We start from the raw sequence: 57,671 nt of genomic DNA, 5'->3' as shown, positions 1-57,671 counted from the left end.
TATGGGGGTTTAGGCGCAATCCCCTTTTTCATTTCCGACATGGCAGGATGGCAATGGTCAGATATTTACTTCGTCCTTGCCGCTATTATGGCTGGACTTATGCTGTTGGTATTTTTCAGTGATGAACCTGTTACTAGCCGCATCGAACAACAAGTGGCAGCCAGTGCTCGATACGCTAAGGCCTTGGTTGGCGATTTGCAACTAAATCGCTCTCAGCGCTTAGTGAACTGGCTAGCCGTAACATTAGTAGAACCTTTTCGCGATTTTTTCGCTCGCAATAGCGTAAAACTGGCTCTCTCCATTTTAGCGTTCATTTTTTTATTTAAGATCGGTGAAGCCTTTTTGGGACGAATGAGTATTGTTTTTTATAAAGAACTAGGGTTCACCAACAGTGACATTGGTAGCTACTCAAAACTACTAAATTGGTGGGTAACTATTGTTTTCGCTGTTTTAGGCGGCATGGTTAATGTGCGATACGGAATCTATAAAGGTTTAATGACCGGAGGGCTCGCTATGGCGACAAGTAACCTGATGTTTGCATTAATGTCAGTAGTGGGGCCGGATAAAGCGTTATTTGCAGCCACAATCTTCGTAGACGGTTTTACCGCAGCTTGGAGCTCAGTGGCGCTAGTGGCGTTTATTTCACTGCTTTGTAATCAAGCATTTTCTGCTTCCCAATATGCATTAATGGCATCGTTAGGGACTCTAAGTCGAACCTTAATGGCTTCAGCCAGCGGCTTCTTGGTTGATTGGATGGATGGTAACTGGGCTTTCTTTTTCATCTTAACCGCCATAATGGTGATACCTAGCTTAATCATTTTATGGTTAATTAAAGATCATATATATGCTTTAGAAAGGCGTGATCTAAAGTGATTTCGTTTTTGCCGAGTCCCTAGTGCAAATAATCAGCTAAAATTAAAATTTGCTGACTCGGTTTCGTCCTCCCTTTTTAGAACGATACAAAGCTTGGTCAGCTTTTTCCAACCAAACCATATGATCTTGGTAAGTCACACTAAACTCAGCAATACCAATACTGACAGTAAACGGAATCTCATTGCCTTCATAAAGCGGTAATAAATCTTCGCAACCACTTCGTATCCTTTCAGCCACAATCATAGAGTTTTCAGCGTTCGTTTCTGGCAATAATACTACAAATTCTTCACCACCGTAGCGTCCGGCGAGGTCAGTTTCTCGGATAGATTGTTGCACAACTTTAGCCAAGGTTTTTATTATGTAGTCACCGGCAGGATGACCATAGGTATCGTTAACTTTTTTAAAGTGGTCAATGTCTAGCATCAATACAGAAGCTGGAAAGCCATTACGTACAATTCGTTTATGTTCAAGGGAAAATTGCTCTTCCCAATAGCGACGATTAAATACCCCTGTGAGCCCATCAACACGACTAATTTGCTGCAATTGTTGATTAAGGGACTCGATGCCCTTTTTATTTAAAGCTTCATCGGTCACGTCATAAACCACGATACAGATCTGCTCAACATCCCCTTCGAAAGAAGTCAGCGGGAACAATGTAACATTCTGATACATAAAGTCTGAAGCGGAAGTGATTGGTCGACTGGTTTCAAATTTAAATAAATAGGGGCGTTGTTCCCAAATAATAAATGCAGGGCTTTTGAGACTAACAACGGGCTCTGTTTTGACTAAGAACCAGTCTTTATCTATTTCAGGAAAAAATTCAAACAGATTCTTATACTTGATTCGACTAGGCAAAATACCACTATTGTTTTCCATGAACTGATTCCACACCAGAACATTAAAATCACGGTCTAGTACGGTGATCCCCACTTCAATCGAGCCGAGCAAATCAAACTGCCAATGCAGTGCATTAATGTCAGAAAAGTCGTCGCCCATTATTTATCAGTTACCTTCTACCAGTTTTTCAAACATAAGATCGATTGATTTATCTGGAAATAATAAGAGTAAATCAAAATTGATAGATTTAGCTTTAATCTCATAACCTATTTCAATTGCTAACACTCTATTCCATCTCGATACATTATTTTTCAACAGTTTGTCTAATCCACAATGCTGCCCCAAAATAATAGGGTGGTTGTGGGTAAAGGTCACATTTAATTGCTCTGACAAGGCTGTTAAACAAGCACTGACAGCAATATTCGCCACATCCATCAGCGCTTCTAACTCGCTAGACTCATTGATTTCAACTTGCTTGTAATTAAGCAGCTCGACCAAATTAGCGAAGTTTGAATCATTAAACATCATTATAGCTTCGCCACTAATACCTGCGCTAATAAATCCTTTGGAAATGGCTGACACACTTTCATTATCACTAATTTCCGCCATTGCCATATGCAATTCTGTGGTTTCAATTAAGTTAACGTTAGGTATGGGTAAATCAATAAATATATTTAGCAGTTGTGCTAATTTCTCACCAGCTTGTCCCATAGCAACATTGGCCATTTCTCGATAAACATCCAACTTTTCCGCCATTGAAAATTGTTTTGACTGAGAAAGGGCTGGCATAGCAGCAGGGTTTATATCACGAATAACACTCGAGCCTGATGGCGAATCACTTTCAGTATAAAGGCCATATTGAGACAAGATTGTAGCAAGCTTTTCATTATCGACTGGTTTACTAATAAAATCTAAAGCGCCCATCTGCTTCATACGAGCTCGGGCTTGAGGTTGAACGTCCCCAGACACCACAATCACTAAAGTAGGTAAGTCTTGTTCTTTGATAACCTGCATGGTTTGGTAACCATCCATGATAGGCATATTTAAATCTAAGAAGACCAACTCTGCTTTACCAGCTTTGATCATCTCGATACCTTGTTCACCGTTTTCAGCAAAGCTTAAACTTATATCCCAACCACTAGGTAACGCCCGAGCCATTTGCTTGCGGGCGAACCCTGAGTCGTCACAAATAAGTATATTAATCGACACGCGAAGTTCTCATCAGATTGCAACCGGTGCTTTAATATGTGGATAAGATTGATAATCGACTAATTCAAAGTCATCAATTGTGAAATCAAACAGGCTTTTGACCTCTGGATTTAATTTCATTTTTGGCAGCGCTAACGGCTCCCTAGATAATTGTAGTTCAGCTTGTTCTAAGTGGTTGGTATAAAGGTGGGCGTCACCAAATGTATGGATAAAATCGCCAAGTTGCAAATCACAGACTTGTGCAACCATCATAGTTAATAAGGCATAGCTTGCGATATTAAATGGAACTCCTAAAAAAATGTCTCCGCTGCGCTGGTATAACTGACATGACAACTTATTATCAATTACATAAAACTGGAACATAGTATGGCATGGTGGTAGAGCTTGTTTGCCATGCTTGGCATTCTCTTTGGGGGATAATTTACTATCTGGTAATACAGTAGGATTCCAAGCACTTAACAATAACCGACGAGAATCAGGATTATGTTTTATTTGCTCAAGTAGTTCGCTAAGTTGATCAACTACAGTCCCATCTGTTCCTTGCCAACTGCGCCATTGTTTACCATACACAGGCCCAAGTTCGCCTTCATCGGTGGCCCACTCGTCCCAGATGCTAACGCCATTATCCTTTAAGTACGCTATATTTGTTTCACCTTTAATAAACCATAGTAATTCGTGGATTATTGAACGTAAGTGACATTTTTTTGTGGTGATTAAAGGGAAACCGTCAGCTAAATTGAAGCGCATTTGGTAGCCAAATATACTTAACGTACCGGTACCGGTTCGATCTTCTTTTTTGCTGCCATTTTCCAATACATGACGCATTAATGATAAATATTGCTGCATTTTAAACTTTCTTACCTTTTTTTAATTTAGTACTTTGTGGTTGATATACTGCATTTTGCTTATAAGCCCAAACAACCATCAAAATGCCAGCGATAATCATCGGTAATGATAACATTTGACCTCGGCTGAGAAAGCCTAAATACAGGTCCAAATGACTATCCCACTGACGGAAAAACTCCACAAAAAATCTAAAACTTCCATACCCTAACAAGAATAGACCACTAACGGCACCGATAGGACGTGGCTTCTTAGAATATAACCACAAAATAATAAACAACAAAACCCCTTCTAGGGCAAATTCATAAAGCTGAGAAGGGTGACGCGGCTCACTGCCGGCATTAGGGAAAATGATCGCCCATGGAACGTCTGTTGTGCGCCCCCATAATTCAGAATTGATAAAGTTACCTATTCGCCCAGCGCCAAGTCCAATGGGAACTAGGGGAGCGATAAAATCGCCCACCACCAAAAAAGGAACTTTTAAGCGTCGCGCACTCAACCATAATGCGGTTAATACACCGAGCAAACCGCCATGAAATGACATGCCGCCTTCATTAATTTTAAACAGGTACAGTGGATTATCCAGAAATAGATCAAACTGATAAAACAACACATAACCAATGCGGCCACCGAGAATAACCCCTAAGAAACCCCAAAATAACATATCGCTAAGTTGCTCTTTGCTCCAGCCAGTGCGGGCAAGGCGACGATTCGCTAACCACCATGCCGCAACAAAACCGACCAAATACATCATTCCATACCACTTGGGACTTAAAAATCCTAAATCGAATATGGCGGGATTAATTTCAGGGAGGGTGTAATAACTTTGCGACATAATTTCAATTATCCTAAAAACATTTGCAAACTAACGACCACTAGGAAGGCGGCAAATATTTGCTTTAAACGTTGTGTATGTAAACGGTGGCTAATTTTAGCCCCAAATTGGGCAGTAAATATCGAGGTCATCACTATGCCCAATACTGCCGGTAAATAAATATAACCAAATGCTGCTGTTGGTAAACCTTGCACATTCCAACCTGCTAAAACGAAGCTAAACGAGCCAAAAATAGCAATCACCATACCGCAAAATGCAGCACAGCCAATGGCTTGTTTAATGTCGACCCGAAACCAAACTAAAGCGGGCACCATAATAGCGCCACCGCCAATCCCCATAAATGCAGAAATGATCCCAGTTACACATCCAATCCCCATTAACATTGGCTTTGAAATGCAGCTTTTGACACTTTTGGGTTTTAAAAAAATCATTTGTAATGCAATGAATAAGACCATAAAAGCGAAAATTAATTTTAAGCTTTGTACTGGAATTCTCACCGCTATCTGGGGGCCAACTAAAGCGCCGAGAATAATACCAAGTGCACACCAGATAACAATCTTTGAATTTACATGTCGCAAGCGAATGTGCGAGAGTGTGGAAGACAAACCAGTGAGGATAATAGTCGACAAAGAAGTGGCAATAGCCATAGGTAATGCATGTTGTAAAGGCAGCCCTAAATGACGCTCAAATATATACATCAATACTGGCACTATAATTAAGCCACCACCAATACCCAGCAAACCCGCCAGCAAACCAACAATGGCACCCAGCGACAAATAGACCGCAAAGAAAGTTGGTATTTCAGACAATTAAATACCTGCTCGAACTAAACCGCCCAACCCTATTGTTTCAAGATATTGGTTTACCTGCTCACGCACTTTCCAAGGGTCATCGCAGCTCAAAACACTGTCCAATAATAATTTAGATTGTTTTACAGTGACGCTTCTCACAACCCACTTAATTTTTAATAAGTTGTGACTATTCATACTAAACTTATTGTAACCCATGGCTAATAGTAAAATTATCCCTCCTGGTTCACCGGCCAATTCGCCGCAAACGGTAATAGAGACATCATGTTCATTTGCCTGTTTAACAATACTTAAAAGTGCTGATAGTACTGCCGGATGATAACTGTCATATAAGCCTGAAACACGTGCGTTATTGCGGTCTACTGCCAGTAAATACTGAGTTAAATCGTTGCTGCCCACTGAGAAAAAATCGACTTTTTTAGCCAATTGGGGAATTTGATAAATGACCGCGGGAACTTCCAACATCACCCCTATTTTTGGCATTTCAAGGACTTTACCGGTTTCTGAAATTTCTTCCGAAACTTCATGATATGCCTGTTTAATTAAACGTTTAGACTCGTCAACCTCAGAAACTGACGTCACCATAGGTAACATAATCTGTAGATTACCCAAACCGATGTTTGCCCGCAGCATAGCGCGTATCTGTACTAGAAAAATTTCTGGGTGATCAAGAGTAAGTCTGACACCACGCCAACCCAAAAAGGGATTTTCTTCAGTGATGGGAAAATAGGGTAATGGCTTATCACCACCTACATCCAAAGTACGCATTGTAATGGGTTTATCCGGGGCAGACTCCAACATCTCTCGATATAGGTCCATCTGCTCTTGTTCAGAAGGGAAACGCTCTCTGAGCATAAAAGGCACTTCTGTCCGATATAAGCCGACACCTTCACCATGGGTGAAATTGGTATTTTCCATCTCAGCCGATAGACCCGCATTAATAAAAAGAGACACGGGATAACCATCCTCTGTTACAGAAGGAAGATGCGCTTTTTCTAAAATACGATCAGAAAGTTCTTGTTCTTCCGTTACCAGAATGTTGAATTCTTGGCGAACACTTTCCGAAGGTGAAACAATCACCTCACCAGAGTAACCATCAACCAGTAGCTTTTTTCCATCCAAAAGAGATAGAGGTGCATCAGACAAGCCCATTACGGCGGGTAAGCCCATTGCTCGAGCCAAAATAGCGGCGTGTGAGTTACTAGAGCCTCGTACGGAGATAATGCCGCACAACTTCATAGTGGAAAACTCAGCAAGCATTGGAGCGGTTACTTCTTCCGCTACAAGAATTGCATTCTGATTCACATCTAACGGTCGCTGGTCAGGACTATCTGTCCCCAAAATATTGGCAAGTATGCGATTAGATAGATCTTCAATATCAACAGCTCGCTCTTGCATATAAGGATCACTCATATTGCGAAACCGTTGGATATAATTTTCAATAATATATTTTAATGAACTGGCGGCATCCCAGCCATCTTTGATTCGCCCTTCAACTTCGTGACCAAGACTATTGGCATCCAAAAGGTGGCTGTAAATTTGAAAAATAGCTTGGACATCACTAGGCACTTGCCCTTCAACTCGGTTCGATAGCTCTTCTACTTGCGCGCGAGTAATATTCACCGCTTCACGATAGCGGGCGATTTCCAATTCTTTGTTTTTAGAGCGTTTCGCAACGTGGCTGGCCAAACTGACCTTAAAGTGCGGTACAAAACCAATCCCCATTCCCAAACCAGCAGAACCCGGTACACCAGATATTTTCCGTTGCCATTTATCGCGGTTATTGTCATCCACAAAAGATAGAAAACCACGGGTTTCAGCATGTACAATTTCTAATGCTATTTGGGTGGAAAGGGTAACTAAGAACGCCTCTTCGTCTTCACTGAAACGACGCTTTTTTTGCTGCTGTAAAGTTAATACCCCCAAAACTTTACGTTGATGTATGATTGGGGTTCCAAGAAATGCGTGATATTTCTCTTCTTTAACTTCTGGATAATGCTTGTAACGAGGATGAGACTGGGCATCAAGGATATTTAAAGGTTCTTCCCGCTGACCGATTAAACCAATCAGCCCCTCAGAAAAACCGATTGCGACCTTACCAACAGCACCAGATTCGAGGCCGTCGGTGGCCATTAGCATAAAATGTTGTTTTTCGTAATTTGCGAGATAAACCGAGCAGGAGTCAACTCCAATAGCCCCTTTGATACTGCTAGTCAGGTGCTTTAAAGCCTCCTCCAGCACGGGGATTTTACTAACTTCCTGAACTATCCGTTTTAAGCTCGTTATCATGGGTGTTAAAAATTATCTCCGCCGTCTACGACTCCGTTGAGACTGATTGTTTTTCGTATAAATCGGCATGGCAAAAGACACGAACTCTTTCATTACGCGCCGATATACATCTCGTTTAAATGACACAACGTTTCTGACTGGATACCAAAAACTTACCCATCGCCAATCGTCAAACTCTGGATGTCCTGAACTCAACACATCTACGTCTGACTCTTTGCATTCAAGTTGCAACAAAAACCACTTCTGCTTTTGTCCAATACAAACTGGATTAGTTCCTTGCCTAATCAATCTTTTAGGTAATTTATACCTAACCCAATTTTTGGTAACTCCGAGTATTTTAACGTTTTCTGGTTTTAATCCAACTTCCTCATTTAACTCACGATACATAGCCTGTTCAGCAGTTTCACCTTGATCTATTCCGCCTTGTGGAAACTGCCATGAATGTTGTCCATAGCGCTTTGCCCAAAATACTTGCCCCATTCTATTGCAAATCACTATACCGACATTCGCGCGGAAACCTTCGGCATCAATCACTTTGACTCCCAGGGGGATTGATTTCTTTAATATTTTGCCATTCTTCCATAAACTAAGGGTCAAGCAAAGCAATATCATCGCTGACTGACTTAATGGCGATTAAAAAACTTTAGGAAAAGGTTACATTTGATCAAACCCGCAACGACTTCCCCTGCCACAATTGAAGAGCTCCTTACACGAGCTCAGGCGTTAGCTGGCCTAACGTTAGGCGAATTAGCTAAATGGGCAAATATTCAAGTTCCAGCCAATTTTAAACGAGAAAAAGGTTGGACTGGACAGTTGTTAGAACTGTTTTTAGGTGCCCACGCTGGATCCAACCCTGAACAAGATTTTCCCGATTTAGGTGTAGAACTAAAAACCTTACCCATAAATTCACAAGGCATGCCCTTAGAAACGACTTATGTTTGTTTTGCACATTTGCTGAATGTTTCAGGGGTGACTTGGGAAAACAGTAATGTTAGAAACAAGCTGAATTGTGTTTTGTGGGTGCCTGTGGAAGGTAATCGCGAACTTTTACCAGCACAACGTAGAATCGCGACCCCCGTTCTTTGGCAACCTAGCCAAAAGCAACTGGCTGTGCTCAAGCAGGATTGGGAAGAGCTAATGGATATGATAGTCCTGGGAGAAGTAGAGCAGATCACTGCAAAACATGGTCAAGCGTTGCAAATTCGTCCTAAAGCAGCCAACGGTAAAGCATTAACCGATGCGATTGGAAGCCAAGGTTCGATTGTGCAAACTAGACCAAGAGGATTTTACTTGCGTAAGCAATTCACCCAACAAATACTGCTAGACGCTTTTTCTGACTTGTAATCCTCGCAAATAAAATAGGGCCATGAAAGGCCCTTTAACTAATTTACCATCCACATTATTGAGGGGTTCTTAACACCATCAAACGCAGTTCTGTCATGTCTTCAATGGCATAGCGAATACCTTCACGACCTAAACCTGACTCTTTCACACCGCCATAGGGCATATTGTCTACTCGCCAGCTAGGTACATCACCAATGACAACACCTCCAACATCCAAAACATCCCAAGCTTTATGGGCTTTATAGATATCTCTGGTGAATACACCAGCTTGCAAACCAAACTGACTATTGTTTATTTCCTCAAGGGCTTCATCGTAATCACTAAAAGGAGCAATGATGGAAACTGGACCAAAGGCCTCATCAGCATTAATACTGGCATCCGTAGGTACGTTTTCCATTACCGTTGCTTGCAGCATAGCACCATCACGTTCGCCACCACATAACACACTAGCCCCTTTAGATTTAGCTTCAGCAATCCAACCATCAAGACGGGATGCTTCAGATTCGGAAATCATGGGACCAATAAAGGTGTCTTCGCTTAAGGGATCACCATGTACCAAGTTTGACACTTTTTCGACGTAACGCTTTTTGAAATCCGCATAGATGGATTCATGTATCAAAACACGTTGCACACTAATACAGCTTTGCCCAGATTGATAATAAGCACCAAACACGATGCGCTCGATGGCATCATCTAAATCGGTATCGTGATCAACAATACAACCAGCATTTCCACCAAGTTCTAGAATTACCGGTTTTTTACCCGCACGGGCTTTTAGGTCCCAACCTACATCAGGAGACCCAGTGAAACTCAGTAATTTAAATCTATCATCAGTTGTAAATAGATCTGCACCATCACGGCTACAGGGTAAAATTGAAAAGGCTCCGGCAGGCAAATCCGTTTCAGCTAAAATTTCACCGATTATCAGCGCTCCTAATGGTGTGCGGCTTGCTGGCTTAAGCACAAAAGCGCAACCTACTGCCAATGCAGGCGCAACTTTGTGAGCAGCTAAGTTTAGTGGAAAATTAAAGGGGGAAATAAATGAACAAGGTCCGATAGGCACTTTTTTGTACATCCCCTGATACCCTTTGGCACGGGGTGTAATTTCCAAATTCATCACTTCACCAGTGATTCTGACAGACTCTTCAGCAGCTATTTTGAAAGTATCAATTAAGCGAGTTACTTCACCACGAGCGTCTTTGATTGGCTTCCCCGCTTCAATACATAACGCATACGCCAACTCTTCAAAGCGCTCTTCAAAACGTTTTACGCAATGGTTCAATATTGCTTGGCGTTCGTACGGTTTCATTGCTGTCAGCGCAGCCTGACTTTTTTCTGCAGCTTCAATTGCTTGATCAATTACATCAGCTTTTGCCATAGCTACTGTTGTAGCAGCTTCGCCAGTATATTTGTTGGTAACGACTAAATCTTGGTTAGCAAAAACAGCGTTATTCGCTAAGTAATAAGGATAAGTTTTTTGTAACATAGTAGTTCCTATAGTTTTTGGCTAAGTTCGCGAATCGTTTTATTCAACGTTTGGTCATTCAAAGAATAATCAACCGGCACATCGATGAGATGCACTGCCGGTTCTGCTAAACAAGCCTCAACTCTTGGTAACAACTCCTCTGCTGAGTTAATTCGCCAACCTTTAGCGCCATAACTTTGTGCGTACTTAACAAAATCAGGGTTGCCATAATCTAAACCAAAATTATCGAACGACATATGCGCTTGCTTCCACTTAATCATACCGTATGCATCATCACGCAGAATTATCACCACTATATGCAGATTAAGACGCACAGCAGTTTCCATTTCTTGACTGTTCATCATAAAACCACCATCACCACATACTGTAATGACCGATTTTTCAGGATTCACAATTTTAGCTGCCATTGCCGAGGGTAGGCCAGCCCCCATGGTTGCCAGAGCGTTATCGAGTAATAGCGTGTTAGGAAAATAGGCAGGATAATTTCGTGCGAACCAAATTTTATACACGCCATTATCTAAGGTAACAATGCCATCTTTTGGCATGGCTATGCGTATGTCTCGCACAAAACGTTCAGGCAAAATAGGAAAACGGTCATCATCTTCTGACACTTTGCGATGGGCAATGTAGGCATCATGAACGTCACTGTAAAAATCTAGTTTCCATTTATTCGATGGAGTAATGTTTTGTTTGATCTGCCATATACTATTGGCAATATCACCCACGACTTCTAATTGCGGGAAGTAAACTGGATCTACGGCGGCAGAGGCAAAGTTCACGTGGATCACTTTTTTACCATCATTGCTCATGAAAAATGGTGGTTTTTCAACGACATCATGGCCAACATTAATGATTAGATCAGCCCGTGAAATAACCCTATGTACAAAATCACCATCAGACAACGCGGTATTACCCATAAATAATTTTCCACTTTCGTCTAAAACGCCTTTCCCCATTTGTGTGGTAATGTAAGGAATACCGGTTTTTTCAACGAACTCTTTGAGCATTTTTGCGGTTAGCTTACGGTTTGCAGCAGCACCAATGAGTAGCACCGGTGACTTCGCAGCTTCAATCATATCAACAGCACGTTTTATAGACTTATCTTCCGCAATTGGACGTCTGACGGTACTGGCTTCTATCAACTGAGCATTGGTTTTTTCGGCTGCAATATCTTCAGGCAATTCAATATGTACGGCACCTGGACGCTCTTCGTGTGCCAAACGAAATGCTTCACGAACAATTGAAGGAATTCGATCACCACTCACAACTTGGGTAGTATATTTAGTCAGAGGACGCATCATATCAACAGCATCTATAACTTGGAAACGACCTTGCTTGCTAGTTTTAATTGGTTTTTGACCAGTGATCATCAACATTGGCATCGCACCAAGTTGCGCATAGGCTGCAGGTGTAACTAAGTTGGTGGCTCCTGGGCCTAAAGTAGACAAACAGACGCCAACTTTTCCAGTTAGACGACCATAAGTTGCAGCCATAAAGCCTGCCCCTTGTTCATGTCTCGTCAGTATGAGTTTAATAGATGATTTTCTTAAAGACTCTAATAAATCGAGGTTTTCTTCACCGGGGATACCAAATACATATTCGACACCTTCGGCTTCTAATGCTTGTACAAATAAATCTGATGCTTTCATATTTTTCCCATTAGATTATTGGCAAGAACTTCTACTATAAACATTTAAAGATAGACCATCATTCCAATCAAGCTAAATGATAAATACTTTCTACTATTCAGATTTAGCCTTTTAAGGATTTGAGAATGCTCAACTTCACTAGTCGACTCCCCCTCAAACAACTACTTGTTATTTTCTCGTAGAACTTATTGAATGTTAGTTTTCGTTACTGTTTTCAAAAACTAGATTGAGTGCACATAGAGTACTCATTGAACTTAAATGTTTAAATGTGGTTACTTTAATCGTTTAATTACATCAAAGAAGAAAATCCACACTTCGTCTTAGCAAGCCTATTATTTGGCCGTTTTGGGGGAGTTCATTTTCACCGCTTTAGCATTTTTCTTTTTATCGCGCTTACTCATCAAACCTATGTATTTGACAAAAACGTTGCTTAAATATTTTTCCGAATTAAATCCAAGGCGTCTAGCCACGCTAGTCACCTTTTGGTCAGTACGCATAAGTACTTTCTTGGCATATTCTAGTCGGTAATGATAAACAAAGGCTCGAAAATTTCGATTCAACACAAACCTTGTGGCCAAGGCCAAAGCGGCAGGTTCAACATGTGCAGCATCAGCTACTTGCTTGATTCTAAGGCCTTTACGTTTATAAGCTTTATGTTGAATGATGGCTTTTTCAGCTTGTTTTAAGGTAAACCTGAGATGATCCTCGGAATAGGTTTTTTTGTCCATCTGAGAATAAACGAAAGGAGTGGGTGAATATTTTCGGTTCTGGACTAAAAGTAAAATTATATACAAACAGCCAATGGCGTTGAGCATATTCACTAAAGTCTGCCAATGCACAATGGCTGGCAACCAATCAAACATCGCCAAGCCAATAATGCAGATGGATAAAAATGAAGTGAACATGAGGATATAACAGCCATTGGCAGTGAAACGCATTTCGAAAATATCGATGTCAACGACTTGATCTGACAAATAATAATGGTAAGAAGCCAGATATTCAGCGGCATGAACCGCAAAACTTAGAGTAATAATGGCAGTGAATAAATACGTGGCATAAAAAGGCCAATTTACCAGCAAATCACCCACTGGAGGTGAAAACAACATCCCCACCCTCACTTCGTTTGACTCTAGCCAAAGTGGTAGCTGACCAGCTATCAGCAACAAACAGGGAATAAAAAACAAGATATTATTGTTGGCAAACTTAGCGATTGTTAATTGCCGAATACTTAACACTACACAAGCAATAATAATGGCCGAGAAGAACTGTGAAGTGCCAACCAAAAAACTCAACTGGGACTCATAGCCTGATAATTTTAACCACTCATCTAACAACAATAATGGCCAAAGCAAGATAGCCACCAATATTAATTTGGCGTGGGGAAATTGCCCATACCGAACCCAGATCAAAATAAGCCCAATAAACCAACCTATCAGCATAGAGCTAATTGCGATTTGATAGAGACTCATTTCACCCATGATGTGTTCACCAATATGTTTCCACAGACGTGGCAACTTCTTTACTTAACTCTATAACGGACAGAAGACTGTTTTTCTTAACCTCACTCCACTGTAAAAGTTCGGTTTTATCTTCTACATCAGAGTCTAATAGCTTAGTTTGAAACACTTTAAGCTTGCGTAATTCTTGGATTCCCTCCAAAACATCCTGCCATGGATCTAAAAATGGTTGACGTCGATGATTATCCAAACATGAGCCTACTAACAAGTCCGTATTTAATGCACTCAGTAACTCTTTGTAATGTTTTAAATAACCTTCCATACTGCAAACATCTGAGTTAACGCTAGCAAACACTCCTTGCCACTTTTTCTGCAAAACCGCAACGCCATGCTCTTTTAAGGGCTTGGTATAATCCTCGGATATTTTTCGCCAAGGGCAAGTCACTAAAAGTCGAGATAGACGAAGCTGCAACAATGAGTTGTCTTGGTGAGTAATCAAATAATGAGGGCGCGATAAGTTCAAAGTGCCATCTTGTAAGCCTCTTAAATAGCTTACTAATGCATCGTGCTGAGACAAACGTTTGCTATACATACCTCGCTTTGAACGTAGGGCCCGAATACTTTTTAATTGTTCAATCCAAGCCCATTTATTTAAGCGTAAATTTAACCCTATGCTGAGTTCGTCCATGGCTTTACACTTAAGGGGTTTTGAATACAGCCGCACGCAATCACGGGTTAATCGCAATCCAACATAGATATCGACTAAATCGGTCACTTTTTTGGTTTGCATATATCGATACTCTGCTTGTTGCCAAAATGACAATGCATAACCTAACCCTTTGATAAAACCAGATTCACAGTTATCGCTATCTGATAAGTCAACACTGCTAACTTTTTTCGGTTCTGGCGCCAGAGCATTGCGGGCCAGAGTGAAGCCTCTTCCCGCTTTACTTAAATTGCATAATTGGCTCGGTGCCAAACTTGCCATTTTTTCAGCAATATCGAACAACACCGCAACATCACCATTTTTTAGCTCCAACTCCATCTCACAAATATCCGCACTATTGTCCGTGGTGCTAACAGTGCCTTTATCCAAAACTAATTCGACGTCGGTGCCATCAGATAGCCTTAGCAGGAACGCTTTTCTTTTAAAGTCGGTGTTAAAAATTGGAATAATCTTTTCTTGTAACTCAGCAAGCGTTATATCTCGAGGCCAAATACTAGGATCAAATAGTTCCAAAGAGGGCGACAACGAATCTATGGAAACATTATATTCTGGACGTTGGTGCAGACCACCAATACTCTTACCAGCGGTTTTCACTGTCTGTTCAATGCCTTTTTCACTGCTGCGAACACGTAACCCAATACTTTGGCTACTTAACAACCATTCTGGTGTATCAAAGTATTGATTAAATAGCGTAAATTCTGATGTTTCAATATTCGCTGAAAACTGCCCTAAGGCGAATAATAACTCAGATTCGTCAATACCATTGGGTAGCAACAACTTTAATTCAATTTCTTTTTCCATTAAAACACGTGTCCGATGAGAGGATAAATTAGCGGGTAATCAATGGCCTAAACAATACTCCGAACAACAAACTAAGGCAATCTATCAAAGCTTCACTTGCCTTTGGGAATACAAGGCCATACCATTTGTCTAAATTTGTATTAACATTGATGAATTATGGGCAAGCTTTCAACCACAATTTTATTTATTTTCACGTTGACTATTAGCAACGTAAGTGCACAACAAGAGCCAAACGATGGCTCAGGCGACATTCGATATATTACAGACGACCTATCTGCATTTATGCATACAGGTCCGAGTAGAAATTATCGTATCCTTGGATCAGTTATAGCCGGTACCCGTATCACGGTTTTACAACAGAATAAGGATACTGGGTTTATCGAAATAATTGATGATAAACAACGTACCGGGTGGGTTGAATCTCAATATGTCAGCAGAGATCAAAGCATCCGCGAACTCGTTCCTGGACTTCAACAAAGTGTTAAAAAGTACAGCTCTCAAATTGCACAACTAAATAAGTCTAATGATTTATTAAGCCAGCAACTTTCCGACTTAACTAGTCAAAACAAAGTGTTAGTGAAAGATTTAGAAAGTCAAACCAAAGAGACTCAGAAGCTGCAACGAGAACTAGATATGCTAGACCAAAGTGCTCAAATGAAGTGGTTTACCCGCGGCGGTATTATTGCTTTAGTCAGTATTTTATTGGGTGTCATTATTGCGTATTTACCTAAAAAGCGTAAACGCAGTGACCAATGGATGTAATTTGTAAGTTGCGCAATGCACTTCTTAAATGAAGTGCATTGTAAACTGATCTTCCCCCTCTCTTTAACGTAATATCCTTTTTGTAGTTTCTCGACGTTTCTTCTTCCAAACTGGTATAAACAGGTCGTCTTTTTGACTGTATTTCTGCCATTTCAATCTATACACTCGCGCGATTATCACTCGCTCATTCCTTAACGGAGGTACAGTATGCTTTTTCAAGGTAATTTAGTAACCAGTTGTCCAATTCGTCAAAAAATAAGAGACTTTTATCGTATAGATGAAAATTTGGCTGTGGACCATATTCTACCTGATGCAGAGGTATCAGTTAGTGCCCGAAGTAGAGCGTGGGAGCGAGCCAGAAAAATGGTCTTACGCATTCGTCGTGAACAAGAAGGTCACGGCGGTGTAGATGCATTGCTTAATGAATATTCACTGTCCACCGCTGAAGGCGTGGTACTCATGTGTTTAGCTGAAGCACTATTACGTGTGCCGGATAAAAAATCCCAAGATGCATTGATCCGCGACAAGTTGTCAAAAGGTGCATGGAGCACACACTTAGGAACCAGTGATTCAATCTTTGTTAATGCTTCTTCTTGGGGGCTGTTGCTCACTGGCAACATGGTTTCCTATACCGATCATCGTAAGCGCAATAGTATTGGGCTGTTGAAAAAAACCCTAGGCAAAATGGGTGAACCCGTTATTCGTAAAGCCATGAACATTGCCATGAAAGTCATGGGTAAACAGTTTGTTATGGGAGAGAATATCAATGATGCCTTAGAACGTGCAGATGAAAAAGAACAACAAGGTTACGTTTATTCCTACGATATGCTTGGCGAAGGTGCGCGCACAGCCAAAGATGCTGAGGAATATTTCAATGCCTACAAAGAAGCGATTCATGCCATTGGTAAAGCCGCGAACAAAAAAGGACCAAAACGTAGCCCAGGTATTTCCGTTAAGTTATCGGCAATTCATCCTCGTTATGAGTTTACCAATCGTGAAGAAGTATTGGATGTCATTCCAAAACTACTCAAACAATTATGTATGCTGTGTAAAGAGTATGACATTGGTTTAACGGTAGACGCCGAAGAAGCTGACCGCTTAGATATCTCTTTAGACATCATTGAAAAGGTATTTTCCGATCCTGATTTGGGCAATTGGAGTGGATTCGGTTTAGCGGTGCAAGCCTATCAGAAACGCTCTTTGTATGTGATTGATTGGCTTAGAGATTTAACATTGAAAACTGACCGGACTATGATGGTTAGACTGGTAAAAGGAGCTTATTGGGATACAGAAATTAAAAATGCTCAGCAAGATGGTTTAGAGCATTTCCCGGTATTCACCCGTAAATCATCTACAGATGTGTCCTATCATGCCTGTGCCAACCGCTTATTAGCGTACAAAGACACTATTTATCCTCAATTTGCCACTCATAATGCTTACACAGCTTCGGTTATTCTGGAATTAGCTGGTGATGATAAAGAAGGTTTCGAATTCCAGTGTCTTCATGGCATGGGCGATAGTCTGTATGACCAAATTGTGGTTGAAGAAAAAGTACAGTGTCGGGTATACGCTCCCGTTGGTGAACATGAAGACTTGTTAGCTTATTTAGTAAGACGACTATTGGAAAACGGGGCCAACTCATCTTTTGTAAATGCTATTGTAGATGATAGCAAACCGGTTGAAGACTTACTTGAAGATCCCGTTGAAAAAACCCAACGATTAAAATTCAAATACAATCAGCAAATTCTCAAGCCAATTGATTTATATGGCGATGAGCGAGCTAACTCTAAAGGTCTGGACTTAACTGACATCAATCATATTGCACCTCTTAAACTTGCACTAGATCGTTGGAAGTTTGAAAATTGTGTTGCCCAACCTGAAGAAAATGAAACTATCCATGTGGTGCGCAATCCAGCCAATCAAGATGAAGCAATAGGCCACTTAACCTTTGACTCCCCAGAGCAAATAAAACACAAACTTGAATTAGCCGAACGCGCATTCAAACAATGGTCTAACACCTCCGTTGAAGCTCGTGCGGATATATTAAGGCACACAGCTGATGCTCTTGAGCGTAACTCCGATGAATTAATGGCGTTGTGTTTAAAAGAAGCGGGAAAAATAGCTCAAGATGCCATTGATGAGATTCGTGAAGCCGTTGATTTTTGCCGTTATTACGCAGCCAGAGCTGAAGAGTTATCCGAAGATGATCGGCTCAGCCCTCGCGGAGTTGTACTTTGTATTAGCCCATGGAATTTCCCATTAGCCATTTTCTTAGGTCAAGTAGTTGCGGCATTGGTTACGGGCAATACAGTGCTTGCTAAACCAGCGGAACAAACAAGCTTAATCGCCATTCGTGCTGTGGAGTTAATGGAAAATGTTGGGCTACCTAAGGGGACATTACAAACGGTAGTGAACAGAGGTCCAGTTATTGGCAATACACTATTGCCAGATGACAGAATTAAAGCAGTGATTTTTACAGGTTCGACCCAAACCGGAAGTCTAATTGCAAAAGAGTTGGCGAACCGAGGAACTGAGCAAGTCCCCCTTATTGCAGAAACCGGTGGCCAGAACTGTATGATTGTGGATTCAACCGCGCTGCCTGAGCAAGTGGTAGACGATGTCATAGCCTCAGGTTTCCAAAGTGCAGGACAACGCTGTTCAGCATTACGAGTATTATTTTTACAAGAAGATATTGCCGATACCATTATTGAGATGTTACTAGGCGCTATGCAGGAACTTAGAGTGGGTGATCCCGCTATGCTGTCTACAGATATTGGCCCTGTTATTGACCAAAAAGCGTTAGACAGTTTGCAACAACATGTTATTGATATGCAGGGTAAAGCAAAGCTACTTTACGACGCACCTTTGCCAGAAGAGTGTCAAAATGGATTCTATTTCACACCAAAGTTGTACGAAATTGACAATATTAATGTGTTAACCAGAGAAGTCTTTGGTCCTTGCGTGCATATCGTCCGATTCAAAGAAAAAGACACCCTGAACATAGTTGAACAAATCAATGGCACTGGTTTTGGATTAACCATGGGTGTACATTCGAGAATTGATGAAAAAGCCATGGAGTTGGGACGCTTATCTCGTGCGGGTAATGTCTACATCAACCGTAATATGATCGGTGCAATTGTTGGCGTACAACCTTTTGGTGGCCGCGGATTGTCAGGCACCGGACCTAAAGCTGGCGGTCCTAATTATTTACCTAGATTAATGATTGAAAAAGCTACGCCGTCCAAGGGCCAAGTAAAAGATGAATTGCAAATTCAGCAGGTATTTGAAGCGGTAGGTGTCGATGAAAGCGAGGCATTAAAAATAATGACAAATGCTGCAGAAGCTGAATTTGATTGGCGCTTAACTAATCTCACTTCGCGTATATCTTGGGTGCGTCAGTTACTCGCTAAGCTTGCCAGAGTCGATATTCTCGACGAATTGGCTGAAGATTTAGATCAAACCTTAGCGGTTTCTCGAGCCCAATTAATTAAAATTGAAAGAATGCTTAAAGCGCCTAAAGAACTACCAGGGCCTACAGGTGAATCCAATACACTCTACCTCGAACCTAGAGGGGTTTTATTGTGTTATGCCGATGAGCAGGTAACCTTTGAATACTGGGCACTGTCAATTGTAACTGCGCTAGCCACAGGTAATGTTGCCATCGCAGTGGTGTCTGATTTGTTTTACGATGAGGCTACTGAATTTGTCAATAAATGGCGTTCTATTGGCGCGCCAGAAGCAGTGCTTCAAGTGGCTAAACTTTCCCACTTACAAGCTTTATTAGATGCCCCACAACTTGCTGGGGTCGTGGTCGATAGTCAAAGTCATAGTAAAGCATATTTTGCGAAAAAATTAGCCCAACGTGAAGGCGCTATTTTGCCGGTTATTACCTCTGAGTACTCTGACAACCTTATTCAACGTCTATTAACTGAGAAAACCATTAGTATCGATACTACGGCATCGGGCGGAAATACCAAGCTGATGACTTTGGAAGAATCAGATGATTAATCCGCTACCACTAATACATTTATCAAAATTTTAAATGATCCCAAACCTGTGAGCTTTTTCTCACAGGTTGCTAATTCAATTAAACATTTTATTGGGTTTTTGATTAAGTGGATTTTGCCGAAAACTCGATATAGCGGCATTCTAGGTTAGTGCTGGCTTTGACTGTGGATTCTCGGCATAATATTGAGATTATGACAATGGCGAGGGCAGACAAATATGAAATGGATCACGTTAATTCTCGTGAGTTTATGCTTCTTGCTGCAATATCGTCTGTGGTTCGGTAAAAACAGTATCCCCGACTATATTGAAATCAAACAATTAGTTGAAGAGCAAAAGGCGAGAAATGTTGATTTAATCCAGCGTAACAATTTGCTTTTAGCCGACATCCACGATTTAAAAACTGGGGTGGATGCCATGGAAGAGCGTGCTAGGAATGAGCTGGGATTAATTAAACAAGGAGAGACCTTTTACCGCATACTGCCAGCTCAAGATTAAATAAGTTAATCCAAAGCTCTCGACTGCTATTTTTTGAATATAAACGCTGTTGATTTGAACACTAAAAATAGCCTTCAAATTCGCGCTAAATTTAACTGCAAACGACTTAAAAATCCATGACTCAAGATATGCAAAGCTTCACCGTTATAGTACCTGCAGCAGGTGTCGGTAAGCGAATGAAAGCAGACCGCCCCAAACAATATTTAAAAATTGGCGATAAGACAGTGTTAGAACACACTGTTGAAAAGCTAATCTCGCACCCAAGAGTTTCGCATATTGTTATTGCCCTTGACCCTCAAGATCCTTACTTTGAATTATTGCCACTAAGTCAACAAAAATGGATTACCCGAGTAGCCGGAGGTGCGCAAAGAGCAGACTCTGTTTTAGCCGGCTTAGCAGCCGTCAAAGATGCAAACTGGATAGCGGTCCATGATGCTGCTCGTCCCTGTGTAACTCACGGTGATTTGGATCAGCTGTTTAGTTTATTTGAGAACAATAATGGTGGTGGCATACTTGCCATGTCAGTGAAAGACACCATGAAACGAGCTCAGCAAGATTCAACAAATCTGGTAGCAGAAACCGTTGATAGAGAAGGGCTATGGCATGCTTTAACACCTCAGTTTTTCCCTCATCTTCAGCTTAAAAAAGCGCTCCAAGAAGCCCTAAGTCAAGGAGTTACCATTACCGACGAGGCATCTGCAATGGAATGGGCTGGGTGGCCAGTGAATTTAGTTGAAGGTAGTCAGCGCAACATTAAAATTACCCGTCCCAATGACTTATCATTGGCGACCTTTTATTTATCTCAGGAAGAATAACAATGCGAATCGGTCATGGTTACGATGTACATAAGCTCGGTGGTGAAGGCCCGATAGTGATATGTGGTGAACACATAGAGTATGAATTAGGTTTAATCGCCCATTCCGATGGCGACGTAGCATTGCATGCGCTGAGTGATGCATTGTTAGGAGCCTGTGCCTTAGGCGATATTGGCAAACACTTTCCTGACACCAACTCAGCTTATGCTGGAGCCGATAGCCGAGAGTTGCTGAGACACGTATATGACTTAGTCTGTCAAAAAGGCTATCAACTAGCAAACGTAGATATGACCATTGTTGCCCAAGCGCCCAAAATGGCTCCCCACATTACAGCCATGCGAGAAAATATCTGTAACGATTTGCAAGTAGATATAGAGCAAGTTAATGTCAAAGCCACAACCACTGAAAAACTCGGTTTTGCCGGTCGAAAAGAAGGGATAGCGTGTCATGCTGTGGTGTTACTTCAAGTTGCCAGTACATGATTGCACTAGGCACTGACCATTGGCTCCATCAGCAAGTTGCGCCGACCTCATCCGGTACCATTAAATCAAGTTATGCAGATTTTGTGGTCAGAGAAGAATTGGGATACGAACTTACCGGTGAAGGCGAGCATATTCATCTATGGGTACAAAAAGAAGGCTTAAATACTGCTTTTGTGGCCGAGCAGCTAGCTAAATTTTGTCGACTTCCATTACGGGCGATTACCTACGCGGGACGTAAAGATAAACACGCTTTAACCCAACAATGGTTTGGTGTGCACGCCCCAGGCAAACAAACCTTCGAATGGCAAAGTTTTGAATTAGACGGCTTAAGCATTCTTGAATCTAAACGGCACAACAAAAAACTTCGGGTAGGTGCTCTTAAGGGCAATCGTTTTGAATTGGTGGTGCGTGACATTACAGATACGTCGCAATTACAGCAACGACTAGAATATATTCAACAAAATGGTGTGCCAAATTACTTTGGTGCCCAGCGTTTTGGTGAATCTCGCCATCATCAACGAGGTGGCAATTTATTATTCGCCCAAAGTATGTTAAACGGTGAAACCATTCGCAATCGTAATAAACGCTCCATGGCAATTTCCGCGTTACGGTCTTGGTTATTCAATGAATTTATTCATCAACGATTGCAACAACAAAACTACGCAACGCCACTTCCCGGCGAAGCCTGCATTTTATCCGGCAGTAACAGTTATTTTATTGCTCCACAAATCGATTCCGAGACTCGATTACGCTTAGCAAAAAATGATATTGTATTATCAGCGCCAATGTGGGGAACCGGTGAGTTAGCCACAGAAGCCCAAGTTAGAGAGTTTGAGCAACAAGTCGCAAAACAACAACTAAGTGTGTGTCATTTACTTGAGTCCTTAGGCTTAAAACAGGAGCGCCGAGGAATTTGTTTGAAACCACAAAATTTACAGTGGCAAATAGGTTCTGATACGCTAAATATAGAATTTTCGTTGCCTGCGGGATGCTTTGCAACGTCAGTATTAAGAGAATTAATTAATGCAAATACTGCTGAGCAATGATGACGGTTTTTTTGCCGAAGGTTTAGAAACCCTGTACGCCCATTTAAATGAACTTTATGATGTAACTGTTATTGCCCCAGAGGAAAATTGCAGTGCATTCAGTAATGCTTTATCTATACGTAAACCCTTGCGCATAGAAAAACAGAATAACGGATTTTACGCCGTCAATGGCACCCCGTCAGACTGTGTTCATTTAGGTATAAACCAATTTCTCGATAATGACCCAACATTAGTCGTATCTGGCATCAACCACGGCCCGAATTTAGGTGACGACGTTATTTACTCAGGTACAGTTGCTGCGGCAACGGAAGGGCGTTTCATGGGGTTGCCGGCCATTGCAGTATCCCTGGCAAGTCACGAGGGCGAACACTTTGAAACTGCGGCTAAAGTCGTGGTGGAAATTCTTCAGCGATTACATAAACATCCGCTGCCAGCAGATCAAATTCTCAATATTAATGTACCAGATGTTCCTTACCAAGATTTGCAAGGCATCGAAGTTACTCGCCAAGGTCGTCGCCATAGAGCTGAAAGCATGGTAAAAGATAAAGATCCCCAAGGACAAGATGTATATTGGTATGGCGCAATTGGCCAAGAACAAGACGCCGGTCCAGGAACCGATTTTTACGCAGTGGCTCAAAACCGTTGTTCCGTGACACCCTTGAGTGTCGACATGACGGCTTACAATAGTCTAAATGACATGAAAGAATGGTTAGATATTGAAATTACATAACAATAAGATGAAGTACAAGGAATCACATGAAACGCGCCATTAGAAAAGGGCAATCTTTAGCTCAACTGATACAGGCTGAAGGTATACAGGAACAGCGAGTGTTGCAGGCTGTCGCCGCAACCCCTCGAGAATTGTTTCTACCAGATGCATTACATCATAAAGCCTATGAAAACACGGCATTACCTATTGGCCAAGGGCAAACTATTTCACAACCCTATATTGTCGCTAAAATGACAGAACTGTTGCTCAATTCAGGATCGCCAAACCATTCAGTATTAGAAATTGGTACAGGTTCAGGTTATCAAACTGCTATTTTAGCGCAATTATTCGATAACGTTTTTAGTGTTGAACGTATCAAAGCTCTGCAGTTTCAAGCTAAACGCAGAATGAACCAACTGGATTTGCACAACGTATCCATGAAACATGGTGATGGTTGGAAAGGTTGGGCAAATAAAGGTCCATTCGACGGTATTATTGTCACCGCGGCAGCTAGTCATATGCCCTCCGACCTTTATCAACAACTTAATGACGGGGGTATGTTAGTCATTCCCGTGGGAACCGATGATCAAAAACTACATGTGGTGGTGCGGAACAAAGACGAATTTAATACCACAATAGTAGAAGCCGTACGTTTTGTGCCCTTGGTGGCTGGCGATATTATTTAAAGGCTTTCAATTACAGGAAGTAAAAAGTGAAACCAATTAAAAGAAACACCAAACAATTTGCCGGTTTAGGTCTCAGAGGCGCTTTAATGGGCGCTGCGGATGCTATTCCCGGCGTATCGGGCGGCACTATCGCGTTTATGACGGGTATTTATGAGGAACTTATCTATTCCCTTAAGCAATGCGGGCCTGAGGCGTTAAGCGTGCTGTTTAAAAAAGGGGTTCTAGCCGCATGGCAACATATTAATGGGGCCTTTCTAGCCTGCGTGTTTGCAGGCATTCTAGTTAGCGTTATCAGTGTTTCACATCTGGTTGTATTTTTACTCGACACTTACCCTAGTTTACTATGGTCTTTTTTCTTTGGTTTGATATTAGCTGCAGTTTGGTCAGTGGTTCGACATATCGACAAGTGGCGTCCCAGTATAATAGTGGCGTTTCTTTTAGGAGCGATAACCGCTTTTTATATTACAACAATCACCCCTACTCATGTTGAAGCCACAAGTATTATGGTGTTTGTATCAGGCATGATCGCAATATGTGCGATGATTCTTCCGGGGATATCTGGAAGTTTTATCCTATTACTAATGGGCATGTATTTGCCGATACTTACCGCTGTAAAGTCATTTCAAATTGCCACTTTAGCTTTGTTTGCTGGCGGCTGTGTAGTTGGTTTGCTATCGTTTTCACGAGTCTTACATTGGATGTTCGAGAAACATAAAACCATGACATTAGCGTTACTTGGTGGTTTTATGCTAGGTTCATTAAATAAAGTATGGCCTTGGAAGCTAGTTGTAGAAAGCATCGTTAATCGTCATGGAAAAGTCATTCCTTTAGTAGAAAATAATGTTTTACCCACCACCTACGAAGCGGCCAGTGGATTACCGGCCCAATTGCTCCCAGCCATCACCTTGATGCTTGTTGGTGCTGCAATGGTGTATCTTTTAGAAAAATTAGGCACTACACCGGATTAAATCAGATGCAAAAGCTGACGGGATTATGGGTTAACAAACTAAGACACACATTATTCTCGATGCTAGGTATTATATTGCCGATAGCATTAACAACCTTATTTGTGTCTGCCTGTTCCAGCCGTCCTACGCCCGCTCCAGTCATCGAACTTTACCAAGGGAAAGACTACCACGACTTTCAAAAAGACGGATTTAAAGGAAATAAGTACGTCGTCCAAAAAAGCGATACGTTATTTTCCATTGCCTGGTTTTCGGGCAATGACTATCGTGATATTGCCACTCTTAACAAAATCAAGAAACCCTACTCCATATATCCGGGACAAGAATTAGTCTTAAAATCAACACCTCATCAAGGATCCAAAAGGATAAATAACCTACCTGGTCAGACCAGGAAAGCAAAAACAAATAGGACAGTTGACCCGCCGCAAAAGCAAGCGTATGGTGAAAGTAATAAAGATGTTAACAAGCCTTACAAGCGATTAGAAACCATTGAATTTCCTACTAGAATAGAGAAATGGATATGGCCAGCAAAGGGGCAATTAGCAACGAAATTTTCTCTTTCTGAGCAGGGTACTCGAGGTATTGAAATCAGGGGGTCTAAAGGCGACAAAGTGGTTGCCGCCGCTGATGGCAAGGTTGTATACACGGGTAATGCTTTGAGAGGTTATGGTCAGTTGATCATAATTAAGCACTCTGAGTCGTTTTTGAGTGCTTATGCACACAACGATACTGTGATTGTAAAAGAGCAGCAGTGGGTTGCAGCGGGGCAAAAAATAGCCTCGATGGGTAGTACTGGTACCGACAAAATTAAGCTTCGTTTTGAAGTTAGGTACAGGGGTAAATCTGTTGACCCTTTGAAGTACCTACCTAGCAAATAATAACAATAAATAATAATTAGAAAGACCTATAGGAGATAAGTGGACTAAATAGAATCTTTTAGGAGAATTATATATGGGTGACAAAAATACCATCGTTGTAAATTTGGCTGAGCCGATTATAAACGAAAAAGAAGTCGACTCTGAGTTAGCAAAAATTGAAGCCGATGATGAGAAAGATCCCATGGAAGAAATACTTGCAAGCCAAGAAGAAATTCAAAAAAACTTGGATGCTACGCAGTTGTATTTAGGTGAAATAGGGTTTTCACCTCTGTTGTCAGCAGAAGAAGAAGTATATTTTGCAAGACGCGCTTTAAAGGGTGACGAAGCGTCTCGCAAACGTATGATTGTAAGTAACTTGCGTTTGGTGGTCAAAATAGCAAGACGTTATAACAATCGTGGATTGGCTTTATTAGACTTAATAGAGGAAGGTAATCTAGGGTTAATTCGAGCTGTAGAAAAGTTCGACCCTGAACGTGGATTTCGCTTCTCAACATACGCAACTTGGTGGATAAGACAAACCATCGAAAGAGCGATAATGAATCAAACCCGTACCATTCGGTTACCAATTCATGTGGTTAAAGAATTGAATGTGTATCTTAGGGCATCAAGAGAACTCGCCCAAAAACTAGATCATGAACCTACCGCAGAAGAGATCGCAGGTTCCCTCGACAGACCCGTTGAAGACGTAACAAAAATGCTACGATTAAACGAAAGAATCACATCTGTCGACACTCCCATTGGAAGTGATAATGATAAAGCTCTGTTGGATATCATTGCGGACGAAAAGGGTTATGGTCCAGAAGAAGATCTACAAGATAAAGATATTAAATGTAGCATCGTTCGTTGGTTGGAAGAACTCAACCCGAAACAGCGAGAAGTTTTAGCTCGACGCTTTGGATTGATGGGTTATGAACCTTCCACCCTTGAAGATGTTGGCTCTGAAATTGGCCTTACAAGGGAAAGGGTTAGACAAATTCAAGTGGAAGCCTTGCGGCGTTTACGAGATATGCTAGGCCATCAAGGGTTAAACCTAGAAGCCCTGTTTAATAAAGAAGATTAACCCCTGAAATAATCGTAAAAAGACGTCAATTATGACGTCTTTTTTGTTTTTTATAAGCTAAATAAGGTTCTGAATAATAGGTAAATTGGTATTTACAAGGACTTACTCGTTGCCAACAACTGGTCCGACAGTCTGGCGGTGATTTCATCAAGGGGTTGCGAAATATCAACTAGATACCCATAACTGGGCAATTCAAACGTGCTTAATTGTGAGTCTAACAAACTGGAATCAAAAAAATGTCCGCTTCTGGCATTAAGTCGCTCAAGAAGCATTTCTCGAGATCCATTTAACACTAACCATATTATCTCTCCACGACACCTAGACTTTAATGTTTGACGATAAGACTCTTTCAAAGCTGAACATGCTAGTACAGCACCGCCTTTTTCTTCCCAACTAGCCAAATTTAATGACAAGGTTTCTAGCCAAGGTTGGCGATCTTGATCATTAAGGGGGGTTCCATTTTTCATCTTCTGAAGATTCGTTTGCGGATGAAAATCATCAGCATCGAAAAAAGGTAACTCTAAAGCCTTTGCTAATTGACTACCTATGGTTGTTTTCCCAGAACCGGAAACTCCACATACAACCAGTATCACTGCTTCTCCAAAATTAACTAATCGGGACAATAACATCACAATAGGAAATGATAATTAAGAGTACAGTCTCTAAGTTTAAACTGTAACGGTTAGTGCACTCAAGTCATCACCCCCTTATTACCTCTGCACAATTTAAAGTGTATCTCTAACCATGCAAACAATCACTTTGGTAAGTACCGGCTCGACTAATTTACCTCTAGAGGAAAAAGGCAGCATCAACACCTTTATTTGCTGCCTACCTCTCAATTACTTATTTGTGCGCAATTTATAGAGCCGCCAATACCGCATCGTAATCGGGTTCATCTGCAGTTTCAGCCACTTGTTGGGTAAACAAGACCGTGCCATCCGTGTCAATAACCACCACAGCTCTAGATAGTAACCCTGCTAGTGGCCCAGTTTTGAATGTGACTCCATAGTCTTCACCAAAAGATCCACGAAAGCTCGAACCGTTGATTACATTATCAATCCCCTCTGCACCACAAAATCTAGCAGCTGCGAAGGGAAGATCCATTGAAACACAAATAACATTGGTATTTTCCAAGTCTGCAGCTTTTTCATTAAACTTACGGACCGAAGTAGCACAAGTAGCCGTATCAACCGAAGGAAATATATTCAGTATAAGTCTAGTTCCCGCATAATCAGATAAAGTTGCAGGTGATAAATCGACTTTAACTAGATTGAAGTCCGGAGCTTTGCTCCCTACTGCTGGTAATTCACCGACAGTTTCAAAAGAATTACCTTGTAATGTAACAGTTGCCATTTAACACTCCTTTTATTGAGAATTTATTCCACAATAGACTACAGTATAGTGTTCAAATGATCCAACAGATCACCAATGTGAAATTGAAGTCTATCTTTTAAGGTCTAGTAATTTAGCCAACGGAATTACGGTTAATAAGTTACCACTATTTTTAACTTCTCAGAGGCATTACTAATTGGTTTCACACAAACAAGGACAACTATGTCATCTAATTTACGTTTAATGTTATCTGCTCTGATTTCTTTTGTATTTTACTTTGCTTGGACGTACTGGGCTAACAATATGGTCTCCGAAGACTCTGCTTTGGTGCTACGCTCTGCTTTTGTACAGGGTACGCTTAGTGCAACTATCACTTTACTGTTTACCTTTGCATTGGAAAAATCAGTGAAAAAATTTGGTCAAAGTAGTTTTTCACTTGTATTTGTGGTGCCCATCATTTGCACTGTGCACTCTAAAACAAAACAAAACATCGCCATTTTTAAAACCTTCAACGCAGCATTAAATTTGTCTGCTCAGAAAGCCAGTGGTGCAGCTGTACCTGGTACCCTTCTCGCACCGCTATTACCCTTATTGGTTCAGGCAAGTATTGCGATAACAGTAAATTGGTTGAATCAAACCCCTAACCTTTGGTTGACTGTTGCACCCAGTATATTTTTTACCGGTGTTTATGGTTACATCTATACCTTCACATTGCTCAAAGAAAGAGATGCCAGCATATAAGTTTAAGCTTTATACAGGCGGAATGGGTGGTTTAAGAATAGTTGAACCGCCTCTAAACCTATCGTAAGGTAATGAGATGAATACAATAAAATCCACTAAAATTGCACTTTTAGATCTAGCTCAAGAGATATTACAAACCAAGTCATTTTCCAATGTTTCTTTCCAAACACTGGCGTTGGGCATTGGAATTAAAAAAGGCAGTGTTTACTATCATTTCAAAACCAAGGAAGAGCTAGGCGAGGCCATCATCGAGCGTTTAACCTCAATGCTGCAGCAGAACTTAGTGGATATTCAAAATGAACCCTCAGAAATTCAACTAACTATTTATCTAAATTGGTATGAAAAACATATCGAAGCTGCACAAAAGTTGTGTCCCGCAGCAAGCTTCGCGGCCACTTGGGATACTGTTCCCGCACGCACAAAGTTAAAAGTACAAAAATTGTATGACTTACATCACAAAGCATTGCTAGGAATAATCCAAAATGGCAGGGACTCTGGGGAGTTTGCAGTCACGAGTAAATCAGCTAAAGAACTGGCCATAATCGTTTTTGCACTGCTGCAGGGTGGCTTAGTATCTTCACGAGTATCACAAGCTAAAGATGAGTTTGAAACTTGTAAAGCCGCTGCATTACAGATGGTTAGAACTGGCTAGCCACCGTATCGATATCACTGGTAACTCAAGCAAAAAATCCAATTTACAGACAAGGTTTATAGTAAGGGTTTTGTGACAAGGCTATAGCATCTTCAACCAATAAACTGGCTGCGTCTTGCTCACCTAAATGACTAAGATTATCTAGCCAACTACGAAATAAACGCTGATCAAATAATGCTAAATTTGTCGCTTTACGAAAAAGGGTTGCCGAATTTTCAAAATTTTGAGTGCGTCTAAGCTCAAGTTCATTCAAAGCCAGATCATTCCCTTCTAGGTCATAAATCACCTCTTGATATGCCATACCGATATTTTGCGTCAGATTGGTTTTGCCTTGTTGCTCCATTGTTTCACCTAAGGATAAACAGATCTGTAAATACTCATCATCCTGTTTGGGTTTTTCTGTACATAACTTAGATATAATATTAAAAAAACTTGGCTGCGACGCCGCTGCACCAAAAGCCGAAAGGGCATTTTGAGTGAAGTCTTCGTTGGGACGACCTTGTAAACTGTCGACGTACAATCGTATATAATCAGCAAAGCTTTCTTCAAAAAGCGGCGATGTATTTACTTGGCGAAGAGCATTTTTTATTAACTCTGTCGCATTTCTACTGGCATAAAAATTAGCGATAGCAAACCAAATTACGCCATTATCCCCGCCGGCCGAAATGGCCTGCTCAACGAGTTGCTGATTGCAGCCTTCATGACTGTTTACTTCAGTACATAGACCTAAAAGTTGTTCTAAGGCTAACGGATTTCCGGGAAAGGTTTGATTAAAGGATAATAACTTATCTAACCGAGTGTCTTGCTCTGATACATCAGAGAAAAATGCATAGGCTAACTGCTTATCCATAGACGGTGAGCTGGCAAAGGTGGCAAAGATTTCTGAATTAGTCAGTCCTGCATAGTCAGTAACTTGCTGCATATCACATTCTACAATGTAGTCTTGCTCAACCCTAGGCTCTGCATCAGTTGCGTCTATGTCATTACTAAGGCTTGGATTGGGGTCTGCAGTTAAAGATGATGATTGAGAGTATATTGCAGTTGGAGCGTCAAGCGTTTGCGACTGGTTAAACTCCAGTCGTTTTTTTACGTCATCAAATGTAAAGAAATAAAACAAAGAAACACACAAAATAACCCCACTTAGCAGTAAGGTCATTTTGTAAAACTTGTTCATCTAATGAAAACGGTATTTAAACCGAGGTTAGGCGCGACTTGTGAATTTTTGCTCAGCCGTGTTGATTTTAATTTTCTCACCTGAGGCAATATATTCTGGTACCTGAACCACGAGGCCAGTTGAAAGGGTTGCAGGCTTAGTTCTCGCACTGGCCGATGCCCCTTTAATAGATGGGTCGGTTTCAGTGATAACAAGCTCAACAGAAGGCGGTAACTCAATGCCTACGGGTTTACCGTCAACAATTAAAATCTGTAAACCTTCGGTTTCTTCGGTAAAAAACAGTAGCTCATCAGCAATGGTATCTTTGTCTAACGAAAATGGCGTGTAGTCTTCATTGTCCATAAACACATACTCGGTACCATCAACGTAAGAAAACATCACTTTTCGACGGAAAAACTCGGCGGTATTGATAATTTCATCTGCTTTAAAACTTTCATCAGCCTTTGCCCCTGTGGAAACCTCATACAAACGCATGCGGTACAAACTGGCACCGGCACGGCCACTAGGTGTGAGTTTGTTGATATCTTTTACTAGGTAAACTTTACCATTATGTTCAATTGCAGCGTTCTTTTTTACTTCACTAGCTTTTGGCATTGTTTTGCTCAACTTAAAAATTGCTTATTATTAAAATACCACGAAGCGCAAAAACACAGAAGCAATTAGCGCGCTAAAATGCGTTTTTTGATACTAATTGAGTGGTAAATAAATATCGGTAATCATTTCAGCCTCTGTCACTTGCTCACCAAAGCTGACACGCTCAAAAAACAATGGAAACTTAGCCGGAGTATTTTCTGTGGCTTCAAGCCAATGGTTGAACAGATAAGTTATTTTATCGGACAATAAATATTCAGCCCCAATGTGTCTGATATAGGCGCATCGGCCACTTGGAATGGTGTCAAAATGCATATTTTCAGGCAGAGAATATTCCTGATTATTCACTTCTACCCCTAAGCCTAAACGATACTGAGCCTCGTCAGTCACCCTAGGATCATCATACATAAAATTAAAAGTACGACTGTTGTTTGGTGAGAGCCTGTTTGATTTACGCCAGGCAATAAAGTTTTGGATACTCAATGGCAAGGCACGAGGTGAGCCTTGATGGGTTAGTATCACCACATGGAGCTGACTGAAATCAACAATCTCCACGTCACTGAGGTTAAGGTTTACATGCATTTAGCCGACTCCTTAACTTTCTGAACGCTTCAGGGTAAGAAATTGATAGTTGTACTTATTCTTTTCATCAGGACCATGTGATTCAGTTTCAATCAGCTCCCATTTAGCGGCTTTTTTATAATCGGGGAAGTAGGTATCGCCTTCGACGTCTAAGTCTATTTCCGTTAAATACAAACGATGACATAAAGGTAAAAAGTGATTGTAGATTGTACCACCGCCAATCACCATGAGCTCTTTAACCGCACCTGCGGCAGTTACCGCGCGTTCACAACTGGGCACAACAGTGGCATCACTAAGTGTATATTCGGGATCTCGACTAATAACGATATTTAATCTACCAGGAAGGGCTTTACCGATGGACTCATAGGTTTTCCTTCCCATTACAACAGGTTTACCTAGTGTGGTGCGTTTGAAGTGGCCTAAGTCTGCTGGAAGATGCCACGGCATGCTGTTACCCGCCCCAATTACCCGATTTTTTGCCATGGCGGCGATCATTGATATCAACATATAAACTTACAGCCTTTAAACAGTAAAAATTTTAGAAAATAAATTATTCAGTTATCTTTTAAAATGCATAAGGCGAACACGCGTTTGCATTAAACCCCATACTAACACTTTTACCTATCAAAATGTGTCGTGTAATAGTTACAGAACCCCTGAAAATATTCACTACTTATACTTAACATAAATACTTCCATTTGGCTAAAGCCTTTGTTTTATAAGCGTTTCTGTTATTGGTTCGGTTTTTGCTACTTCACCATTTTAGATTGGTTCTACAACAATCAGAGAAAATTATTAATTTTCAAAACCAAGTTAAGGAAGTACCTATGAAACTCACTAAACTCTTGATTACAAATTTAATGGCCTTGAGCCTTTTTAGCGGATTAGTCCATGCCGAAGCGGTTAGTTCATCAAGTGTAATGGAAACTCAATCAACTCAATATAATAAACAACAAATTATTTCGCTATTTAACAAACAAGAAGTGCAAAATAAGCTGGTGGATTTAGGGGTAACTCAAGAAGATGCCCTCGCCAGAATTAATGCCATGACAGAGCGTGAGATTAATCAACTTAATAGCCAACTCAATGAAGCCCCAGCAGGCGGTATAGTTGGCACCATAGTGACGGTGCTAGTGGTTGTTGCCGTGTTGGACGTTTTGGGAATTACCGATGTGTATCCTTTTATTCGTCCCATTAACAGCTAACGAAAACAGTAGGCAATGAAAAATATTCCTCGGGTTGCGCTGTGGTCGTTAATAGTGGGTTGTTTTTGCTTAACAGGCTGCCAATCCACGCCACAAGCGGACGCCTTAAAAACATCTGCACCAACAGATATTCCTCGTCAGAAGAATCTAGATGAGGTTCCTTTTTATGCGCAACAAGAGTTTTACTGCGGGCCAACCACCTTGTCTGAGATATTTACTTACTACGGTAAGCCTGTCTCTCCCGAGCAAATAGCACCTAAGTTATTCATTCCTGAAAGGCAAGGTAGTTTGCAGTTGGAGATGGTTTCAGCTACTCGGCAATATGGTTTTCTCGCATACTCTGGGCAAGGAACCTTAGCGCAATTGTTTGATTCAATTGAGCATGATGTTCCGGTTATCGTTTTCCAAAACCAATCCATTGCTTGGTTGCCCATGTGGCACTACGCGGTAGTTACTGGATATGATCTCGACAAACAGGTGATTCAGCTTCACACCGGCTTAACAGAAAGCCACACGATGTCGTTTGCACTCTTCGAACGCTTATGGCAAAGGGGAAATTACTGGTATTTAATGCCCCTTCCCCCAGGATTGACCCATCATGATTTAGACGAGTTTAAATATACCAGTGGCGCATTTGATCTATTACAAACAGGGCAAGTTGACGCTGGATTAACGAATCTAATCGCAGCCACACAGCAATGGCCAAATCAGTGGCTTGCTTACTTTTTGATTGCCAACCATTTTGCCGAATCAGATAACGAACAGGCTAATCGATGGTTTGCTAAAGGATGGCACCAGGGAAAACACCAAGCCAGCTATCTAAACAATTATGCATACTCCCTGTCAAAGCAAGGTTGTGGTCAACAAAGCAAGCAATTATTACAGTATGCCTTAGACAAATTTCCAGACGCGGAACTGTTGAAACGCAGCTACGCAGAGCTTTCTGCTCTTAAAACAAAGTCAACAGAAACAAAAACGCCTGAAACTCGTTCAGGCGTTCAATGTCAATTACCAAGCTTAGTAGATTGAAAAACGCTACTCTCGGGTGTAAACGACTTCCACATCGTAATCATCATCGTCGTCATCAAAATCATCATCATCTTCAATGTGATCATCTTGTTGAGTCTGACTATGATAAGCATCCCATTTAAAATCGACTTCCTCTTGAGATTCTTCCAAGGCATCCATTTCATTTGGCAACGTATCTAAATAATTCATCACTTCACGACAAAGTTCGTCAGTGTTTTTCTTCTGGAATGCCGAGATTTGGAAACTTGGTCCATCCCATTCTAGGGCTTCAATGATGTTGCCACAGATCTCTTTTGCTTCTTCTTCAAGTAACAAATCGATCTTGTTAAACACTAACCAGCGTGGTTTAGCGGCTAATTTAGGACTGTATTTATCTAGCTCAGCGATAATCGCTTTCGCATTTTCCACCGGATCAGATTGATCGGCAGGCATTAAATCGATCAAATGTAACAATACCCGACAACGCTCTAAGTGTTTCAAGAAGCGAATACCTAATCCAGCACCATCTGCGGCGCCTTCGATTAAGCCCGGTATGTCGGCAATCACGAAACTACGTTGAGAATCTTGTCTTACCACACCTAAGTTAGGAACTAGTGTAGTAAATGGATAGTCAGCCACTTTTGGTTTTGCAGAAGATACAGAACGAATGAAGGTAGATTTACCGGCATTAGGTAAACCTAATAATCCAACATCAGCAAGCAACATTAACTCTAAACTTAGCCAGCGGATCTCACCTGGAGAGCCATTAGACTTCTGTCTTGGCGCTCGGTTAGTACTACTTTTAAATCGCGCATTACCAAGGCCATGAAATCCACCTTGAGCCACTTTTAAACGCATACCATGCTTAGTGAGATCGCCTAAGGCTTCACCCGTATCTTTATCCGTTGCTCGGGTACCGACGGGAACTTTAAGTTCTAAATCTGCGCCTGCACGACCTGTACAATCACTACCTTGACCATTTTTACCCCGTTCAGCACGATGGAAACGTTCAAAGCGAAAGTCGATCAAGGTGTTAAGATTTTCATCTGCTACCAGATAAACGCTGCCGCCATCACCGCCATCACCTCCATCGGGTCCTCCCCTAGGAACGTATTTTTCGCGGCGAAAACCGATAACGCCATTGCCGCCGTCTCCAGCTTCAACACGTATTTCAGCTTCATCTACAAATTTCATCTCACACCTCAATTAAGCATTCATAGACCAAGTAATATATTACTCCGCCTCTACTTTTTTCTCTAGCAATAAAAAGCCCCGCAAGAGCGGGGCTTTTTTGATTTATGTGTTAGCTCGTCTTACTCAGCAACGATGCTTACATATTTACGGTTCTTAGGACCTTTAACACCAAATTCTACTTTGCCATCAGACAATGCGAAAAGAGTGTGGTCTTTGCCGATACCCATGTTATCTCCAGGGTGGAAACGTGTTCCACGCTGACGAACAATGATATTACCAGCTAATACAGACTCGCCACCAAAACGCTTAACGCCTAAACGTTTACTTTCTGAGTCACGACCGTTATTAGTACTACCACCCGCCTTTTTATGTGCCATTAGTTCGTACTCCTATTAAGCGTTTATGCCAGTGATTTTCACTTCCGTGAACCACTGACGATGACCTTGGGTCTTACGAGAATGCTTACGACGACGGAATTTGACAATTTTAATTTTGTCACCACGGCCATGAGAAACTACTTCAGCAGTTACTTTGCCGCCATCAACATAAGGCATACCAATTTTTACATCATCACCATTACTAACCATCAAGACATTATCGAACTCAACCGCTTCACCCGGTGCAACTTCGATCTTCTCAAGACGAACGGTTTGGCCTTCGGCCACACGGTGTTGTTTACCACCACTTTGGAAAACCGCGTACATATTTAACTCCGCTCTGCGCCCACGGCGCTACAATTCAAAAACAGGGCGCGAATTGTACGTGAACTGAACTATCGTAGCAAGCCCAATTCTTAATTATTTTAGTAAAAGATCAGCTTTTTCTGAGAACAGCCATAATATTCGCTTACTTGACTAGATAGATCTGAGTATTTATGTAGAATTGCACGCATATTAACAGACCATAAAAAATGAGCCAATTGACTTACAATGGACTTAAATAACATACACCAACTTGCTGATCCTGATATGCAAGCTGTTAACGCCTTAATACAGTCTCAAGTGAATTCAGATGTGGCCCTGATCAATCAGTTAGGATTCTACATTGTAAATAGTGGCGGTAAAAGGATACGCCCTCTAATAACCATTCTTGCTGCCCGTGCTGTAGGTATTGAAAACCAGCAACATCATACTTTGGCAGCGATTATTGAATTTATACATACCGCAACGTTATTGCATGACGATGTAGTAGATGAATCAACAATGCGACGGGGAAAAGAGACAGCCAACGCAGTTTTTGGCAACCAAGCCAGTGTTTTGGTTGGTGACTTTTTGTATACTCGCTCATTCCAAATGATGGTCGACTTAAAGCGCATGCGGGTAATGGAAATTCTGTCTTCGGCTACCAACGTGATCGCTGAGGGTGAAGTCATGCAATTGATGAATTGCAACGATCCTGAAACCTCAGAAGAAAACTATATGGAGGTCATCTATAGCAAAACGGCACGCCTGTTTGAAGCGGCAACTCTTTTAGCTGCAGTGATCACCGATCAAACTCCCGAGATCGAAAAAGCCATGCAAGATTATGGACGTTATTTGGGGACGGCATTCCAGTTAGTTGATGATATTCTTGACTATGCCGCCGATAGTGAGGAAATGGGTAAAAATATTGGTGATGATTTAGCGGAAGGCAAACCAACCCTCCCCTTGCTTTACGCTATGTGGAATGGAAATGAGCAACAATCTGCCCTTATTAAAGAAGCTATTGAATTAAACAACGGCATGGAAAGTTTGGATGAGATTTTAGCCGCAATGGAACAAACCGGTTCATTGGTCTACACCAAAAACAAAGCACTACAAGCTTCGAAACAAGCTATTGAAGCCTTAGCTCCCTTGCCTGCTTCAGACTACAAGCAAGCCCTTATTGGTTTAGCCCAAATATCAGTAGAACGCGCCGCTTAAACAGCGGCGATTTTTTATCGCTAAAAGCGACTAATTCAATCCCATCTCGCGGGTCATATTTTCATTCCGATCGCGGTGCACAATTATATTGTCTTCAATACGAATACCACCGTAAGGTCTAAATCCGTCAATTACATCCCAATTTAGGTATTTAGACTGCTCAGTGGCTCGCAAATCTGCCAATAAACTATCAATGAAATATAATCCTGGTTCGATGGTGAACACTTGTCTTGATTCAATGATACGAGTGGTACGTAAAAACGGGTGATCTTCTGGCGGCGGATTCGGCGTCCCCCGATCATCGGCAACATGCCCAGCCACATCATGTACCTGCAAACCTAAAAAGTGACCAATACCATGGGGGAAGAAGGTTTTAGTTATGCCATTTTCCACAATATCCTGTGCAGACAAGTTAACGATATTAAAACGACTCAACAGCTCAGCAATATACTTATGTGCAGCTAAATGCACCTCGGTATAAGCCACTCCAGGCTTCAATAAATCAACCAATTTCAAGGTTACTTCATCCATGGCAACCACTAACTCAGCAAAACGATCATCTTGCTGACTATAGGTACGCGTAATATCAGCAGCGTAACCGTGGAAACTTGCCCCAGCATCGATTAAAAATGAACGAGATTTAGTGGGCGCTGCGGTGTCTTGTTCCATATAATGCAATATCGCAGCATTTTCATTGAGTGCCACTATATTGTTATAGGGTACTTGATTATCACTCTGCTTCACCGCCTTTAAATAAGCTTGGTTAATATTAAACTCTGACATACCACTGCGAAATGCCTGTTCAGCCGCCAAATGTCCCTTAACAGCTAATTGGTTTGCTTCGCGCATACATAGCAACTCATAATCGGTTTTAAAGGCTCGGTAGTAATGCAAATAATGTAACACTCTATCTGGGTTTACCATCTCAAAGCCCAAAGCTGTGGCAACCTCTAGGTATTCCCCAATGTAGGCATAGTTTTTCTTATCGTAGGGAAGGTGTTTCTCCACAGCATCCGCTTGAGTCAATAACACAATATCGAATTCAGTCGCCCAAAAATCAGAGGGCTCTGGCGGAACTTTGTGCCAGAAGTCTTTAGGTCGATAGAAAATTAACTTAGGTTTATCAACGCCATTTACCACCAACCAACAATTAGGATTATCAATTATCGGTAGCCACGATTTAAATTGAGGATTGACGTGAAATGGGTAGTGATTATCATCCAAAAACATTCGTTTGCTTTGGCCAGAGTGAATTATCAAGCCATCAATGCCCTCGCGCAATAATGCTTCTTTGGTGCGCTTTTGCATTTCGATTATGTGACTAGGATATAAATCAGAAAGTGTTTGCATAGTAATTATATGACTTCATTTGGATTAACTAGAATAACGCTAGATTAACATATCCCAATGGGAACTGGTCAATAACGGCGGCGAAAGTTAGGTACTTGAATGTAAATCAATTTAGCCACCTATAAGGTTTGTCCACCCAATTGCATATTGGCGAGCTCATTAAATAAGGGAGACTTTTTACCCAATTGCATGGCATATATTTGCTGGTAGGCTAAAACCGCTTTAACGTAATTGCGGGTTTCTTTATAGGGTATGGTTTCAATCCACACATCCATTGGCACACTGTGATCTTTGGGGATCCATTTTTGTACTCGTCGCCAACCCGCGTTGTATGATGCTGTCGCCAGCACTGGATTGTTATCCATTTTGTCCATTAAATAGCGTAAATACTGGGTGCCATAACCGGCATTAATATCAGGATCAAAGAGTACATTAGTCTTGATCTGCTTTTTCGCCAGATATCGAGCCGTGCCCGGTAATAATTGCATCAAGCCTTTGGCCCCGGCACTGGAATTCGCATCAGACATAAACGAACTTTCTCTACGGGCAACGGCAAAGGCCCAAGCGGGGTCTACTTGATTAGCTTTCGAGTGATTTACTAACTCTTCACGATAAGCCATTGGAAAACGTCGTTTAATGTCGTCTAGATAGCCGGTGTTAGAAAACCCGTATATGGCGCGATCATGCCAACCCCAACTATCAGCCAGAACTGCTGATACCAGCTTTTGCTGTTGATCAAGTTGCGACTGTAGGTGAAACCACTCTCGTCTAGCCGAAGTGAATCGTTGTAATTGCAGAAATTCATAAGCCCGTTTTGCGGCATCGAAATTGGCTACTGTGTTTAGAGTCTGTTTATCAAAATCCAGCGGACGATCAATAATTTTCGGGGTTTTGGCTAGCTTACCACTGGCTAAAAATCCGTAGTAATGACGCTGTTTTGCTAACCATTGGTAGTTTTGATTGGCATTATCGAAGGCTTCCATTTTTTCCAACGCACGGGCTTGCCAATATCTAGCGCTTAATTCAGAGCGGTTTTTTTCTGGCATCTGCTCAATGACTTCTAATGCATGTTGCCAATTTCCACTTTTTAATACATGGGCAAGATGCCAACGAAATAGTTGCTCTTCTGCATTTTCATGGCTGGCTTTTTCTAACCACTCATCGGCTTTTTCATGCTCGGCAACAGCTAACGCCACCGCAAATTTACCAGCAAGTTTATACTGGCGGATTTGATCAACATCGAACTTACTTAAAACTGATTGCCACGTTTTAATCGCTAACTCTTCTTCACGCCATATTAAGCGTCCTAAACCGTACTGAATAATATCCAATTCTAATTGGGGATTTTTGTTTGGGAATTTAGACAAATGACTAACGTAATTAGGAGAACGGCGCACCCGCAACCATAAATCAGCTAAATATTGTTTTTCAGCAGGTAATAGGGTTTTAAGATAGGGAATAAGCGTGTGGCTACCACCATTGCCAGCCAGCGCTAGACGTTTCAGCACCTTATCTTCTGTTCTAAACCCTGCTTTTGTCCAAGCATCAAACACAGTGTCACATTCATTTGGCTGAGACTTACCTACCACCCAAAGCTGAGAAACTTTGGCAAACACACTTTCAAGGTTTTTGGGCTCTTGCAGTTGATAAGTTAAATATTGACAAGTTAGTTCAACATTGGAAGTCGGTCGAAAATACGCCATGTATAAATCAGCATAATTTTTCTTTTTTAAATAAGTTAACCACACATAACGAAGAGAACGGCCTAATGGCGAGCCTTCATGCTCGGCTAAGAACGACTTAATTTTTTCTTGGTTAGCAAGGTATGGATGGGCCTTGAGCGTCTTTTGCTCAATATAAGGCTCTAACGGGTATCCTTTTAGTTGCTCTCGTAAACGGCCATATTCTGGTGAATTTGGCTTGGCAACCATGTTTTCCAACGCTTTAAACACATTTCTTTGATGAGCTAAAGCATCTTCAGTGGCGGTCTCTTGGGATTGCGCTAATAAGGGGCTGCTGTAACAACAAAATATTGTCAGCACAACAAAAGCGTTCCGGAAAAAGTAGTTCATAACGGCTGTCATATCCCCGAATGATAAAATATCTGAACAAAGTATCCACTCACTTCTTTTGTTCAAAAAATATTAATACATAAATAAATTGAATAATAGACATCCGACCACATGTTATTATGAGCTCAGACTTAGGTGAATTACTATAAACTCGACAACAATTTACTGTTTTAGTGCAATAAATTACACATTTATATTTGAATAATTAATTAAAATAAAACCCTACAATGATGGCTTAACCTATTTTAGATTTTTACTGAAATTAATTATAGCCATTTATTCTGCCTTAAACTGAAGGAGATAAAGATGATTTTTGAAGGCAAGAGCCTTTGTGCGAAATTACTGGACAATGGTCTCGCCGAACTTGTGTTTGACGCACAAGGTTCCGTGAACAAATTTGACCAGCAAACCGTCAATGAATTAGATCAAGCGACACAAGCATTAGCTGCCAATAGCGACATTAAAGGTCTTCTAGTTCGTTCTGCTAAATCTACATTTATTGTTGGTGCAGACATTACCGAATTTACCGGCCTTTTTGATATGCCTGAAGAAAAAGTTCTGCATTGGGTAGAACAATCGTCTCAAGTGTTTGATAGATTCGAAGATCTACCTTTTCCTACGGTAGCAGCGATAAATGGTTTCGCGTTAGGTGGCGGCTGTGAAATGACTTTAGCGTGCGACCTACGTGTTGCCGACACCACGGCAAGCATAGGTTTACCAGAAGTAAAATTGGGTTTAATGCCTGGTTTTGGTGGTACCATTCGTTTGCCGAGACTAATCGGTTCAGATAACGCCCTAGAATGGATGACAACCGGACGCGACAGAAAAGCCCCGAAAGCCTTAGCAGAAGGTGCAGTTGATAGCGTTGTCGCACCGGAACACCTAATTGAAGCAGGTAAAAGTATCTTATTAGATGCTATTGCTGGTAAATTTGATTGGCAAGCTCGTCGAGCGCAAAAGAAAGCACCTCTTACTCTTGGTAAGAATGAAGCCATGATGAGTTTCTCCACGGCTAAAGCAATGGTTGCAGCCCAAGCCGGAAAACACTACCCAGCACCACATATGATGGTTGATACTGTGAGCAAAGCCGCTGGCCTTGACCGCGAAGGTGCGTTGAAGCTTGAAAACCAAGGTTTTACTCAATTAGCTAAATCTGATGAAGCTAAAGCCCAAGTCGGCATTTTCCTAGCGGATCAACTTGTTAAGAGTAAAGGTAAAAAGCAAGCTAAAGCAGCTAGCAAAGCAATCAAACAAACAGCCGTATTAGGCGCAGGTATTATGGGTGGCGGAATCGCCTACCAATCTGCGGTCAAAGGTACACCTGTTATCATGAAAGACATTGCTCAACCTGCCCTTGATCTTGGTTTAAACGAAGCAGCCAAAATATTAGGTAAAGGCATGCAACGTGGCAAAGTCAGTGCTGCCAAAATGGCCTCAACTTTAAACAATATCGTGCCGACTCTTGAATATTCTGCGATTAAAGACGCCGACTTAGTAATTGAAGCGGTCGTAGAGAATCCAAAAGTTAAAGGCATTGTGTTAAAAGAGACTGAACAAGCTGTTGCCGATGACGCAATCATTTGTTCTAACACCTCAACCATCTCCATTAACCAGTTAGCCGAGAGCTTAGATAAGCCTGAACGTTTCTGTGGCATGCATTTCTTTAATCCAGTTCACAAAATGCCATTGGTTGAAATTATTCGTGGTGAAAAAACCTCTGAAGAAACCATTAATACCGTGGTCGCCGCTACCTTAAAAATGGGCAAAACTCCCATAGTAGTTAACGACTGCCCAGGATTTTTAGTCAATCGTGTGTTATTCCCCTACTTCGCCGGCTTTAGCAAAATCGTCTTAGATGGCGCTGATTTTGTGGCCATAGATAAAGTAATGGAAAAAATCTTCGGTTGGCCAATGGGCCCTGCATACTTGTTAGATGTAGTGGGTATGGACACAGCAGACCATGCATCAAGTGTAATGTCTGACGGCATACCTGAACGCATGCAAAAAATTGGCAATGATCCTGTTACCGCATTGTATAAAGCTGATCGACTTGGTCAAAAGAATGGCAAAGGTTTCTATAACTTTGGTGTTGATAAACGTGGTCGTCCGAACAAAACTCCAGCACCTGAAGCCTATGAGTTAATCAAACCTATTTGTGCTCAAAGCAAAGACTTTGATAAAGAAGAAATCATTGCTCGCTTAATGATTCCTATGGCCAACGAAATGATTCGTTGCTTAGAAGAAGGCATAGTGGGCAGTGCAGCTGAAGCAGATATGGCATTACTATACGGTTTGGGCTTCCCACCGTTTAGAGGCGGTGTATTCCGCTACATTGAAACAATGGGATTGAGTAATTTTGTAGCCTTGGCGGATAAATATGCGCATTTAGGACCGATTTACCAAATCACAGATGGCGTTCGCGAAATGGCCGCTTCTGGTAAATCTTACTTTCAACTTTCAGCCTAAACAGACCCAAGGAGACTTAACATGAAAGACGTAGTTGTTATTGATTGCATTCGTACCCCTATGGGTCGTTCTAAAGGCGGTATTTTCCGTAACGTTCGAGCAGAAACTTTGTCTGCTCACCTAATGAGCAAATTGCTAGAGCGTAACCCTGGTGTTGACCCAAGTGAAATTGAAGACATCATTTGGGGATGTGTACAACAAACCAAAGAACAGGGTTTTAACGTTGCCCGTAATGCCCAACTATTAACCCAGATCCCACGTACAACAGCAGCTGTGACAGTTAACCGCTTATGTGGTTCTTCTATGCAGGCCTTACATGATGCGGCTAAAGGCATTATGACTGGCATGGGTGATGTTTATATGATTGGTGGTGTTGAGCACATGGGGCATGTTCCTATGAACTTTAACCTTGATTTTCACCCTGGGTTGGCAAAACACACAGCAAAAGCATCTGGCAACATGGGTATGACCGCTGAGCTACTAGGTAGACAAAACGGTATAACTCGTGAAATGCAAGACGCCTTTGGTGCTCGCTCACATCAATTAGCACATAAAGCGCACCTAGAAGGTCGCTGGAATGAGATTGTTGCCACTGAAGGCCACGACGCAAACGGTGTATTGAAACTGATTGATGCAGATGAAGTAATTCGCCCAGATTCTACCATTGAGACAATGGCGGCACTTCGTCCAGTATTTGATCCAGTAAACGGCACAGTGACCGCTGGTACTTCATCAGCAATATCTGATGGTGCTTCTGCTATGTTACTTATGTCTGCAGAACGCGCTAAGGCCCTTGGTTTAACGCCTCGCGCTAAGATTCGTTCTATGGCTGTGGCTGGATGTGATGCTGCAATTATGGGCTTTGGTCCAGTACCTGCAACCAAAAAAGCACTTAAACGTGCTGGCATGACTATGGATGATATTGAGTTGGCAGAATTCAATGAAGCCTTTGCTGCCCAAGCATTGTCATGTATCAAACAGTTAGGCTGGATCGATACATACGAAGACAAAGTTAACCTCAATGGTGGTGCAATTGCATTAGGCCACCCACTAGGTTGTTCAGGTTCACGTATCTCTACCACCTTGCTCAATCTAATGGAAGCTAACGACAAATCAGTTGGTTTAGCGACTATGTGTATTGGTCTTGGTCAAGGCATCGCTACTGTGTTTGAGCGGGTATAACCCACCTAAACAACATTTAGCATGCAGTTAAAAACACCTAATGGATCCTATCCATTGGGTGTTTTTATTTTTCTCTATTTATTGAATCAAACTTAGATGAGTTGCGGCTGTTTCAGTTTGCAAGCCATAATCACCCAACACATAAGTATAGCTGGCATCTGCGCTCCATATTAGACTGCTATGTATTCCCCCTCTGAACAAACCCCAATGCTACAAACGATCTGGTCAATATTGCTGTTAATGGAATACACTTTTGCGCCTAGCGGAGTGCCATAAAGGCCACCCAAAGCGCCGACAATACCCACAAAGGTATCAACGGTACTCGATATCGCCAACTTGGAAACCAGTTGAGCGGCTAAAGTCACGCCCATTGAGTGGCCAATAATATCAATATTACCGGTGCAAGATTGTGAAATGGCATCTCTGTGGCTATGGGTTATAGGAGATATATGTTAAAAACCGACTAAAAGTTATGCAGACTGAGCGTGACTAGACCCAAGCAGATTTAGCCGATGCGTTGGATGAATCTCGGCAGACCATAAACGCCATTGAAAAAGGTAAGTTTGATCCCAGTTTACCCTTTATTTAGCAGAACACACACTAAACCTAGATGTGCTCAGCAATTTGCCTAAGCACCAATAATGAGTTGGTGCTTACTTACAATAAACACACTGTTATAATAAATATTTTCTAAAAATATTAGATGATTAACTAAGATAAAGCGAGCTTAGCAGTACCGCCTTTATGATCAGAGAATACCACTAGATTTGGGACATAAACTTAGAATTCTGGGACAAATATAGTATTAAAATTAGGACCAAAAGTTGTAATTCTGGGACATTTTCCCATCAATCCCACCGCTAGTTACATCTAATCAACAGTCCATTTACCTTAGCGTAAAGAGTCGTAAAGAAAGCGATACTTTAGGTGCTCAATTTTCCACCACCCCATACACCCCCTAACCTTTCAAGCTGCGCTAATTACGGTACACTTGCGCCAAATTCCAAAGCCACCATTGAGAGAAGGAAACCCATCCGTTATGCCATTCCCTACACACCGATTCTACGAAGATGTTTTAGCACTTCTCAGTGCAGGTATATTCGTATCTTTAGGCGTTGTATTTTTTGGAACTCAGGGAATTTTAACCGGTGGCAGTGCAGGAATCGCAATCATAGGAACACATTTCGTACCCTTTAGTTTTGGTGCAGTGTTCTTTGTGGTTAACATACCTTTCTATTTTTTAGCTTGGACCAAGTTAAGCAAGCGTTTCACCATCAATACCTTTATTTCAGTCACTTTAGTCTCGCTGATGACAGAATACATGGACCATTTTATCGTCATTTCTGACCTCGATCCTGTGTTTGCCGCCACTGTGGGTGGCATGCTTATTGGGATTGGCATGTTGATCATGTTTAGACACAAATCAAGTTTAGGTGGGCTGGGTATTTTAGCTCTTTATCTGCAAAATAAATTTAACCTTAGAGCGGGTAATATTGGTTTAGTGGCGGATTGTATTATTCTAATGTCATCACTGTTAATGTTTGATTTTAACATAGTGGTATTGTCGGTATTAGGCGCAGTGACATTGAACATTTTAATTGCCGTCAATCACATTCCAGGTCGATATACAGCGACTAAAAAAGTTAAACAGCAACAACCTGAAGCGCCTGCTCAGCAAGAACTAATGTTTGACGAGTCGATACACACCTCAGGTAATTAAGGCTCTTATTTAGACCGCAAACAACTGTTGTAAGTCATTGAAGGCTTTAAACTCCAAAGCGTTGCCACTAGGGTCGAGAAAAAACATAGTCGCCTGCTCCCCCGCTTGTCCGGCAAAACGCACATAGGGCTTAATAATAAGTTCAGTATTATGCTGTTTCATTCGTTCTGCCAATATGTGCCAATCAGCCATGCTTAATACCACCCCAAAGTGAGGCACAGGAACAGATTTATCGTCCACCTCATTGGGTGTGGGCGTTGACGGCATTTTATCAACTAAATGAGTAACCAGTTGATGACCGTAAAAATTCCAGTCAATCCACTGTTCACTTTGTCGCCCTTTAGAGCACCCTAGCAGCTCGCCATAAAAGCGTTCGGCTTGTTGCAGATTATCTACCGGGATAGCCAAATGAAATGGGCGGATATCACTATTTGCCATTACAGAATCCTTTTTAACATGGACAATTTTAATTTACTGAAAGGGGGATAGCGTAAGCTCACGTCAAACTTGAAACTTCGTTCCATTACCGTTTTTAAGTGACTTAGGCGGTCGAAGCCAGAGCGACCATGATAACTCCCCATACCACTGTTACCGACACCACCAAAGGGTAAGTTAGGGTTCGTCATAAACATAAAACCATCGTTAACACACACGTTGCCAGCCGAGGTTTGATGTAAAACCTTTTGTGCATAGTCATCGTTATTTGTATAAACATACAAAGCCAGAGGCTTAGAACGCTGATTAACGAATGGAATCGCTTGATTAATGGAGTCTAAGGTAATAATAGGCAAAATTGGTCCAAATATTTCTTGCTGCATCAGCTCACTATCTAAAGACGGGTTTAACACCAAAGTGGGTTCGAAATAGCCGGTTTGCACATTTTGTCCGCCGCCAAACACCACATTTTGATTTTCTAAATAACTTCCTAAGCGTTGGAAATGTCGTTGATTGATAATTTTGCCATAATCTTCGCTGGTCTCTGCTGACTCTCCGTAAAAAGCCTGTATTTTCTTCTCAATAGCCACCAGCAATTGATCCGCTACGCTTTTATCAACCAAAATATAGTCGGGTGCCACACAGGTTTGCCCCGCATTCATCCATTTGCTCCACACGATCCTGGCGGCAGTCACATCAATATTCGCGGTATTATCGACAATACATGGACTCTTGCCCCCCAGCTCTAGGGTGACAGGTGTGAGATGTTTAGCCGCAGCCGACATCACAATTCTGCCCACAGCTTCTCCGCCAGTATAAAAGATATGATCAAATCGCTGGGCTAATAATTCGGTGGTTTCATCAACGGCCCCTTCCACTACGGCAAAGGCGTTCGTATCTAAGTACTCAGGAATAAGCTCTGCCAGCAGTTTCGACATTTGACTGGCTAATTCTGATGGTTTGAGCACCGCACAGTTACCTGCTGCTATTGCTGCCACCAGAGGAGCAAGTACTAACTGGAAAGGATAATTCCACGCACCAATGATTAGCACGGTTCCCAGCGGTTCTGGCAGAACATAGCTTTTACCCGGTTGCGCTCCCACAGGGGTGGATGTTTTACGGGGTTTCATCCATTTTTTCAAATGTTTAAGAGTGTGTTTTATATCGCTTAAAACAAAACCTAACTCAGATATCCAGGCTTCGGTTTTACACTTACCTAAATCCGCAGCTAAGGCTTCTAACAATAGGTTTTGTTTTTCATGGATTAACAATTCCAGTTGCTTGAGTTGTTCAACACGCCAGGCGTATTCTTTGCTGTAACCACTGGCAAAGACTTCACGTATAGCTGTAACTTTGTCTTCAATATCGGAAATTTGCTCAGTTGCAGTAGCATCTGGATTGCCCGTATTCATAAACACCTCTTAATAAGTTTCAAGTCCCTATTAGTACACATATAGTTATAACCCAATTATGCAATGATAATTATGAATTATTGTTAATCTTTACCCCATAAAAAAAGCCGCTTAAAAAGCGGCTTTTTAATACTAAGAATCAGCGGCTATGCAGAAAAAGGATGATTCAAAACAATAGTTTCGTTTCTATCAGGGCCCGTTGAAATAATATCAATAGGCACACCAGTAAGCTCTTCAAGACGCTTGATGTAATTTTTCGCCGCTTGGGGCAATCCATCATAACTGGTCACACCGTAAGAGTTTTCACTCCATCCTGGCATAGTTTCATACACTGGCTTGATAAGGTCATAATCATCAGCTGCCATAGGTGGTACATCTTTAATCGTGCCATCAGCGTGCTGATAACCGGTACAGATGCTTAATTCTTCTAAACCATCCAGAACGTCTAGTTTGGTCAAGCAGAAACCAGTAATAGAGTTGATTTGAACAGCACGTTTCATTGCGACAGCATCAAACCAACCAGTACGACGTTTACGACCTGTAGTGGCACCAAACTCATGACCTTTAATACCTAGATGTTGACCCACTTCACAATCCAACTCAGTTGGGAAAGGTCCAGAGCCAACACGAGTTGTATAAGCTTTTACAATACCAAGTACATAATCTAAGTTAAGAGGGCCGAAACCAGCGCCCGTTGCCACACCACCTACAGTTGTATTTGACGAAGTAACGTAGGGATAAGTTCCGTGGTCGATATCTAACAAGGTACCTTGTGCGCCTTCGAACATTATGGCATCGCCACGTAATCTTGCTTTGTCCAATACGTCAGTCACATCCACAACCATAGATTTTAAGATGTCAGCAACCGCAAGGGCATCTTTTAACACTGTGTCATAATCCACAGGGTCAACTTTATAGTAATTAGTCATTACGAAGTTATGGTACTCAAGAATTTCTTTTAATTTAACCGCGAAATCTTCAGCGTTAAATAAATCACCCACACGCAGCCCACGACGAGAGACCTTATCTTCATAAGCCGGTCCAATACCACGACCAGTAGTACCAATTGCTTTAGCACCACGAGCTTCTTCCCGCGCCATATCTAAAGCAATATGATAGGGAAGTATTAAAGGACAAGCTTCACTGATAACCAAGCGCTCTTTGACCGGAATGCCGCGATCTTGAAGCATTTTCATTTCTTTTAATAAAGCCTCGGGGCTTAGCACCACACCATTACCGATTACGCAGGTAACATTGTCACGCAAAACACCAGAAGGAATTAAATGCAGAACGGTTTTTTCGCCGTCGATTACGAGTGTGTGACCTGCATTGTGTCCGCCTTGATAACGGACCACATAGGTCGCTTTATCTGTGAGTAGATCTACTACTTTACCTTTACCCTCGTCACCCCATTGGGTGCCGAGCACTACAACATTTTTAGCCATTGAAGAAAACTGTCAGGAAATTAGGCGTGGATTCTACCAAAATTTGTGCTGATAAATCATCCGTTTTTTCAATTTCTGAGAGGTTTATTGCTAACTTATAGTAATTTGATAGGAAAAAGTGTTCTAGAGTTGGTTCACAAAACAGATTTATATATTGCTGGACAGGTTATTTTCCAACTAGGAAGAATAAACTCACGGCACCAATTATCACCATAACACCACCAATAGTGCGAAGCTGTTCACTTGGCTGAGATGCAATTTGATAAATATAACTTTTCCAACGTCTAGGGAACAACATAGGTCCAATCCCTTCAATCAAAAGTACAATTGAAAAAGCGATAAATATAGTAGTGCCCAAAGTCACATCCCTATGAGTATATTCAAGAGTTAAAAATTGACAGTATAGTGATTTTTAACTTTAAAAAAACACAGTGTCAATAATTTGCGACACTCAGTATGCCCTATATTGATAGAAATTGGTCACGCAACTCATAATAAATTGGAATTAAAAGTGATTTGATTATGCTTTTTGCTAATTGTTCGAAACGAGTTTATTTACCCCTTCAGGATTAAATTTATACCCTACTCCCCAAACAGTTTGTACTATCAGTGGCGTTGTAGCGTCTTGCTCTATTTTCGCGCGCAGACGATTAATATGGGAATTAACTGTATGTTCGTAGCCACTATGATGGTAACCCCAAACCGATTCCAGTAATTGGCTTCGACTGAACACTTGATTAGGATGGCTAGCTAAATGAAATAACAATTCAAATTCAGTGGCTGTGAGATCTAGCGGGGCATTGTCAAATAGCACTTGGTGATTTTTCTGATTAATCACTAAATTACCAATAGACAGTGTTTTTTCATTCTCAGGTTGGCTGTGGCGGCCTGCGTCTGCTAGAAGTGCAACTTTTCTGAGCTGTGAGCGCACTCTTGCTTGCAACTCTCTGACACTAAAAGGTTTCGTCATGTAGTCATCGGCACCTAACTCCAAACCCAGTACACGGTCAGTTTCAGAATTTTTCGCAGTTAACATGATAATGGCTTGTTGCGGTTTTTTATCCCTTACCTGACGACAAATATCTAAACCACTAATCTGCGGTAACATAACATCTAAAATCATCAGCGAATAATCTTCATTCAGTGCTGATTCTAAAGCAGCTTTACCGTTATCAATATGGGTTGTTTGAATTCCTAATTCGGACAAATTAAGTCGAATCAAGTTTGCAATATCCTTATCGTCTTCTACCAAAAGCACATTATCTGTCATATCAAATTACCTAAAAATACAGTTAACTCTAGCAACCCTCGATTAACTAAAGTTAACTGATTGTCGCCCGACTATTCGACCCGTGTCACACTAATAGTGATAACTGGGTTGTCGAATTTATGTTGTGAATCCAACACCGAAGAGGCTAAGTTATCTGATGAAGTTACCACACCCGGGTGAGCAGCTACAAAATCTACGTCATCGCGAACATCTTCAAAACCTACACCACCATCTGCTGGTCCAGGAATTGTTCCAGCAGCTTCAGAGTTCCCCTCGGTACCTGCATCATAGGCAGACATTGAGCTTTTCCATGAATCTCCAACCGCTAATTGAGACAAGTCCCAAGCATTAAGACCGGTAAAAGCATCATTTGTATTCACTAACATTGTCGCAACGGTTAGTTTGGCATCGGTAATATCTTCAATAGTTACTTCAAAGGTTTCATTACCGCCAGGTCCAATGGGAGCATCACCAGAAGCAGATGCTAACACAGCGGGTAGAGCAAGCAGACCTGAGTTATCTCCAGATTCAGCCATCGTTTCTAGTTCAACAGATGCTGACTCACCAATCATCCAGAACTTATCATCGCCGTGTAACATTACCGCAACCGGTGATAATGGCTGGCCATTAGTTAGGTTAGTTACTGTAACTTGATAAGTCACGTTAACTGGCACAGGTGTAACCGGCGTTTCAGGATCATCGTTATCATTGCAAGCGACCAATCCCAGTGAAAGTGAAGCGAGAATAGCTAAACGTAGTGGTTTATTTTTAAATAAGTGCAACATAACAGTCTCCTAGTTTACGGTTACTGTTACTTTGGCAACCGGATTTAACCAACGGTGAATACTATTCACAATATCACTGGTACCACCATTGGCTTGGTCATCACCGATATTACCGCGATGTATATGTACTGTTGCATTGGATTCTTCGCTAGTAACGCCAGAACCATCGCTGCCTAGAAGTGGATCAAGTGGTGGAGGTACAGGCATGCTAGTGCGCAGTTCATCATTTGCTTCTGTACCCGCATCATACGCATTTAGGTAGAAAGTATAAGTTCCAGCTTCGCTAGGAATTGACCAGTTGTCTAACCCAACAAAACCATCGTTTGACGGTAATATCATTGCGGTAATCGATAATACGGTATTGGAATCATCAGTTGTAAGAGCAGTGCTAGTAGACAATGAAGGCGCAAGTAGACCGCCTACTGGGTTTGCAACCATATTAGCATTAACGGATGTTCCAATAGTCATTAACCCATCTAAACTACCCATTTCAGCCATAGCTTCAATTTCAGCAGAGGCGGTTTCACCTAACTCAAACAAGCTCGCATCAGGTGTATGTGCCGCAATAAGCAAAGGGGTGAAGTAAATCCCCTGAGTAAGATTTTGGATTTCAACGGTAAGGTCGGCAGACCAGGCTGGTTGCATAGCAACGGTTAGTAGGCTAGCAGTTAGTATTTTAGTACTTGATTTCATAAATTTTCCTCGACAATAGTATTAGTTGACGAGGAAAATTGTGGACGGGAATTATCCCAAAAGTATCACGAAATAATGACGAAACCTTCAAATAGTCAAATCATGGAGAAAATATTCAAATAATTTGAGTTTTTATTCGAACCAAATAGTTTGTTTATTCTGCAAACACCACTGGAGCATATCTTCAACTTCTATTGGTCGACAAACATGATATCCCTGAACCCAATCACACCCCCATTGTTTTAATAAATTCAGGCTTTGCTGGTTTTCGACCCCTTCAGCAATAACTCCCAAATTAAAATTATGGGCAAGTTCTAAAATCGTTTGCACTATTTGCTGATCGCTACTTTGATCAACCAAGTTAAGTACAAAACTTTTATCAATTTTTAACTCTGAAACCGGTAATTGTTTTAAATAAGCTAGAGATGAATAACCGGTGCCAAAGTCGTCTATGGCTAATGAGAATCCCATATCTCTATAACGAGTTAATTCAGCCACTGCTTTATGCGGATCTGCAACTAAGTCGCTTTCGGTAATTTCAAAGGATAAACAACTGGCATTTACCCCATAACTCTTTAAATGTTCTTCGATAGTGTCTAACAGGCTGGTATTGAGAATATCTTTGGCGGATAGATTAATTGCTATGCAAATTTCCAAGCCGCTATCTAGCACTTTTTTAGCGTCGGCAATAGCAGTGCGAATAACAAAGTCTGTTACCTGACCAATCAAACCTGCGTGTTCCGCTATTCCAATGAATTCGTCTGGTGGTACAAACCCTAAACTTGCACTATTCCAACGAATTAATGCCTCGGCATGGGTTACCTGTCCCGACTTTAAATCGAGCTTCGGTTGGTAAACCATTTTTAACTCTGAGGTAGCAGAGACTAGGGCATGTTTTAATTCAGAGATGATAGCAAGTCTTCTGGTATATCGTTTTTCTATATCTTCTTGATAACTGATCATTAAATCCGATGAAGTCCGCGCTTCATCAAGGGTAATATTCAGACGTTTAAATACACTATCTGTATCTTCACAATCGTCTGGACAGGACAACACCCCCACTGCCAATTTAATATTCATCACTACATCACCGATCATAATCGGTTTCTCAATTTCTTTTTGAACCTGTTTTAATTTTTCTACAGACAAGATCGTATCTGGGATCCATAAAAACTCACCACCATTTAATCTTGCACTTTGACCACCAAGCTGTTTGATTCTGCTAGCAACCGCTTGCAGACAATTGTCACCATTTTGATAGCCAAATATGTCATTAACACCACGAAAACCTAGAATATTTGCGCCCACTATTTGAAACGCTTGTTGGCTTGCAAACTTCTCAGTAATCACATCTCTAATCTGATAACGATTTTGTAAATCGGTTAACAAATCATGACTAGCCTGATAACTAATTTGCTTTTGACGTTCATGAACGTTGGCTTGCATAGTTTGAAAAGACGTCGATAAATTATCAATTTCCACTGTATTAGACTTTATATCCACCGGTTCTTCATAATTTCCGGCGGCAATTTTTTGCGCAACAAGTGATAACTTACCTAGGGGTTTCGATAGCTGTCGCGCCACCACAGCACCAAGAAATAAAGCCAAAAGTACACTTAATAATGCAATCACGCTTACTTTAATCTGCAATTGATTAAATTCACCGAATAACCGTTCAGAATCCTCTGACATCATTGCCCATATTTGACCGTTTTCTCGCTCTTTCAACAAGAATGATTTAGATATGAATTGGTGTTCTGGCAAGAAAGACAATTTAAACCATGATATGTTCTGGTTTTCCAACATAACACTAGCGTCAATAGACTCTGGATCTAAGGTGGATGTAGTGAAGACTTGCTGTTGATTACGAAGAACTTTGATAGTGGCATCTAACTGCGTAATACTTTTCATTAAATCCAGTAGTTCTCGATCTATTTCGAAACCTACCATAGCTAATGCTGGCGCACCTGGCACTCTGACTCGCAATAAGATTGCTTGATATAATTTGTCGTTTATTAGCAAAATTTCACTCGTCCCACCTTTAACTACAGCTTGTTCTATAAACTGTGTAAAGGGAAACTCATTGCCTATGGTTAAACTGTCTGATGTACTGTTGGTAATGGTGCCATCAAGAGAAATCAGCGCCATTAAATCAGCTGAAATACGTTTTCCATGATTCACTAAAACACTATCGATAGTAGGGCTATCTTGACTCCCAATAGCAGCTTTAAAGCCGTAATCTGAGGTGAGCACATCCGCTAAATCAATTAACTGGGTTTCTCGGGCATCAAGTACCTGAGTGAACACCGACTCGGCGACTTTTAGGTCATTGGCTAATTGCAACTTAGCCTGATCGATGGTCGATATCCATACGTTAGTTAATATGGCAATCGCACATAACAAAACCAATCCACTTGATAACCTAAAAATATGTTGTTTTAACGATTTACCTGACATCAATTAACCATTTTCTAAACTTTTCAAAAGCAAAGGTATCTGATGATACCTTTGCCTTATTTAATAAATAATAAGTAGTTGCAACCGTGTTTTGAACACACCAATCACGTTACAATACCACTCTATGTGCTTGCTGAAGGATAAGACTCTACGCCATTTAACGCTCAGTGTGTATTACCCATTCAAGTTAAGCAAATACTCTTCACCGGGATTGACCACTAAACGTCCACTCATTGCCTCTCGACCTAACAACATGAGGTAGGTCATTTCCGAACGATCCGTGAGGCTCAGTTGAATTTTCCAAGACTGGCCTGCTATTTCCAGCAGGGTTTCAATTAAATACCGACGTTCGCGGGTCGCAGTAGAACTTTTTATCTTGCGCACGGCTGCTACTTTCGCTTCACGTCGAACGATTTCATTTACATCATGAATATCGGGGTGAATATTGAAGCTCACCCAAGTTTCACCGTCTTTTTCGAACTCTTCAATATCATCCACATGCAAAGAGGAGGTTGTCGCTCCCGTATCTACCCGCATAGTTAAATTTTGAATGGTCAGTTCTGGTAAATTACATAGCTCTAATGCGCCGATAACTGGCATATTTTGATAAATTTGCACTTTTAAGGTTCCCATTTAATAAACCATGGGCACTTCGCCCAGTACCAAGTTATCTTGCAACATTTCAACGTTTTCAGCCACGCTATCTGGCTGTTTAAAATAAGCGATGTGATACATAGCTTCGCCTTCTTGAGCCAGTGGAATATTTTGTTTGCCGATGACAATTCCTTCTGCTGGGCATAACAGCATACCCAACTCGTTACCAAATGGGTCAGCGATTCTGGCCAAAGGGTCGCCTTTTTCCACATGATCCCCCAACTGGGCAACATGCTGAACAAAACCACTTTCATGGGCTCTTACCCAGCCACTTTGGCGAGCAATAAAAGGCTCTATAGTATGCTCTTTTTTCGAGCTGCTTTTATTCAACATGCCGATGTCTCGCATAATGTTGATAATACCTTTGACGCCCGCACGAATAGAAAACTCATCGTAGCGAAGGGCTTGGCCAGCTTCATACAAAACCACCTTTACTCCTAGATCGGCCGCAGCTTGACGCAAAGAACCATCACGGATGTCGGCGTTAAGCATTACCGGCAAACCAAATGCTTTGCACATATTTAAGGTTTCTGGGTCGTCCAGATCTGCTCTCACCTGAGGTAAATTACTTCGGTGGATAGCGCCAGTATGTAGATCAATTCCTACATCACACTTGGCCACAATTTCTTTCAAAAAGGTGTGAGCAATACGACCTGCTAATGAGCCTTTTTTACTGCCGGGGAAACTACGGTTCAAGTCTCGTCTATCGGGTAAATAACGGCTTTGGTTTAGCACCCCATACACATTCACCATAGGCACCGCAATTAAGGTCCCTCGCAAGTTTTTAATGGAACGATTTCTAATTAAGCGACCAACAATTTCAATCCCATTTAATTCATCACCATGAATAGCAGCGCTAACAAAAATAGTGGGGCCAGGTCTTCTGCCTCGTTGCACATACACTGGAATAGACATGTTGGTATCGGTATATAGGGGCGGCATTTCAATATGTACATGCTTTTTCTCCCCTGCCCGTATTGCTACGCCGCCAATAATAAGGTCGTCCATTAGCCTTTACCCTTGGTTTTCGTGCGATTGGGTTTAGCGTTGTTTTCGAGAAATGTAATGATCATGCCAGCTACATCTTTACCAGTGGCCTTTTCAATACCTTCTAACCCTGGAGACGAGTTAACCTCCATCACCACTGGGCCATTATTGGAGCGCAATAAATCTACCCCACACATATTTAAGCCCATGGTTTTTGCCGCATCTACCGCTGTTTTGCGCTCTTCAGGAGAAAGCCTCACAACCGTTGCTGTGCCTCCTCGGTGCAAATTAGAGCGAAACTCACCATCGGCGGCTTGACGTTTCATAGCCGCAATAACTTTTCCACCGACCACTAAACAGCGTATATCTGAACCTCCAGCTTCTTCAATAAATTCTTGCACCAAGATGCTGGCGTTAAGCCCCATGAAGGCTTCAATAATAGATTCAGCGGCTTTTTGAGTTTCCGCTAGCACCACACCAATTCCTTGAGTGCCCTCTAATAACTTGATCACTACCGGAGCTCCGCCTACGTTTTTAATCAAATCATCAATTTTATCTGGATGGTTAGCAAAACCAGTCCGTGGCATTCCAATCCCTTTACGAGATAACAATTGCAGTGAGCGTAGCTTGTCTCTAGAGCGACTAATTGCAACAGATTCATTGATGGAAAATGTCCCCATCATTTCAAACTGTCTAACTACCGAAGTACCGTAAAAGGTTACAGACGCACCTATCCGCGGAATAACCGCATCATATTGAGGTAAGGCGCTTCCTTTGTAACGCACCGAAGGTCGACTGCTAGTGACGTCCATATAACAATGCATGGTATCGATGATATCGACAGTGTGCCCTAGGGACTCGCCGGCTTCTTTGAGCCTTCTAGTCGAATAGAGGTTAGGATTTCGCGATAAAATTGCGATACGCATTGTAAAACTCCGTATGATAAAATGGGCTGCATAGTACTGGCCTTTAGGTAAACCACAAAGCTATTTTTGAGGAATATTTGTGCAATTTAATTTGCGACATTAGGTATCAAAAGAATAGCCTCTGATTCGTTAATTTGCATACTGTTATAAACTGTTTTAAATAAACGTTTTGTACTCATTCTCTGTCTACTGTAGCCTAGCAAATAATATTTCTTCAGCTCTGCAAAAACACCGGTTTGCAGCAACCAAGGACACTCCATTCTGAGCATGATCGAATTGATTTACCAACATCGTTTAATTTCCACTTTGGCCGTTGCCATAGTGATGATTTCGTTCAAATATTCGTTAGTCAGCCTAGTGCGCAAACGAGCG

General features: G+C 41.5%; 56 protein-coding genes and 1 pseudogene (2 of these 57 running past the window's edge). 23 read left to right on the top strand and 34 right to left on the bottom strand.

The annotated features are described in order from the left end of the window. On the top strand, window positions 1–873 hold the 3' portion of the coding sequence (locus AB6T38_RS10985; RefSeq protein WP_372547361.1) for an MFS transporter. The gene continues 483 nt to the left of window position 1, outside the view; only the last 873 of its 1,356 coding nucleotides appear in the window; its start codon lies beyond the left edge, outside the window; it ends in the stop codon at window positions 871–873. A gap of 42 nt (window positions 874–915) precedes the next feature. On the opposite strand, the gene AB6T38_RS10980 is transcribed toward AB6T38_RS10985, so the two are convergent. The 7 genes from AB6T38_RS10980 to rppH are packed head-to-tail and all read right to left on the bottom strand — an operon-like array spanning window position 916 to window position 8,229. Further along, window positions 916–1,869 (bottom strand): diguanylate cyclase, encoded by a 954-nt coding sequence (locus tag AB6T38_RS10980; RefSeq protein WP_372547360.1) that lies wholly within the window; start codon window positions 1,867–1,869, stop codon window positions 916–918. 6 nt (window positions 1,870–1,875) lie between these two features. Continuing rightward, window positions 1,876–2,919: a response regulator gene (locus tag AB6T38_RS10975; protein ID WP_372547359.1), complete on the bottom strand. Its 1,044-nt coding sequence runs from the start codon at window positions 2,917–2,919 to the stop codon at window positions 1,876–1,878. A gap of 12 nt (window positions 2,920–2,931) precedes the next feature. Then, window positions 2,932–3,765 (bottom strand): thymidylate synthase, encoded by an 834-nt coding sequence (locus tag AB6T38_RS10970; RefSeq protein WP_372547358.1) that lies wholly within the window; start codon window positions 3,763–3,765, stop codon window positions 2,932–2,934. Window position 3,766: 1 nt separating this feature from the next. Beyond that, window positions 3,767–4,597: a prolipoprotein diacylglyceryl transferase gene (gene lgt, locus AB6T38_RS10965; protein WP_372547357.1), complete on the bottom strand. Its 831-nt coding sequence runs from the start codon at window positions 4,595–4,597 to the stop codon at window positions 3,767–3,769. 8 nt (window positions 4,598–4,605) lie between these two features. Then, window positions 4,606–5,406: a sulfite exporter TauE/SafE family protein gene (locus tag AB6T38_RS10960; protein WP_372547356.1), complete on the bottom strand. Its 801-nt coding sequence runs from the start codon at window positions 5,404–5,406 to the stop codon at window positions 4,606–4,608. Next, a complete protein-coding gene (ptsP, locus tag AB6T38_RS10955; RefSeq protein ID WP_372547355.1) occupies window positions 5,407–7,695 on the bottom strand; it encodes a phosphoenolpyruvate--protein phosphotransferase in 2,289 nt (762 codons plus the stop codon). It lies immediately after the preceding gene. 12 nt (window positions 7,696–7,707) lie between these two features. Next, window positions 7,708–8,229 (bottom strand): RNA pyrophosphohydrolase, encoded by a 522-nt coding sequence (gene rppH / locus AB6T38_RS10950; RefSeq protein WP_372547354.1) that lies wholly within the window; start codon window positions 8,227–8,229, stop codon window positions 7,708–7,710. Window positions 8,230–8,358: 129 nt separating this feature from the next. Between rppH and mutH the strand changes: the two genes are divergently transcribed. Then, window positions 8,359–9,039 carry a DNA mismatch repair endonuclease MutH gene (gene mutH, locus AB6T38_RS10945; protein WP_372547462.1) on the top strand — a complete coding sequence of 227 codons (681 nt, stop codon included), beginning with the start codon at window positions 8,359–8,361 and terminating at the stop codon, window positions 9,037–9,039. Window positions 9,040–9,094: 55 nt separating this feature from the next. Here mutH and AB6T38_RS10940 read toward each other — a convergent pair whose 3' ends face one another. From AB6T38_RS10940 to AB6T38_RS10925, 4 genes are all read right to left on the bottom strand, one after another. Continuing rightward, window positions 9,095–10,525, bottom strand: a complete 1,431-nt coding sequence (locus tag AB6T38_RS10940; RefSeq protein ID WP_372547353.1) for an aldehyde dehydrogenase family protein — start codon at window positions 10,523–10,525, stop codon at window positions 9,095–9,097. A gap of 8 nt (window positions 10,526–10,533) precedes the next feature. Further along, window positions 10,534–12,174: an acetolactate synthase large subunit gene (locus tag AB6T38_RS10935; RefSeq protein WP_372547352.1), complete on the bottom strand. Its 1,641-nt coding sequence runs from the start codon at window positions 12,172–12,174 to the stop codon at window positions 10,534–10,536. Between the two features lie 332 nt (window positions 12,175–12,506). Continuing rightward, window positions 12,507–13,652 (bottom strand): helix-turn-helix transcriptional regulator, encoded by a 1,146-nt coding sequence (locus AB6T38_RS10930; RefSeq protein ID WP_372547351.1) that lies wholly within the window; start codon window positions 13,650–13,652, stop codon window positions 12,507–12,509. 7 nt (window positions 13,653–13,659) lie between these two features. Further along, window positions 13,660–15,159 carry an inorganic triphosphatase gene (locus AB6T38_RS10925; RefSeq protein ID WP_372547350.1) on the bottom strand — a complete coding sequence of 500 codons (1,500 nt, stop codon included), beginning with the start codon at window positions 15,157–15,159 and terminating at the stop codon, window positions 13,660–13,662. Between the two features lie 156 nt (window positions 15,160–15,315). Here AB6T38_RS10925 and AB6T38_RS10920 point away from each other — a divergent pair, with 156 nt between their 5' ends. The 11 genes from AB6T38_RS10920 to rpoS all read left to right on the top strand — a co-directional run bounded on the left by AB6T38_RS10920 (window position 15,316) and on the right by rpoS (window position 27,065). Next, on the top strand, window positions 15,316–15,921 hold the full coding sequence (locus tag AB6T38_RS10920) for a TIGR04211 family SH3 domain-containing protein (RefSeq protein WP_372547349.1): 606 nt from the start codon (window positions 15,316–15,318) through the stop codon (window positions 15,919–15,921). A gap of 207 nt (window positions 15,922–16,128) precedes the next feature. Continuing rightward, window positions 16,129–19,929: a bifunctional proline dehydrogenase/L-glutamate gamma-semialdehyde dehydrogenase PutA gene (putA, locus tag AB6T38_RS10915; protein ID WP_372547348.1), complete on the top strand. Its 3,801-nt coding sequence runs from the start codon at window positions 16,129–16,131 to the stop codon at window positions 19,927–19,929. Between the two features lie 216 nt (window positions 19,930–20,145). Next, the gene (gene ftsB, locus AB6T38_RS10910; protein WP_348491327.1) at window positions 20,146–20,424 is read left to right on the top strand and encodes a cell division protein FtsB; all 279 of its coding nucleotides are present in this window, start codon (window positions 20,146–20,148) and stop codon (window positions 20,422–20,424) included. Window positions 20,425–20,540: 116 nt separating this feature from the next. Then, on the top strand, window positions 20,541–21,239 hold the full coding sequence (gene ispD, locus AB6T38_RS10905; protein WP_372547347.1) for a 2-C-methyl-D-erythritol 4-phosphate cytidylyltransferase: 699 nt from the start codon (window positions 20,541–20,543) through the stop codon (window positions 21,237–21,239). 2 nt (window positions 21,240–21,241) lie between these two features. Then, entirely contained in the window at window positions 21,242–21,721 is a 480-nt protein-coding gene (ispF, locus tag AB6T38_RS10900) for a 2-C-methyl-D-erythritol 2,4-cyclodiphosphate synthase (protein ID WP_372547346.1), read from the top strand. After that, window positions 21,718–22,767, top strand: coding sequence for a tRNA pseudouridine(13) synthase TruD (truD, locus tag AB6T38_RS10895; protein WP_372547345.1), 1,050 nt, complete (start codon window positions 21,718–21,720; stop codon window positions 22,765–22,767). The genes ispF and truD overlap by 4 nt, the downstream gene beginning before the upstream one ends. After that, a complete protein-coding gene (surE, locus tag AB6T38_RS10890) occupies window positions 22,745–23,497 on the top strand; it encodes a 5'/3'-nucleotidase SurE (RefSeq protein WP_372547344.1) in 753 nt (250 codons plus the stop codon). Before truD ends, surE begins: the two co-directional genes overlap by 23 nt. A 26-nt stretch (window positions 23,498–23,523) precedes the next feature. Further along, window positions 23,524–24,162: a protein-L-isoaspartate(D-aspartate) O-methyltransferase gene (locus tag AB6T38_RS10885; protein ID WP_372547343.1), complete on the top strand. Its 639-nt coding sequence runs from the start codon at window positions 23,524–23,526 to the stop codon at window positions 24,160–24,162. Between the two features lie 26 nt (window positions 24,163–24,188). After that, window positions 24,189–25,130, top strand: coding sequence for a DUF368 domain-containing protein (locus AB6T38_RS10880; protein ID WP_372547342.1), 942 nt, complete (start codon window positions 24,189–24,191; stop codon window positions 25,128–25,130). A gap of 59 nt (window positions 25,131–25,189) precedes the next feature. Continuing rightward, entirely contained in the window at window positions 25,190–26,005 is an 816-nt protein-coding gene (locus AB6T38_RS10875; protein ID WP_372547461.1) for a peptidoglycan DD-metalloendopeptidase family protein, read from the top strand. Between the two features lie 73 nt (window positions 26,006–26,078). After that, entirely contained in the window at window positions 26,079–27,065 is a 987-nt protein-coding gene (rpoS, locus tag AB6T38_RS10870) for an RNA polymerase sigma factor RpoS (protein ID WP_372547341.1), read from the top strand. Window positions 27,066–27,157: 92 nt separating this feature from the next. Here rpoS and AB6T38_RS10865 read toward each other — a convergent pair whose 3' ends face one another. Further along, on the bottom strand, window positions 27,158–27,658 hold the full coding sequence (locus AB6T38_RS10865) for a gluconokinase (protein WP_372547340.1): 501 nt from the start codon (window positions 27,656–27,658) through the stop codon (window positions 27,158–27,160). A gap of 265 nt (window positions 27,659–27,923) precedes the next feature. Then, window positions 27,924–28,418, bottom strand: a complete 495-nt coding sequence (tpx, locus tag AB6T38_RS10860; protein ID WP_372547339.1) for a thiol peroxidase — start codon at window positions 28,416–28,418, stop codon at window positions 27,924–27,926. Window positions 28,419–28,619: 201 nt separating this feature from the next. On the opposite strand from tpx, the gene AB6T38_RS10855 reads away from it, so the two are divergent. Together AB6T38_RS10855 and AB6T38_RS10850 are read left to right on the top strand one after the other, a co-directional pair. Beyond that, window positions 28,620–29,138 (top strand): hypothetical protein, encoded by a 519-nt coding sequence (locus tag AB6T38_RS10855; RefSeq protein ID WP_372547338.1) that lies wholly within the window; start codon window positions 28,620–28,622, stop codon window positions 29,136–29,138. 76 nt (window positions 29,139–29,214) lie between these two features. Further along, a complete protein-coding gene (locus AB6T38_RS10850; protein WP_372547337.1) occupies window positions 29,215–29,790 on the top strand; it encodes a TetR/AcrR family transcriptional regulator in 576 nt (191 codons plus the stop codon). A 43-nt stretch (window positions 29,791–29,833) separates the two neighbouring features. Here AB6T38_RS10850 and AB6T38_RS10845 read toward each other — a convergent pair whose 3' ends face one another. The 4 genes from AB6T38_RS10845 to folA all read right to left on the bottom strand — a co-directional run bounded on the left by AB6T38_RS10845 (window position 29,834) and on the right by folA (window position 32,644). Continuing rightward, a complete protein-coding gene (locus AB6T38_RS10845) occupies window positions 29,834–30,946 on the bottom strand; it encodes a hypothetical protein (RefSeq protein WP_372547336.1) in 1,113 nt (370 codons plus the stop codon). A gap of 45 nt (window positions 30,947–30,991) precedes the next feature. Then, entirely contained in the window at window positions 30,992–31,558 is a 567-nt protein-coding gene (gene yeiP / locus AB6T38_RS10840) for an elongation factor P-like protein YeiP (RefSeq protein WP_348491313.1), read from the bottom strand. A gap of 93 nt (window positions 31,559–31,651) precedes the next feature. Beyond that, complete coding sequence (locus AB6T38_RS10835) at window positions 31,652–32,137, bottom strand: GyrI-like domain-containing protein (protein ID WP_372547335.1); 486 nt, start codon at window positions 32,135–32,137, stop codon at window positions 31,652–31,654. Window positions 32,138–32,149: 12 nt separating this feature from the next. Next, entirely contained in the window at window positions 32,150–32,644 is a 495-nt protein-coding gene (gene folA, locus AB6T38_RS10830) for a type 3 dihydrofolate reductase (protein WP_372547334.1), read from the bottom strand. A gap of 320 nt (window positions 32,645–32,964) precedes the next feature. Here folA and AB6T38_RS10825 point away from each other — a divergent pair, with 320 nt between their 5' ends. Further along, window positions 32,965–33,342: a PA2779 family protein gene (locus AB6T38_RS10825; protein WP_372547333.1), complete on the top strand. Its 378-nt coding sequence runs from the start codon at window positions 32,965–32,967 to the stop codon at window positions 33,340–33,342. Window positions 33,343–33,357: 15 nt separating this feature from the next. Then, window positions 33,358–34,371 carry a PA2778 family cysteine peptidase gene (locus AB6T38_RS10820; protein ID WP_372547332.1) on the top strand — a complete coding sequence of 338 codons (1,014 nt, stop codon included), beginning with the start codon at window positions 33,358–33,360 and terminating at the stop codon, window positions 34,369–34,371. Window positions 34,372–34,377: 6 nt separating this feature from the next. Here the strand turns inward: AB6T38_RS10820 and cgtA are convergent, their stop codons facing one another. From cgtA to rplU, 3 genes are all read right to left on the bottom strand, one after another. Then, the gene (cgtA, locus tag AB6T38_RS10815; protein ID WP_372547331.1) at window positions 34,378–35,544 is read right to left on the bottom strand and encodes an Obg family GTPase CgtA; all 1,167 of its coding nucleotides are present in this window, start codon (window positions 35,542–35,544) and stop codon (window positions 34,378–34,380) included. Window positions 35,545–35,663: 119 nt separating this feature from the next. Beyond that, window positions 35,664–35,921 carry a 50S ribosomal protein L27 gene (rpmA, locus tag AB6T38_RS10810; RefSeq protein WP_216049065.1) on the bottom strand — a complete coding sequence of 86 codons (258 nt, stop codon included), beginning with the start codon at window positions 35,919–35,921 and terminating at the stop codon, window positions 35,664–35,666. 15 nt (window positions 35,922–35,936) lie between these two features. Continuing rightward, window positions 35,937–36,248, bottom strand: a complete 312-nt coding sequence (gene rplU / locus AB6T38_RS10805; RefSeq protein ID WP_216049066.1) for a 50S ribosomal protein L21 — start codon at window positions 36,246–36,248, stop codon at window positions 35,937–35,939. Window positions 36,249–36,473: 225 nt separating this feature from the next. Here rplU and ispB point away from each other — a divergent pair, with 225 nt between their 5' ends. Further along, window positions 36,474–37,445, top strand: coding sequence for an octaprenyl diphosphate synthase (ispB, locus tag AB6T38_RS10800; protein ID WP_372547330.1), 972 nt, complete (start codon window positions 36,474–36,476; stop codon window positions 37,443–37,445). Window positions 37,446–37,475: 30 nt separating this feature from the next. Here ispB and pepQ read toward each other — a convergent pair whose 3' ends face one another. Both pepQ and AB6T38_RS10790 read right to left on the bottom strand, forming a co-directional pair. Further along, window positions 37,476–38,795, bottom strand: a complete 1,320-nt coding sequence (pepQ, locus tag AB6T38_RS10795) for a Xaa-Pro dipeptidase (RefSeq protein WP_372547329.1) — start codon at window positions 38,793–38,795, stop codon at window positions 37,476–37,478. A 119-nt stretch (window positions 38,796–38,914) separates the two neighbouring features. Continuing rightward, window positions 38,915–40,837, bottom strand: coding sequence for a transglycosylase SLT domain-containing protein (locus tag AB6T38_RS10790; protein WP_372547328.1), 1,923 nt, complete (start codon window positions 40,835–40,837; stop codon window positions 38,915–38,917). Window positions 40,838–41,173: 336 nt separating this feature from the next. Between AB6T38_RS10790 and fadB the strand changes: the two genes are divergently transcribed. Both fadB and fadA read left to right on the top strand, forming a co-directional pair. Next, window positions 41,174–43,333 carry a fatty acid oxidation complex subunit alpha FadB gene (gene fadB, locus AB6T38_RS10785; protein WP_372547327.1) on the top strand — a complete coding sequence of 720 codons (2,160 nt, stop codon included), beginning with the start codon at window positions 41,174–41,176 and terminating at the stop codon, window positions 43,331–43,333. Window positions 43,334–43,354: 21 nt separating this feature from the next. Continuing rightward, the gene (gene fadA, locus AB6T38_RS10780) at window positions 43,355–44,515 is read left to right on the top strand and encodes an acetyl-CoA C-acyltransferase FadA (RefSeq protein WP_372547326.1); all 1,161 of its coding nucleotides are present in this window, start codon (window positions 43,355–43,357) and stop codon (window positions 44,513–44,515) included. A gap of 170 nt (window positions 44,516–44,685) precedes the next feature. Here fadA and AB6T38_RS10775 read toward each other — a convergent pair whose 3' ends face one another. After that, the gene (locus AB6T38_RS10775) at window positions 44,686–44,886 is read right to left on the bottom strand and encodes a hypothetical protein (RefSeq protein ID WP_372547325.1); all 201 of its coding nucleotides are present in this window, start codon (window positions 44,884–44,886) and stop codon (window positions 44,686–44,688) included. A gap of 101 nt (window positions 44,887–44,987) precedes the next feature. On the opposite strand from AB6T38_RS10775, the pseudogene AB6T38_RS10770 reads away from it, so the two are divergent. Continuing rightward, window positions 44,988–45,095: pseudogene (locus AB6T38_RS10770) on the top strand (helix-turn-helix transcriptional regulator); the annotation flags it as partial. Window positions 45,096–45,554: 459 nt separating this feature from the next. Continuing rightward, window positions 45,555–46,235 carry a YitT family protein gene (locus AB6T38_RS10765; protein WP_372547324.1) on the top strand — a complete coding sequence of 227 codons (681 nt, stop codon included), beginning with the start codon at window positions 45,555–45,557 and terminating at the stop codon, window positions 46,233–46,235. A 9-nt stretch (window positions 46,236–46,244) separates the two neighbouring features. On the opposite strand, the gene AB6T38_RS10760 is transcribed toward AB6T38_RS10765, so the two are convergent. The 11 genes from AB6T38_RS10760 to rimK all read right to left on the bottom strand — a co-directional run bounded on the left by AB6T38_RS10760 (window position 46,245) and on the right by rimK (window position 57,299). Then, complete coding sequence (locus tag AB6T38_RS10760) at window positions 46,245–46,673, bottom strand: VOC family protein (protein WP_372547323.1); 429 nt, start codon at window positions 46,671–46,673, stop codon at window positions 46,245–46,247. Then, a complete protein-coding gene (locus tag AB6T38_RS10755; protein WP_372547322.1) occupies window positions 46,673–48,082 on the bottom strand; it encodes an aldehyde dehydrogenase family protein in 1,410 nt (469 codons plus the stop codon). The genes AB6T38_RS10760 and AB6T38_RS10755 overlap by 1 nt, the downstream gene beginning before the upstream one ends. A 146-nt stretch (window positions 48,083–48,228) precedes the next feature. Beyond that, entirely contained in the window at window positions 48,229–49,527 is a 1,299-nt protein-coding gene (locus tag AB6T38_RS10750) for an adenylosuccinate synthase (RefSeq protein ID WP_372547321.1), read from the bottom strand. A gap of 166 nt (window positions 49,528–49,693) precedes the next feature. Continuing rightward, entirely contained in the window at window positions 49,694–49,885 is a 192-nt protein-coding gene (locus AB6T38_RS10745; RefSeq protein WP_372547320.1) for a DUF2065 domain-containing protein, read from the bottom strand. A gap of 174 nt (window positions 49,886–50,059) precedes the next feature. Further along, on the bottom strand, window positions 50,060–50,797 hold the full coding sequence (locus tag AB6T38_RS10740; RefSeq protein ID WP_372547319.1) for a response regulator: 738 nt from the start codon (window positions 50,795–50,797) through the stop codon (window positions 50,060–50,062). Between the two features lie 71 nt (window positions 50,798–50,868). Then, window positions 50,869–51,582, bottom strand: a complete 714-nt coding sequence (locus tag AB6T38_RS10735) for a spondin domain-containing protein (protein ID WP_372547318.1) — start codon at window positions 51,580–51,582, stop codon at window positions 50,869–50,871. A 9-nt stretch (window positions 51,583–51,591) separates the two neighbouring features. Next, a complete protein-coding gene (locus tag AB6T38_RS10730; RefSeq protein WP_372547317.1) occupies window positions 51,592–52,275 on the bottom strand; it encodes a spondin domain-containing protein in 684 nt (227 codons plus the stop codon). Between the two features lie 132 nt (window positions 52,276–52,407). Further along, a complete protein-coding gene (locus AB6T38_RS10725; RefSeq protein WP_372547316.1) occupies window positions 52,408–54,732 on the bottom strand; it encodes an EAL domain-containing protein in 2,325 nt (774 codons plus the stop codon). A 174-nt stretch (window positions 54,733–54,906) separates the two neighbouring features. Continuing rightward, window positions 54,907–55,365, bottom strand: a complete 459-nt coding sequence (locus AB6T38_RS10720; RefSeq protein WP_372547315.1) for an ATP-dependent zinc protease — start codon at window positions 55,363–55,365, stop codon at window positions 54,907–54,909. After that, window positions 55,366–56,394: a succinylglutamate desuccinylase/aspartoacylase family protein gene (locus AB6T38_RS10715; protein ID WP_372547314.1), complete on the bottom strand. Its 1,029-nt coding sequence runs from the start codon at window positions 56,392–56,394 to the stop codon at window positions 55,366–55,368. Next, on the bottom strand, window positions 56,394–57,299 hold the full coding sequence (gene rimK, locus AB6T38_RS10710; RefSeq protein ID WP_348491287.1) for a 30S ribosomal protein S6--L-glutamate ligase: 906 nt from the start codon (window positions 57,297–57,299) through the stop codon (window positions 56,394–56,396). Before rimK ends, AB6T38_RS10715 begins: the two co-directional genes overlap by 1 nt. Window positions 57,300–57,566: 267 nt before the next feature. On the opposite strand from rimK, the gene AB6T38_RS10705 reads away from it, so the two are divergent. Further along, window positions 57,567–57,671, top strand: the beginning of a protein-coding gene (locus AB6T38_RS10705) for a mechanosensitive ion channel family protein (protein ID WP_372547313.1). Its footprint extends 726 nt past the window's final position; the window shows 105 of its 831 coding nt (coding positions 1–105); it begins with the start codon at window positions 57,567–57,569; its stop codon lies off the right edge, out of view.

The sequence above is a fragment of the Aliiglaciecola sp. SL4 genome (genome assembly GCF_041538045.1).
Taxonomy (GTDB): Bacteria; Pseudomonadota; Gammaproteobacteria; order Enterobacterales; family Alteromonadaceae; genus Aliiglaciecola.
The sequence above is the reverse complement of the archived record's forward strand: the minus strand, read 5'-3'. Positions and strand labels throughout refer to the sequence as shown.

Bases quoted from the DNA above. Each gene is read 5' to 3' on its own strand.
- AB6T38_RS10740 (WP_372547319.1), bottom strand. From the start codon at position 50,797: ATGACAGATAATGTGCTTTTGGTAGAAGACGATAAGGATATTGCAAAC.
- AB6T38_RS10760 (WP_372547323.1), bottom strand. From the start codon at position 46,673: ATGGCAAATAGTGATATCCGCCCATTTCATTTGGCTATCCCGGTAGAT.
- AB6T38_RS10845 (WP_372547336.1), bottom strand. From the start codon at position 30,946: ATGACCTTACTGCTAAGTGGGGTTATTTTGTGTGTTTCTTTGTTTTAT.
- tpx (WP_372547339.1), bottom strand. From the start codon at position 28,418: ATGGCAACTGTTACATTACAAGGTAATTCTTTTGAAACTGTCGGTGAA.
- AB6T38_RS10935 (WP_372547352.1), bottom strand. From the start codon at position 12,174: ATGAAAGCATCAGATTTATTTGTACAAGCATTAGAAGCCGAAGGTGTC.
- pepQ (WP_372547329.1), bottom strand. From the start codon at position 38,795: ATGCAAACACTTTCTGATTTATATCCTAGTCACATAATCGAAATGCAA.
- AB6T38_RS10755 (WP_372547322.1), bottom strand. From the start codon at position 48,082: ATGAATACGGGCAATCCAGATGCTACTGCAACTGAGCAAATTTCCGAT.
- rplU (WP_216049066.1), bottom strand. From the start codon at position 36,248: ATGTACGCGGTTTTCCAAAGTGGTGGTAAACAACACCGTGTGGCCGAA.
- AB6T38_RS10925 (WP_372547350.1), bottom strand. From the start codon at position 15,159: ATGGAAAAAGAAATTGAATTAAAGTTGTTGCTACCCAATGGTATTGAC.
- folA (WP_372547334.1), bottom strand. From the start codon at position 32,644: ATGTTGATATCAATGATCGCCGCCATGGCAAAAAATCGGGTAATTGGG.
- truD (WP_372547345.1), top strand. From the start codon at position 21,718: ATGATTGCACTAGGCACTGACCATTGGCTCCATCAGCAAGTTGCGCCG.
- ispD (WP_372547347.1), top strand. From the start codon at position 20,541: ATGACTCAAGATATGCAAAGCTTCACCGTTATAGTACCTGCAGCAGGT.
- rpoS (WP_372547341.1), top strand. From the start codon at position 26,079: ATGGGTGACAAAAATACCATCGTTGTAAATTTGGCTGAGCCGATTATA.
- AB6T38_RS10730 (WP_372547317.1), bottom strand. From the start codon at position 52,275: ATGAAATCAAGTACTAAAATACTAACTGCTAGCCTACTAACCGTTGCT.
- AB6T38_RS10850 (WP_372547337.1), top strand. From the start codon at position 29,215: ATGAATACAATAAAATCCACTAAAATTGCACTTTTAGATCTAGCTCAA.
- AB6T38_RS10725 (WP_372547316.1), bottom strand. From the start codon at position 54,732: ATGTCAGGTAAATCGTTAAAACAACATATTTTTAGGTTATCAAGTGGA.
- AB6T38_RS10980 (WP_372547360.1), bottom strand. From the start codon at position 1,869: ATGGGCGACGACTTTTCTGACATTAATGCACTGCATTGGCAGTTTGAT.
- AB6T38_RS10920 (WP_372547349.1), top strand. From the start codon at position 15,316: ATGGGCAAGCTTTCAACCACAATTTTATTTATTTTCACGTTGACTATT.
- fadA (WP_372547326.1), top strand. From the start codon at position 43,355: ATGAAAGACGTAGTTGTTATTGATTGCATTCGTACCCCTATGGGTCGT.
- AB6T38_RS10835 (WP_372547335.1), bottom strand. From the start codon at position 32,137: ATGCATGTAAACCTTAACCTCAGTGACGTGGAGATTGTTGATTTCAGT.
- cgtA (WP_372547331.1), bottom strand. From the start codon at position 35,544: ATGAAATTTGTAGATGAAGCTGAAATACGTGTTGAAGCTGGAGACGGC.
- AB6T38_RS10940 (WP_372547353.1), bottom strand. From the start codon at position 10,525: ATGTTACAAAAAACTTATCCTTATTACTTAGCGAATAACGCTGTTTTT.
- AB6T38_RS10720 (WP_372547315.1), bottom strand. From the start codon at position 55,365: ATGGGAACCTTAAAAGTGCAAATTTATCAAAATATGCCAGTTATCGGC.
- putA (WP_372547348.1), top strand. From the start codon at position 16,129: ATGCTTTTTCAAGGTAATTTAGTAACCAGTTGTCCAATTCGTCAAAAA.
- ftsB (WP_348491327.1), top strand. From the start codon at position 20,146: ATGAAATGGATCACGTTAATTCTCGTGAGTTTATGCTTCTTGCTGCAA.
- lgt (WP_372547357.1), bottom strand. From the start codon at position 4,597: ATGTCGCAAAGTTATTACACCCTCCCTGAAATTAATCCCGCCATATTC.
- rpmA (WP_216049065.1), bottom strand. From the start codon at position 35,921: ATGGCACATAAAAAGGCGGGTGGTAGTACTAATAACGGTCGTGACTCA.
- AB6T38_RS10825 (WP_372547333.1), top strand. From the start codon at position 32,965: ATGAAACTCACTAAACTCTTGATTACAAATTTAATGGCCTTGAGCCTT.
- ispB (WP_372547330.1), top strand. From the start codon at position 36,474: ATGGACTTAAATAACATACACCAACTTGCTGATCCTGATATGCAAGCT.
- AB6T38_RS10735 (WP_372547318.1), bottom strand. From the start codon at position 51,582: ATGTTGCACTTATTTAAAAATAAACCACTACGTTTAGCTATTCTCGCT.
- AB6T38_RS10775 (WP_372547325.1), bottom strand. From the start codon at position 44,886: ATGGGCGTGACTTTAGCCGCTCAACTGGTTTCCAAGTTGGCGATATCG.
- AB6T38_RS10875 (WP_372547461.1), top strand. From the start codon at position 25,190: ATGCTAGGTATTATATTGCCGATAGCATTAACAACCTTATTTGTGTCT.
- ispF (WP_372547346.1), top strand. From the start codon at position 21,242: ATGCGAATCGGTCATGGTTACGATGTACATAAGCTCGGTGGTGAAGGC.
- AB6T38_RS10820 (WP_372547332.1), top strand. From the start codon at position 33,358: ATGAAAAATATTCCTCGGGTTGCGCTGTGGTCGTTAATAGTGGGTTGT.
- AB6T38_RS10885 (WP_372547343.1), top strand. From the start codon at position 23,524: ATGAAACGCGCCATTAGAAAAGGGCAATCTTTAGCTCAACTGATACAG.
- rimK (WP_348491287.1), bottom strand. From the start codon at position 57,299: ATGCGTATCGCAATTTTATCGCGAAATCCTAACCTCTATTCGACTAGA.
- AB6T38_RS10765 (WP_372547324.1), top strand. From the start codon at position 45,555: ATGCCATTCCCTACACACCGATTCTACGAAGATGTTTTAGCACTTCTC.
- AB6T38_RS10970 (WP_372547358.1), bottom strand. From the start codon at position 3,765: ATGCAGCAATATTTATCATTAATGCGTCATGTATTGGAAAATGGCAGC.
- ptsP (WP_372547355.1), bottom strand. From the start codon at position 7,695: ATGATAACGAGCTTAAAACGGATAGTTCAGGAAGTTAGTAAAATCCCC.
- fadB (WP_372547327.1), top strand. From the start codon at position 41,174: ATGATTTTTGAAGGCAAGAGCCTTTGTGCGAAATTACTGGACAATGGT.
- AB6T38_RS10715 (WP_372547314.1), bottom strand. From the start codon at position 56,394: ATGGACGACCTTATTATTGGCGGCGTAGCAATACGGGCAGGGGAGAAA.
- yeiP (WP_348491313.1), bottom strand. From the start codon at position 31,558: ATGCCAAAAGCTAGTGAAGTAAAAAAGAACGCTGCAATTGAACATAAT.
- AB6T38_RS10855 (WP_372547338.1), top strand. From the start codon at position 28,620: ATGTCATCTAATTTACGTTTAATGTTATCTGCTCTGATTTCTTTTGTA.
- AB6T38_RS10930 (WP_372547351.1), bottom strand. From the start codon at position 13,652: ATGGGTGAAATGAGTCTCTATCAAATCGCAATTAGCTCTATGCTGATA.
- AB6T38_RS10750 (WP_372547321.1), bottom strand. From the start codon at position 49,527: ATGGCTAAAAATGTTGTAGTGCTCGGCACCCAATGGGGTGACGAGGGT.
- surE (WP_372547344.1), top strand. From the start codon at position 22,745: ATGCAAATACTGCTGAGCAATGATGACGGTTTTTTTGCCGAAGGTTTA.